A 56233-nucleotide genomic window follows, 5' to 3' on the forward strand; every position below is an offset into this window, starting at 1 on the left:
CTGAACGACGACGATCGCGCGCAGGCGCAGTTTACTGCGGTACAAACGGCCTACGATATCCTCGGCGATCCGGTCGAACGGCAGGCCTACGACCGACTCGGCCACGAAGACTACGTCGCGAAGCGAACCAGCGGCCTCCCCTCCCCCGACGTCTGGAAGAGCGACGACGACTCGAGCGGCACGGACCTGAGCGATTCGCAATCGGACACGGCCTCCGCATCGGCAACGGCCGGATCGGCCGCGTCCGGAGCGAGGTCCAGCGGTCGATCGTCGGCGACGAACGGCTCGAGCGGTGCCGGGAGCGCGGCCGGTTCCGGAACCGGAGCCAGATCCGGGGGTGCCGGCGCGGGGGCGAGTCGTCGAGCCCACGAGCCGAACGCTGGGACGGCCGGCGACACCGGGCGGTCCAGCCGGTCCGCGACTGGCTCGGGAGCGGAGACCGACGCCGGCGTCGGGAACCCGCTCGCGCGCTGGTGGCGGCGACAGAACTTCTCGCTGCCGCTCCTCTGGCTTTCCGTCCTCGTTTACGCGGCCGGCCTCGGCCACTTCGCTCTCAAGAACGCGGCTGCTCTCGGCTCGCTCTGGACCGAACTGCTCGCGACCGGCCCCGATCCGACCGGGATCGGCACTGTGCTGACGGAGAGTCGTCACGGACTCGAGACGACGGTCGCATTCGTTCGAGGCGTCGAGTTCGTGACGCCGCCGCTCGAGCAACCGCTGTGGGACGGCGCGCTGGCGGGTCTGGTCGCGCTCACGCTCCTTGCGCTGCTCGCCGTCCGGGCCGGCCGTCGGGAGACTACCTGGGGGCCGCTGACGATCGACGAGACGATCGTCGTCGCCCTCGCCGTCACGGTGACAGCGACGCTCGTCGGCGGCCCGCTGCTGGCCGGTGCGGTACTCATGCCGCTGCTGTTCGGCGTCGTCGTCCGCCATACCAGACGCGGACGGGGCTGGACGCCGTCGTATCTCTACGTGCTCCCCGTCTTCGCGCCGCTCGCCGGCTTCGGTGCCGTCACGGCCGGCTATACGTCGCTGCCGGTCGATCTGGTCGCGTTCGTGGGCCTCCCGCTGATCGGCGGCCTGTGGCTCCCGCTGCGGGTGACGATCATGAAACGGTTCGGTTGGTGACCCCGAACCGCTTCGTTCGAGGGTGCTCGGGTCCGTGTTCCGAGTCGACGCCCCGCGGACACACGCGGTACCGAACAGTTGAAATGCAACAGATGCCAAACGCTCGCATGGCCAAATACTCGACCGGTTCGTCCGGTAGCGGCGGCGGGACGAACTGCGAACTCTGCGGTGCCGAGAGCGAGTCGCTGACGCTCGCATCGGTCGCGGGAGCCGAGCTCGAGGTCTGTCCGGACTGTGCGCCACACGACGATTCCGAGGCACGCGGCGAGGACCGCTCTCGGGATCGCAGCGACCACGCTTCGCGTGCCGACGACGAACCGAGCCGCAAGCAGAAGGCGGCCCAGAACGTCGCGAAAGCGAACCCGGTCTGGGACGGCGACTCCGAACACTGGGAAAGCGAGGGGACCAACTACGACGACGACCCGCTGCCGTATCTCGTCTCGGACTACGGCGAGGCGCTCGTCGAGGCACGCCGGGACGCGGGCCTCCAGCGCGAGGAACTCGCCGACGAACTCGGCGCACCGGCGAAAGACGTCCTCGCGATCGAACAGGGACGCGCGACGCAGGCCGGAGTCGGCGGCGGCCTGATCGAAGCCCTCGAGGACCGACTGGACGTGACCCTCGCGGAGTAAACGATCGCGCTCCGTCGGTGCCGGACTCGGCGAGCAGACTGTTATTCACTACCAACAGAGGCAACCCAATGACCGGCCAACGGGCGGCGGAGCCGTACGCGACGCGATTCGAGACCGAAGTGACGGCGGTCGACGGGCGACGGGTCCGACTCGAGCGCAGTCACTTCTACGGTGCGAGCGGTGGCCAGCCGGCGGATCGGGGGTATCACGGTCGCGGACGTCCGACTCGTCACGATCGAGGGCGAGAACGACCGGCGAAGCGGGTCCCGTCTCGCCGGTGCGAGCGGCGCGACGACCCGTGTGGGACGTGGCGGCCTGTGGTGGCACTCACGTCCGAAATACCCGCGAGATCGGCCCCGTTACGGTACTCGGCAGTTCAACCCCCGCCGAGGACGTGACCCGGATCGAACTCGCCGTCGGCCCGCAGGCGATTGCGCGACGAACGGTGGAGAAACGGGCCGCGTTCGCCGCGGCGGCGGCGCTGGATGTCGCTCTCGAGGACGTTGCTGCCGAACTCGAGCGGCCGTAACGGCGACCGCAGTCGGTGGAACTCGCTTGGGAGAGCGACGAGCGCGTCGCAAGCAGTGAATTCATTACTCTCGATCTCCGTGTGGCAGGCAACCGGGACCGGTCCGGTGAAGGTATAAACTATTACTATCTTCGGAGTGAAATTCTACCCATGGGAGTCGATTACTCACAGTTGCACGACCCGAACGCCGAGTATACGATGCGGGACCTCTCGGCGGAGACGATGGGCGTTACCCGAGAGCGCGGCGGCAACCGGGACGTCGAGATCACCGATATCCAGACGACGATGGTCGACGGCAACTTCCCGTGGACGCTCGTGCGGATCTACACCGACGCGGGACCCGTCGGCACCGGCGAAGCCTACTGGGGTGCCGGCGTCCCGGAACTGATCGAGCGAATGACGCCGTTCCTCGTCGGCGAGAACCCGCTGGACATCGACCGACTGACCGAGCACCTCGTCCAGAAAATGTCCGGCGAGGGCTCGATCGGCGGCGTCACCGTCACCGCAATTTCGGGTATCGAGGTCGCCTTACACGACCTGGCCGGCAAGATCCTTGAAGTACCGGCCTATCAGCTCCTGGGCGGCAAGTACCGCGACGAGATGCGGGTGTACTGTGACTGCCACACCGAGGAGGAAGCCGATCCCGAGGCCTGCGCCGACGAGGCGGAACGCGTGGTCGAAGACCTGGGCTACGACGCCCTGAAGTTCGACCTCGACGTGCCGAGCGGTCACGAGAAGGACCGCGCGAACCGACACCTCCGCGAGCCCGAGATCGAACACAAGGCCGAGATCGTCGAGCAAGTCACCGAGCGCGTCGGTGACCGTGCGGACGTCGCCTTCGACTGCCACTGGACGTTCTCCGGCGGCAGCGCGACGCGTCTCGCGAAGCGACTCGAGGAGTACGACGTCTGGTGGCTCGAGGACCCCGTGCCGCCGGAGAACCACGACGTGCAGCGCGAAGTCACGCAGTCGACATCGACGCCGATCACCGTCGGCGAGAACGTCTACCGGAAACACGGCCAGCGCCGCCTGCTCGAGGAGCAGGCGGTCGACATGATCGCGCCGGACATGCCCAAGGTCGGCGGGATGCGCGAGACACGTAAGATCGCCGATCTGGCGGACATGTACTACATCCCGGTCGCGATGCACAACGTCGCCTCGCCGGTCGCGACGGTCGCCAGCGCCCACGTCGGCGCGGCGATTTCGAATTCGCTGGCCGTGGAATACCACTCCTACGAACTCGACTGGTGGGCGGACCTCGTCGAGGAGGACGTCATCGAGGGCGGCTACATCGAGATCCCCGAAGAGCCCGGATTAGGCGTCACGCTCGATATGGATGCCGTCGAGGAGCACATGGTCGACGGCGAGACGTTGTTCGACGAAGCGTGAGCCGCGTCGGGCCCACTCCCGGCCCAGGAGCGAACGCCATCGGCGGGCGTTTACTTCGGCTATGAGTAAATCTCTTGTCGACGGGACGCGCATGTCTTGGCACGATGGAACGTCTCACTGGAATGCGGCCGGCGATCGAGCGCCGGACGGCGGTCACCATGCGAGGGGTAGACGAATGACCGAGCGCGAAGCAGTCAGGGACCGAATCGTCGATGGCGGCGTCATCGCGGTCCTCCGCGGTATCGACGAGGAACGAATCGTTCCGGTCGCCCGCGCGATCCACGACGCCGGGGTCGATGTGCTCGAGATCACGGCCGACGGGACGCGTGCCGCCGAGCGGATCGCGGCCGTCGACCGGGAACTCGCGGATACCGACGCGGTCGTCGGCGCGGGGACCGTCCTCGACGCGGCGACCGCACAGTCCGTGATCGACGCGGGCGCGTCGTTCGTCGTCTCGCCACACATCGAACCGGCGGTGGTGCGGACGTGTAACCGACACGGCGTCCTCGTCGCGCCTGGTGTCATGACGCCGACGGAGGCCGTGACTGCGATGGAGGCCGGCGCGGACCTCCTCAAGCTGTTCCCCGCATCGACGGTCGGGCCGGGTCACATCGGCGCACTCTCGGGGCCGCTGGGTGACGTCGACATCGTTCCGACGGGCGGCGTCTCGCGGGACAACGTCGCTGACTTCTTCGACGCCGGCGCAGCGGCCGTCGGTGCTGGCGGGGCCATCATCGACGACGCAGCCGTCGATGACGGCGACATGGATCGCGTTCGAGAGACCGCGGCGTCGTTCGTCGACGCGGTCGAGGCGGCACGAAGCGAGTAATCGAACGCCGACGCGGAGGACCCGTTCATCTCCCGCGAGTCCGCGAGACGATCGACTGCTGGTGCTGGCGGCCGTTTTATACTCCTCGTTGGGGTGGAGACGGGCGTGATGCCAGAGCCAGCTCAGTGTACTCGCAGACGGATACTCGGCGCGGTCGGAGCGACCGGAGCCGTGGCGGCGGTCGGTCTCGGCGGCACCGGGGCCGGCACCGCTCAGAACGAAACCGCCGACTCGAACGTCACGGTGAGCGACGGGAACGATGTCGACAGCCCATACAGGGACACGTATCGCAACACCATCGACTCCGTCGTCCTCGTCACCGTCTCCGGGATGAGCAGCGCTCCAGGCGGCGGTGGCGGCGGACTCGGTTCCGGATTCGTCATCGACGACCAGCATCTCGTGACGAACAACCACGTCGTCGCGAGTGCCAGCGACGACGGGATCGAAGTCCAGTTCAGCAACGAGGAGTGGCGCGCCGCGTCGATCGTCGGCACCGATGTCTACAGCGATCTCGCCGTCCTCCGCGTCGAGGAGATGCCCGACATCGCTACCGGGCTCTCGTTTCTGGCGTCCAAACCCGTCATCGGACAGGAAGTGCTCGCAATCGGCAATCCGCTCGGACTCGACGCATCGGTTACACAGGGGATCGTCAGCGGCATCGACAGATCGCTCCCCAGCCCCACCGGCTTCTCGATTCCGGCCGCGATCCAGACCGACGCACCGATCAATCCCGGCAACAGCGGCGGTCCGCTGGTGAGCCTCGAGGGCGAAGTACTTGGCGTCGTCTTCGCCGGGGCCGGCCAGACGATCGGCTTCGCGATCGCCGCGGTGCTGGCGAACCGGGTCGTTCCTGCGCTCATCGAGGACGGCACGTACGAGCACCCGTACATGGGGATCGGAGTCCAACCGGTCGGCCCGGCGATCGCCGATGAGATCGGACTCGAGGACGCCACCGGCGTCCTAGTCATGGAGGTCGTGCCGAACTCGCCCGCGGACGGCGTCCTCGAGTCGGGCAGTACCGGTCGGCCGGGCAGCGGCGACGTGATCGTCGCCATCGACGGCACGGAGATACCGACGCAGGAGCAGCTCTCGTCGTATCTCGCCCTCGAGACCGCGCCGGGTGACACGATCGAACTCGAGGTCGTCCGCGACGGCGACCGACAATCGGTCGAGTTGACGCTCGCCGAGCGGCCGGCGGCGGAACTGCCACGGACGCCGATTCCGGGCCGCCCGGGCGGACGGCCGCCGCTGGAGCCGTGACGGGGCACGGCGAGGCACCGCCGCGACCGAGTCCCGGTCTATCGGTACTGGACCTGAACACGGAGTCGTCCCGTGTACCGGCGGCGTCCACACGCTGCCGTAATCGGTCGCGTAACGGCCGTGGTCACTGCACGGACACGAAAGACAGATAAAAGACGCCGCGCTGTGAATAGACATATATGGACGTTCCGTACGACCTCAACTCGTACGTTCGAGTGCTGAAAATGGCGACGACACCCTCCACTGAGGAGTTCCTCCAGGTATCGAAAATCGCCGGGGCCGGTATCCTGCTAGTCGGTCTTATGGGATTCCTCATCGGCGCGATCATGCTGCTCCTGCCCGGTGGTGGCGTCTAATGGGTATCTTCGCTGTCAAAACGACGGCGAGCCAGGAGCGGACCGTCGCGGACATGATCATCAACCGCGAGGAGTCGGAGATCCACGCCGCGCTCGCGCCCGACTCGCTGACCTCCTACGTCATGGTCGAGGCCGAAGGCGATGCAGTCCTCAACCGCGTCCTCGAGGACATTCCGCACGCACGGAGTATCGTTCCCGGCGAGTCGGACATCTCTGAGGTCGAACACTTCCTCTCGCCGAAGCCGGATGTCGAAGGGATCGCCGAGGGCGACATCGTCGAACTCATCGCCGGTCCGTTCAAGGGTGAGAAAGCGCAGGTCCAACGGATCGACGAGGGCAAAGACCAGGTGACGGTCGAACTGTACGAGGCGACGGTTCCGATTCCCGTGACGGTGCGGGGCGACCAGATTCGCGTGCTCGATTCCGACGAACGGTAGTTCGTCAGCCACCGACCCGATCCGTTCCATCGCGGATCGGCCCCGACGACTCAGCGGGTGTCTCTTCTCGACTCGGTCGTCGCACCCATCGCGCCGTCGTCAGCGCGTTTCGCAGCACTCTCGAGTCCCCACTGACCGAGCGTCCACTGTAGCCGTTTGCATATGGACGCCAATATAGCAGAACACAGACAAAAATTATTTTCTCCGATAGCGAAACATAGTTCGTTCGCAGCAGCTATGCGAACGGGATCCAATGCCAGCAAACGAACACACGGATTCGACCGCAGCGAACAGTGATTCGACGGCTCGCGTCTCGAGACGGCGGCTTCTCGGGTCGGCGGCGACGATCGTCGCGAGCGCCGGCCTGAGCGTCGCGTCGGGATCGGTCGCCGCCGATACCGACGGGATCGCGGAACTCGACTTTCGGGACGGCGTCCCCGACGTCACCGACGCGCCCCAGGACGTAGCCGAGGTCGTGTTCAAGATCCACGGGTATACGAGTTCGTCGGCCAGCGTCGAGCGGGCCGCGACGTTTCGGGAGACGGCGAGAGCAGTCGGCTACGACGAACCCGTCACAGCGGTCACCTGGGACGACAGCGGGCTGCCGACGTCGGCGATGCAAAGCGCCAGGGACACTGGAGAGCTGTTCGCGACGTGGCTTGGGGACTACACCGACGCGAACCCGTCGACGACGATCCGTATTCTCGGGCACTCGATGGGTGGCATCCTCCAGTTGGAAACGCTTGCGGCCATCGACGGGGCGTTCACGGTCGCGACGGCGGACAGCATCGGATCGTTCGAGGCGTCCGACGCGCCCTGCGAAGACGGCCCCCTCGCCGATGCCGTCCGGGCGTCGGCCGGCGCGGTTCACAATTACTACTCGACGAACGACGGCATCGCCAGGCTGGGGAGCGGCCCGGCGGACTGCGAGGGCGGCGCTACGCCGGCCAATTACCACGATATCGACGTGAGCGATTCGGTCTCCGAGCACTCAGCCTACCGCAAAGAGACCGGCTGCGTGTCAGCGATCGTCGACAACTACTGAGGCGGCGGTCACTCGGTCGTCCGTTCCCGGCGGCGACGTGCCGACTCGCGCTCGTCGTTTCGAAAGCGGACCTCATGACCGAACGACCCGCTACCGCTTCAGTTCCGTCGCGATCGCTTGCATGTCCGCTTCCGACTCGATCTCCTCGAGCAGTTCTTCGCGCTCCCTGACAGCCTCGGAACTGGCACCGTAGGCCCGAACGTACTCGGCGCGGCTGTGTTCGGTGAAGGCGTGTCGAATCGCGAGGTAGCCATCGGGGACGACGGTCCCACAGACCTTACACTCACGACGCTGGTGTTTCGTCGCCTGATGGACGACGGCCGACTCGACGTCCTCGAAGACTGCACCACAGCCGTCGATCCCGCATTCCCAGGCCATTCGTTATGGACACTCGAACGGCCCTCCTAATCATCCTTTCGCAGCGATGCCCCCGACCAGAAACAACCCCGACAAACCGCTCGGACGGCGCGTGCACGCGGGAGTGTTGCAGCGCGGACGCGTTCGGAACACGGCGTTCTCGGCGCGAGCGCGAACCGGCTGGTCGGTCCGCTTGATCACGGTCCCGTCGGCCGGATCGGGGACGCCCTCTGGTGGTCCTCGAATCAGAATTCATAACCCGGCTGTCCCGGAAGTAGTGATCGTGACCGATGGAGTGACGTTCCGAATCGACTGTCACGTGAAGGTGCTGGACGAGACGGTCGTCGAACGGGCCAAACGGGCCGGTCTCGACGCCATCGTCTATGCACCCCACTTCACCCGCCTCACGGAGATTCGCGACCGAGCGGCCGCCTACTCCGACGACGACCTGCTGGTCCTCCCCGGCCGCGAGGTGTTTACCGGCCCGTGGTGGGACCGCAAGCACGTCCTCGCGATCGGGCTCGAGGCTCCCGTTCCGGATTTCATTCCGCTCGAGACGGCGATGGCCGAGTTCGACCGGCAGGACGCGACGGTGCTCGTTCCGCATCCCGAGTTCGCCAACGTGAGCCTCAGCGAAGCGGATCTGCGGGCGTACGCGGATACGATCGATGCTGTCGAGATTTTCAACCCGCGGCACTTCCCGCCGGACAACCGACGTGCACGCAAACTCGCCGACGCGCTCTCGGTACCGCCGTTTACCTCCTCCTATGCGCACCTTCCGCGCTCCGTCGGCGTCGCCCACACCGCCTTCGACGCGGCCATCGAGAGCGAGGCCGAGTTCCTCGCCGCACTCGAGGACGGGATCGCCCGCCGCGTCGTCTACGACAACGGCCTCGATCGGTGGGCGACGACGGCCTCGGAACTCGGCCACCTCGTCTACGAGAACACCTGGAAAAAGATCGATCGCCTCTTTCTCTCGGGGACGGAACCGACCCATCCCCGCCATATCGCCTACGACGGGCGGTTCGACGACGTCGCCGTTTACTAACTGCGGACCGCATCCGTGCCGCCAGTAGCACGTGGCCACCGGTCGGCATGTGAGTCCCTCTCGAGGAACCGCCGAGCCAGCGTTCGAAGCGGCACTCGAGGAACGGCTGTCCCGACACCAATGGAGTCGACGACGCGCCTACTGCTCGTCCGACCGTTCCTCGGGGGCTCCGCTCTCCGCTCGGACCCTCGAGAGCGTCTCCGCGACCCGGTCCCAGTGGCTCCCGCGCCAGAAGTGCTGGCCGCAGTCGCGACAGCGCCACACATCGACTGCCGACGGCTCGGGGGCGTACTCCGGCGTCGACACAGCCTGCTCGACGGGTTCGAGCGGGCCGTTACACTGCCCACAGGTGTCGGGCTCGTCCGCGAGCGTGAGATCGAGTCCCGCGGCGTCGAGTTCGGCGAGTTGTTCGTCGACGGCTCGGGAGTCGAGCAGGAGCGACTCGTCGGCGCGGTTCGCGAGGGCGACGTCTCGAGTGACGAGCGTCCGGTCCTCGTCTCGAGCGACGGCGAGGAGATCGTCGTCGGCCTCGAGCCCGCGATCACCAGCGTACGCAGTATCGTAGTTGCACATCCGCAGATACGAGACGAGACCGCCACACATGACATCGAGGAGGATGCGCGCCGGACCGGAACGGGATGCGGGCATGCCGGCTGGATTAGTGGAGGAACGCGCGGAGATCGGCGAGTTCCCAGGTGTTGATTACGTCGTCCGGTTCGGCCCAGCCGCGGCGTGCCGTGTGGACGCCCCAGCGCATGTACTCGAGCGTCGCGGGCCGATGGGAGTCGGTGTTGATCGCGATCGGCGCGCCCTCCTCGAGAGCGGCCTGGACGGCACTGCCCCAGAGGTCGAGTCGGCGGGGATCGCTGTTGACCTCGAGTGCGGTATCGTGTTCGGCGGCGGCCGTCCCGAGCGCGGCCGCGTCGAACTCGAGACCGGAGCGCTCGTTGAGCAGGCGGCCGCTGGGATGGCCCAGTACGTCGATCGCCGGGGTCTCGACCGCGCTGATGAGCCGTTCCGTCGCGGTCTCGGCGTCCTGTCCGAGCGCGCTGTGGGTCGACGCGACGACCACGTCCAGCGCCTCGATCACCGCCTCGGAGAGGTCGATCTCACCCGCGGCGTCGACGTTGGCTTCGATCCCGGCGAACACCTCGATCTCGGCCTCGGCACCCACGGCGCGGATCGCGTTGACCTGCTCCAGGATTTCGCTGTCGGAAAGTCCCATCCCCCCGACGATGCCGGGGCCCTCCGCGTGGTCGGCGATTCCGAAATAGTCGTACCCCTGCTCCGCGGCGGCCTCGACCATCGCCTCGATCGTCGTGTTCCCGTCGGACCACTCGGTGTGGCTGTGGAGGTCTCCACGGATGTCACCGCGCGTGAGCAGGTCGGGCAGATCGCCGGCCTCGGCGGCGGCGATTTCGCCGCGGTCCGTCCGAAGCTCCGGCGGAATCCACGGCAGTCCGAGCGCCTCGTACATCCCCTCTTCGGTCTCGCCTGCGACGCGGTCGCCGATCCGCTGGTCCGCCTCGTGGTCCGCGATATCGCTCACGTCGAAGGCACCGTACTCGTTTAGCTTCATGTCGCGATCGATCGCGTAGTTACGCAGGCTGACGTTATGGTCCTTGCTCCCGGTGAAGTACTGTAGCGCCGAGCCGAACTCCGCGGGGACGACCACCCGCAAGTCGACGCGGCTCTCGCCGACGCGAACGCTGGCCTTCTCGGGCCCCGACTCGATCTCGTCGTCGACCGACTCCCACGCGACGAACCGCTCGACGACCGCCTCGCCGTCTGCGGTCGCCGCGAGGACATCCACGTCCCCGACCGTCTCACGCCACCGGCGGATCGAGCCGGCCACCTCACACCGGTCGACTGCCGGGACCGACTCGAGGAACGCGAGCACGTCGTCCGCGAGCGGTCGCGCCTCGCCGAGCAACTGTCGCTGGCCAACCGTCCGGGCGAACTCGAGGTTCTCGAGGATGTTCTGCTCCGTTTTCGGCCCGAACCCCTTGATCTCCTGTACCTCGCCGGCTTCGGCCACCGTTTCGAGATCGTCCAACGTCTCGATCCCGAGTTCCCGATACAGCTTCCCCGCGGTCTTAGGGCCGACACCCTCGATCCGGGTGATAGCGGCGATATCGATCGGCAGTTCGGCGCGGAGTGCCTCGAGTTCGTCGATCTCGCCGGTTTCGACGTACTCGACGATCTTCGACGAGATGGCGTCGCCGACGCCGTCGATGTTCTCGAGAACCGCCTCGTCGCCCTCCGCGACCCGATCGGCGATCGGGGATGGATGCGCACGGATGTTCTCCGCCGCGCGCCGGTACGCGCGGGGCTTGTACTCGACGCCGTCGGCCTCAAGCAGGTCCGCGAACTCCTCGAATCGAGCGGCGAGTTCCGCGTTGGTTGCCATCAGCGCCCCCTCCGTGCGCTGGCGTCGTCCTCCTGTCCCAGCGCCTTCTTGAGGAAGGACATCCAGCGCTTGCGGTCCTGTGCCTGCTGGACCTGCTGTTCGCGCTCCAAGTCCGTCGGCCCCAGGCTCTCGAGGGCGTTCAGCGCTCGGTCGATCCCGATGATGCTCCCGGCGAGTTCCTCGCCGTGCTCACGGCTGATCGCGCCCTCCTCGATCCGCTCGAGTCGCTCGAGTCGCTCGCGCCGCAGGTTCCGCTTTGCCTGCTCGACGCGTTCGCGTTCGCCGGACGGCACCGTCTCGCGACGCTTGATCTCGAAGACGAACGTCCGGAGGTCGATCTCCTCCCCCTGGACGGTGATCGTCTCCGGGATGTCCGCGCCGACGGTCGCGCCCTCGCGCTCGACGCGCTCGAGCAGTTGCTTGCGCTCGTACTCTTGCACACGCCGATATGGGCGGCGGGGATGCAAAAATGTACAGTCCCGGCTCGGAGCGAGCGGCGACGGTGACCCGCTCCCCACCCGCGACACGTTACGGAACCACACGGCTTTCCGTGGCCGGTTTTCGTCCCCCTCCTGAGGGGCCGAAACCGATCGAAAAAATCCCGGCAGAAACCCCAAATCCCTTAGCGGCTCCCCACATACCCCCGGTCAATGGCCAAGTGCGACGTGTGTGGGAAAGACGAAAACATGCCGTACAACTGTCGGCACTGCGGCGGCACCTACTGCGCCGACCATCGGCTCCCCGAGAACCACGACTGCTCGGGGCTGCAAAACTGGAACGACCCCCAGGGCGTCTTCGATAGCGGCTTCGACGACAACGTCAATTCGGGCGGGAGCACGTCCCGGGCCTCAAGTCTCATGGACAAACTCCCGATCGATACCGGCCCGGGCGGGCCGCTGGCGTATTTCCGCGGGAACGCGACCTACACGTTCCTCGCGCTGATGTGGCTCACGTTTATCGCCCAGTTTCTCGTCAGTATGGTCTTCGGTAGCGAAATAGCACGGACCCTCTTTGTTCTTCGGCCCTACTACCCGCAGTACGTCTGGACGTGGGTGACGTCGATCTTCGCCCACGGCGGACTCTATCATATCGCCGGCAACAGCATCGTGCTGTTCTTCTTCGGCCCGCTCGTTGAGCGCTACGTCGGCTCGCGGAAGTTCGCGATCCTCTTCCTGGTGAGCGGTGTCCTCGCGGGGCTCGGTCAGATCGCCATCCAGATACTTCAGACGTCCGTGGTAACGCCGCTCACGCCGGGCGTCGTCGGCGCGAGCGGTGCCGCACTCGCGATTCTGGGTGTCCTAACGGTTCTGAACCCCGGACTCAAGGTCTACCTGTATTTCATTCTCCCGGTCCCGATCTGGCTGCTGACTGCCGGCTACGCCGTCATCAGCATCACGTTCCTCTCAGGCGCTGTCGGCGGGAGCGGCGGCATCGCACACATGGCCCACCTCGTTGGCCTCGTCATCGGCCTCGCTTACGGCCAGTACGTCAAACAAAACCGGAACGTCAGCGCGCCGAACCAGCTTCAGTTCGGCGGTGGCGGTCCCGGTGGCCCGGGTGGTCCTGGCGGCCCCGGCGGTCCCGGACGCGGCCGCTTCTGAGCCGCCCGAGGTCGTTCCCACGACCCCGCAACTGATTGTCTCGCGGTGTCTATCACCGCCATACAGATGCCCGACCGACGCCCCGACCTCGCTCCCGACGCCGACCTCTCGCGCGAGGCGATGGAGGCCCTCCAGCGTGAGATCGCTGCCGTCGCTACCTTCGAGGACGACTTCGCGTTCGACCCCGACGCCCTCTCGAACCCGCTCGCATCGACTGCGGACGGCGGACAGCCGCCGGTCGTCGTCGGCGTCGACCAATCCTTTCTCACGAACGACGCGGGAGACCAGGATCGCGCCCTGAGCGCCGTCGTCGCCATTCGAGGCGGCGAAGTGATCGAGCGCGTCCACGCGGTGACGCCCCTCGAGAGTCCCTACATTCCCGGCCTCCTGTCGTTTCGCGAGGGCGCGCCGATCCTCGCGGCGCTCGAGAAACTGTCCGTCGACCCCGAGCTGTGCCTGTTCGACGGCAGCGGCCGCATCCACTTCCGACAGGCCGGCATCGCGACCCACATGGGCGTCGTTCGTGACGTGCCCAGCATCGGCGTCGCCAAGAGCCTGCTCTGTGGCACGCCCCGGGCGGACACCGACGACCGCCAGACAGGGACGAAGATCCCCATCGAATCGAACGCGCGGGTCGACGCGCCCAACGGGACGGTGCTCGGCTACGCTGTCCAGACTCGGCAGTACGACTCGCCGAACCGGTCGATCAACCCGCTCTACGTCAGCCCGGGTCACCGGGTCGGCCCCGAAACGGCGGCTGACATCGCGCTCGCACTCGCCTCGTCGTACAAACTCCCCGAACCGGTCCGACTCGCCGACAAGTACGCCGCCGACGCCAAGACATCGTTCAAGAAGTAACCGTCTCCGCGACTCACCCCAGCGGTCCGCCCACACCCGCGTGCGGTGGATAGGATGTACCGATGCTGGCCGAGTCGGGGGCGTCCGGCGTCGGTGCCGACACCGATCAGTCCTGCGAGCCGCCAGCTATCGGCCACTGTGACGGTCCGTCGAGCGCGACAAACCGTCGATACTTAGGTATCGTCTCACGAACCGGTCACACATGACCACCGCAGCGGACGTCGAAGGGACAGCCGACGACGGGCAGGACGGTACCGTCGACGAGGACGACCGCGATCGCGAGACCACCGAGACGAGCGCCGACGAGCGCTATACGCGAAAGCAATCGGTTCTCATCACTGGGTGTTCGTCCGGCATCGGTCGCGCGACCGCCCGCGCTTTCCTCGACGACGACTGGCAGGTCTTCGCCACGGCGCGCAACGTCGACGACGTCGCCGAGCTCGCGGACGAGGGCTGTGAGACCCTCGAGCTCGACATCACCGATCCCGAGCAGGTCGCGTCGGTCGTCGAGAAGACCGTCGATATCGCCGGGTCGATCGATTGCGTCGTCAACAACGCCGGGTACGCCCAGATGGGACCGCTCGAGGACGTCGCGACGGTTGATCTCCACCGGCAGTTCGACGTCAACGTCTACGGCCCCCACCGGCTGACCCGCGCCGCCGTGCCGCACATGCGCGCGCAAGGCGAGGGCCGGATCATCAACGTCTCGAGCGTCGCGGGGCGGATCTCGTTCCCGGGTTCGGGCGCGTACTCGGGATCGAAACACGCTCTCGAGGCGATGAGCGATTCGCTGCGCGCCGAGGTTGACGAGTTCGACATCGATGTCGTCGTGATCGAACCCGGCCCGGTCGAGACGGACTTCACGAACCGGGTCGACGAGGAACTACCCGACGACGAGCGAACGCCGGCGTACGAGTCGCTGTACGAACTCTACGACGAGGCACAACTGATCGGCGGCGGCAGCGGCGGCCCGTTCGCCTCCGACGCCGAGGACGTCGCCGAGGCGATCCTCGAGTCGGCGACCAGTCCGGACCCACCGGCGCGGTATCCGGTCGGCCCGCTCGCCCAGTACGGGCTGTACGCCCGCTTCCTGCCCGATCGACTGCGCGATACCGTGTACGGACTCCTGCGAAAACTGGTCTGACCGCCGGTTGCCCCCTCGGACCCTCATCGCTCGCCGTCGGATCGCTCCGCGGCCGACTCGAACCCCAGTTCCGACTGCTCGCGGCCGCGCCGCTCCTCGAGCGCCGCGATCGCGTCGGGATCGGGCGCGGCGTCGTCAGTGAGCCGTGCCCACGAGGTGTGGACTTTGGCGTGACACCACCGACAGAGGGAGATCGTGATTTCGTGGGAGCATGGCTCCCCGTCGCGTTCGGTTGCACCACGCGCCGCGTTCCGATCGCTCGATGGACGCTGTCCATCGGCGTAGGAGAGGTGGTGCTCCTCGAGTAGCGGGCGCTCGTCGTCGTGGGCCATCCGTTTGGCCGCGAGTCCGCACCGAACGCACTCGCGGTCGCGGTTGCGCGAGCGGAAGTGCGGACAATCGGCCCACGACCAGTCCGACTCGGGGTCGACCACCGGACACCCGTAGTCGTCCGCGGCGCGCTCGGCGGCGAACTGCGGATCCTGCTGGGAGTGTTCGAGCGCGTATCGGCACTGTCCCTCGCCGGTGAGATAGTCACAGCGACCCGCGAACTCGTAGGGATCGTCGACGCCGACGGCGGTCCCCCGTGGCGTTTTCTCCATATCCAGGATTCGGCTTCGAGTCGAATAGGTGTACCTGCTCCGACCGAACCGCGGTCGTCGCGGGGACGACCCGCCCCACGGCGAACAGTGGCGGCTCCGACCCGACCGAGGACAACTGCAGACGAACCGGCGTCGCCGGACCCATCGACGATCGATTTCGGGACACGACGCGACGGAACTCGACCCGTATCGACCCGATCCTACCTATATTCCCGCAAGAAAAATAAATACGTGTCCGGTTTGAATCCGTCTCATGGCCCGATCGAACCCGATCGAAATCGCTGCGGTCGTCGTCGCCGGCTGGATCGTTCTCGAGGTCGCGCTTCGCCGCGGACTCGTCTCGGCCGCCGTTGCCGTCGGCGTCGAGCCGCTACTGGTGGACTATCTGGTCCTCGCGATCGGATTCCCGCTCATCGCGACACTCCTCAGCTGGTACGCACTCGAGCGGGGACAGCGCCGGGAGGCGTGGGACTGGAACTGGAACCTGCGGTCCTTCGGCGTGGGTGTCCTCGCTGCGGTCGTCGGGTTCGGGCTGTCCGCTGGTGCCGGACAGATCGATGCGGCACTGTTCGGACTTGAGGGGATGAATGGCGCTATCGGTGAGCGGCTGACGAACGCGTTCGAATCCGCACCCGCCCTCGCGATCCTCTTTCTCGTGGGGAACGGGATCATCGCCCCGATCGCGGAAGAGCAAGTCTGGCGGGGAATCGTGCAGACGGAACTCGTCGAGGGATGGGGTGTCGTGGCCGGCATCGGTGTGACGGCGGTCCTGTTCGCCTGCAAGCACGTGATCGTCGATCTGTCGATACTACGTCTCACGACGCTGCTGACGCTTGGACTCGTCTTCGGTGTCGTCCGTCACCGTTGGGGTACTGTGAGCAGTACGGTTACGCACGTCCTGATCAACACCGTCTCCTCGGCCAGTATCGTTGCGGTGGCGCTTCTCTGAGTGTGACCTGGCTCGAGCGGGACTGGGTCTCTCGCCCATCGAGTTGGGCCGGCTCCGGGCGGGAACGCTTTTGTCCGTCCCGCACCGACTCGAGGGCGTGCGACTCGTCCACGACCCAGTTACGGATGGCCGGCCCGTCGACGAGACCGACCGCGAGACGCTGGCGACGACGGTCGAGTTCGCGGATTCGATCGTGAGTCAGACGCTGGGGCTCATGTTTCGGCGCTCCGTGCCCGACGGCTACGCGTTAGCCTTCCAGTTCGATTCGACCACAACCCGCGGCCTGCATATGGTGTTCGTGTTCTTCCCCATCGACGCAGTCTGGCTCGTCGACGGCGTCGTCCAGCGCGTCGAGACCCTCCGCCCGTGGCGTGGATTCGCCCGCGAGACGGCCGACCTGATCGTCGAACTCCCCGCTGGCACCGCAGCGGACATCGACCCCGGCGACCGGCTCCGTCTCGAGGACGAGTGAGCCACGGATTCTAGCCGTCGACGGCGGAGCAGCGAAATCGGCCGCGACGATTCCGAACCGGCGGTTTTAAGACACCGTGAGATAATGTGACGAGATACAATGGCACGTTATCCGCCATCTGACGAGGATAGAGGAAGTCGGGGCGACCCGGCTGGGCGTGAAATTCTCCGCCGAACGTAATCGCAGTTCCCGTACTGGACCACTCTTGCCTGTACCTCACTCCCCCGAACAGACGATCGCATCGGATCGAACAGTGCGCCTTCTCGACACGACGCTTCGCGACGGCGAACAAGCGCCGGGCGTCTCGCTCTCGCCCGACGAGAAGGTCGAGATCGCCCGATCACTCGAGCGCGCCGGCGTCGCCGGTATCGAGGCCGGCAGCGCCTGTACGGGCGCGGGTGAGCGACAGGCGATTGCGCGGGTGACCGACCTCGATCTCGACGCCCGCGTCACGAGTTTCTGTCGCGGGATGCAAGGCGACATCGACCTCGCGCTCGACTGTGACGTCGACGGGGTCCATATCGTCGTCCCCGCCAGCGACCGCCACGTCGAGGGCAAAGTCGGCACGTCCCGCGCCGACAACCTCGAGAACACCGCCGAACTGGTCGCCTACGCCAAAGATCACGACCTCTGGGTCGAGGTCATCGGCGAGGACGGCTCGCGCGCGGCCCTCGACTACCTCGGGCGGCTGGCCGAGACCTCGTTCGAAGCCGGCGCGGACCGGTTCTGTTTCGCCGACACCGTCGGTCACACCGGTCCCGAACATACCTACGAGGCCGTCTGCCGCCTCGCCGATCTCGGCCCAACAAGCGCACACACTCACGACGACCTCGGGCTGGGCGTCACGAACGCGCTCGCGGCCGTCTCTGCGGGTGCCGATCTGGTTCACTGTACGGTCAACGGGCTCGGGGAGCGCGCCGGCAACGTCGCCCTGGAGGAGGTCGCCATCGCTCTCTCACACGTCTACGACCTCGAGACGCTCGCCCTCGAGGAACTGTACGACCTCGCACAGACCGTCTCGCGGGCGACGGGGGTTCAACTCGCGCCGAACAAGGCCGTCATCGGCGAGAACGCCTTCACCCACGAGAGCGGCATCCACACCGACGGCACGCTGAAAGACGACAAGATGTACGAGCCCTACGCGCCCGAGACCGTCGGACGCGAGCGTCGACTCGCGCTGGGGAAACACACCGGCCGCGCGGGCGTCGCGGCGACGCTCGAGGAACACGGCGTCGACGCCGCCGACGACGAGATCGCCGACATCGCGACTCGCGTAACCGAACTCGGCGACCGGGGCCGTCGGGTGACCGACGCCGATCTGCTCGCCATCGCCGAGGACGTCACCGGCGAGGACCGCGAGCGTGTCGTCGACCTGCTCGATCTCACCGCCACCAGCGGCGGTGCCGTCCCGACCGCCAGCGTCCGACTCGATGTCGACGGCGAGGAACGCGTCGCCAGCGGCACCGGCTCCGGCCCCGTCGACGCCGCCGTCTCCGCCGTCCGCGAGGCGCTCGGCTCGATGGCAGACGCCGAACTCGAGTCCTACCACGTCGACGCGGTGACCGGCGGGACCGACGCCGTCGTCACCGTCGAAGTGACGATGGGTCGGGATGACCGCTCGGTGACGGTCGCCCGCAGCGAGGCCGACATCACGCGCGCGAGCGTGACGGCGATGGTCGACGCGCTCGATCGGCTGCTCGCAGCCGATCAGCAGCCGCTCACGCCGGCCGACGACTGATCGGTTCCGACCGCCGCTCGCTCGGGGCTAGCCGTCGACTGGCGTCGGGATCCTGTGGTACCCGGGCGACCCTCACGAGAAATCGAGGTCGACGGTCTGCTCGTCGAGGGCCTCCTGTCGCGTGTCGAGCATCCCGACGTCCTCGTACGAGACCGGCCCGGGGACTTGATGGGCTTCGGGTCCTGGTTGGTGTCCGAGGTAGGTGACGTTCGGATTCGTTCCGATGTCCGCCAGTAGCTCGAACTGCGATTCCGGTGCGTCGACGTAGTCCTCGAAGAGCGTCTGGGCGACATCTTCCCGGCTGCTCACCTCGATGTCCTGACTCGGCCCCTCGAACCCCTCGACCGTCAGCCCGAGCTGTGTGAGCGCATCGTCACTCTCGAGGTCGAGTCCGATCGCTTCGATCGCGCTCACGACGTCCAGCACCGTCTGCTCCTTCTCGGGGAGGGTATCGCCCGGTGGCGCTTCCTCCTCGTACTCCACGTGGGTCAGCTCGATCCCCTTCGCAAGGGCGATCGTCGTCCTGGTAAGGCCGTCGACGGCCTCGACAACGGCGTCGAGCGTCGGGTCAACATCCGCAAGCGACGATTCGATCGAATTCGGCGACGGCAACTCCGTGAACAGATTGATGATCGTTCGCGCCCGGGCCGGATTCGCCTCGTATCGCTGCGGGTCACTCGCGGGATTGTTCTTATCTCCGAACTGGATGACGTTCGGCGGACAGGCCTGCTCGCAGGCGCTCGTGCCGATCAGTTCCTCGCCGGCATTGCCGTCCTGACGGGCCGGATCGAAGATGCATTTCGACATGACACCACGGGGAGCGCGACGACTGACCGGCCGGCCGCGCTTATCGTAGATGCCCTCCGAGTCGAGTTCCGACCGGTCGACGTTGGGGTCGTCCCACTGGAAGTAGTTGACACCGTAAGGACAGGCGACCTGACAGTAGCGACAGCCGATACAGACCTCGTAGTCAGTCAACACCAGACCGCCGTCGTCTCGCGTGTGGCGAGCCGTCGTCGGACACACCTTTTCACACGGGGCGTCGGTACAGTGCTGACAGGGTCGGACGAGGTAATTGAACTCTTGGACGGCCGGATTGTCCGAACACTCCCCGGGCTCGACATCGACGGTACCGGGGTCCGGAGACTCGACCTCGCCGTCTTCGTAGGCGAGCACGTACATCCAGTTCGCGCCCTCGTCCCAGTCGTGTTCCTGATTGCAGGCAGTCACGCAGGCCAGACACCCGTCGCAGTGCTCGAGGTCGATCGTCATGCCCCATTGCGTCCCCTCGTCTGCGTCCTCGACTTCCCCCGCCGTTTCCTCGACGGACTGGGCCGGCTCTTGTTGCTCGACCGCACCCCAGCCGAGACTCGCAAACCCCATCCCGGCTCCCGCCTTTTTGAGCATCTCCCGACGGGACTCGTCACCACCGGCGAGGTCCACGAGCGTCGCCCCGATCCCGCCGTCCTCGTCGTCCGGACTGGCGATCGGTCGTTCGTCCTCGCCGAACTCCGCCATCACGTCGTCGTGATACCGTTCGTAGAACTCTTCCTCCGAGAGGTCCCCGCTCGTGACCCGCATGGCGTCCCGTCCCATCTCCATCCCGAGTTCCGCATCGTACTCCGTCTCCGCAAGGAGGTCCTCGAGATCGTCCTGCCACGACTCGCCGAGCGGATGAAACGCCTCCTCGTCGGGCGGGTCGTCGTCGGCGCTCATCGTCCCCACCGCGTTCGAGTTGCTGTCTCCGGAGTGGCGATCATTGTGACTCCTGTCACCACACAAGTCGAAGTATTTGCATAGAGGCCCTGCTTGCGAGTGATGGGGACCCGGCTCGATGACACGCTGCCCACCGACTCGAGGACGAACGGCCGAGAGTGAGATGGGCCGTGCTACTCGAGTGACCGTCCATACCATCGAGGCTCGGCCGCCGCCGGGACGGCACCGTCGTTGCCGGCCCGGTGCGACATGCACCCCTCGAGAGGGGACCCGTGTCGGGGTGGATCACCGGCACTCGATGCGTACCGCCACGCACCGCTCACCGGTTTGGTGGTGGAAAAGCGCCGAGAGGGAGATTTGAACTCCCGAGTCCGTGAGGACAGTAGATTTCGAATCTACCGCCTTGGCCGGGCTAGGCTATCTCGGCTCACTCTCATTTACCCGGGTGACCTTTTTACCGGTTTCGATTTTCGCTCCCCCTGATATCGATTCGCTCACGATCGAACCGAGGTCCGAGCCGCTCGAGTCGCGACGCCACCCCGCCGCGGCGAGTCAATTAGCCCGTGTTCTTCATGCCGGCCGCGATTCCCTTGACCGTCAGCCGCAGGGTCCGCTCTTCGATGTCCGTCCGATGGGTGCGGTTGAGCAAGTAGACCTGCAGCATGTTCAGCGGGTCGACGTAGGGGTTCCGCCGCTCCAGGTTTTCGCCGAGCCAATCGCGGGTATGGAGGGTCTCGCGCTGGCCGATCTCGGTGATCAGATCGGTCGTTCGCTCGTACTCGCCGGCAACGCGGGGGAAGAACCGATCGCGAAGGTCGTCGGCCGCCATCTCGGCGTACCGCTCGGCGATCTCGAGTTCGGTTCGCGACAGCGAGAGCGCGGCGTTGTCCAGCGTCGTCTGGAAGAACGGCCACTCGTCGTACATCTCCTGTAGGGTTTCCATCGAGCCACCGTCCTCGAGGTAGGCTTCGACGCCGGTCGCGATCGCGTACCAGCCGGGCAGGATACACCGCGATTGGGTCCAGGAGAACACCCACGGGATCGCCCGCAGGTCCTCGACGGTGCGCTCGCCCGACCTGGAGGCCGGCCGCGACCCCAGGTCGAGGTCTTCGATGACCGTAATTGGGGTCGCCTGTTCGAAGTACTGGACGAACCCGTCGCTCTCGAGGAGGTCGCGATACTCCCGGCGGGCGGCGTCGGCCATGGTCTCCATGGCGTCGATCCACTCCTCGTGGACTTCTTCCTCGGGCTGGTCGATCGCCTGTTTGCGTGCCCGGAGCTGCGCGTTGAGCATCTGTTCGATGTTACGCTCGGCGATACGGGGGTTGGCGTACTTCTCGGCGATCGCTTCGCCCTGTTCGGTGAACTTGACCTGCCCCGTGACCGTCGAGTTCGGCAAGGCGAGCAGCGCCTCGTTCATCGGGCCGCCACCTCGCGAGATCGAGCCGCCCCGGCCGTGGAACAGCCGCATCGTCACGTCGTGGTCGTCGCAGATCTCGCCCAATCGGCGCTGGTTTTTGTATAACGACCAGTTGGCTGCGAGGAAGCCATTTTCCTTGTTCGAGTCCGAGTAGCCGAGCATGATCTCCTGGGTCCGGCCGCGGGCCTCGAGCACCTGCGCGTAGGCCTCGTTCTCGAACAGCGATCCCATGATCCGACGCGCCCCCGAGAGGGCGTACTCGGTTTCCAAGAGCGGGACGATGTCGATTCCGGCGTGCTCGGGAAGGGAGACGACGCCGGCCTGATCGGCCAGGAACAGTACTTCGAGGACGTGGCTCGGTTCCTCGGTCATCGAGATGCAGTAGGTGTCGATGGCGTTGACGCCGTACTCGGTCTGCCAGTCCGCGAGGCTGTCGAACAGCCGGAGGACCCGCGCCGAGTCGGCCGAGAGTTCGTCAGTGTCACCCAGATCGATCACCGACTCGTCCTGTAACACGGCGTCGGTCAGGAACTCGACGCGCTCGGCCTCCGAAAGGCCGTGGTAGTCGATCCCTTCGGCCTCGAGGGCGTCCGCGATGGCGTCGGTGTGTTTCGCCTGATGCTCGCGCAGATCGAGACTGGCAAGCGAGAAGCCGAACGTGGCGACCTGCCGGCGGATGGGATCGACGTGGGCGTCGACGACGCTCTCGGCCCCGTTGTTGCGCAGGCTCGTCGCGATGACCTCGAGATCCGCGAGGAGGGCGTCGACATCGTCGTAACCGCCCGGGCGCACGTCGCCCACGCGGCGGAGTCGCTCCCGCATGAGTTTGAGCTTCTGTCGGTAGGGCTCGCCGGGGTAGCGCTCTTCGGCCGTGCGAGCGCTCCCGGGGAGCCGGTCCCGATCGCGCTCGAGGGAGGCCTGGAACTCGGAGCCGGCGTCGATCCGACTCCCGTCCTGACTCAGCACCCCGGAGAGGCGCTTGAGTTGGGTTCGGTACTGCTCTAAGATGACCGAGCGCTGGCGCTCGAGGGTGGTGGCGGTCACGTCGGGGGTCACGTAGGGGTTGCCGTCGCGGTCGCTGCCCGCCCACGAGCGGAACTCGAAGAGCTTCGGAATGTCGATGTCGCCGGGGATCTCCGCGTCGATCGCGTCGTCGAGTTCGTCGTAGACCTCGCCGACGACCTCGAACAGCGTGTTCTCGAGGTACCACTGGACGTTGCGCGCCTCGTCTTCGGGTTCGGGCTGACGATTGCGGACCTGCGGGGTCTGCCAGAGGCTCGTGACCTCCGCGTCGATGTCCCGCCAGAGTTGGCGCTCCTCCTTGTCGGTCAGCAGCCGCTCGTCTAAGGTCTCGAGGGACGTCGAAATATCCCTGAGTTTGGATTTGACGGTCTTGCGACGGGCCTCGGTCGGGTGGGCGGTAAACGTCGGTTCGATCAGGACGTCGTCCAGCACTTGCTGGACGGTTTCGATGTCGGCATCGCTGAGTTCCGCGGCCGCGGTCTCGAGGCTGTCGTCGAGGGTTCCTTCGTGGGACTCAGTGCGGATCGTGCGAACCCGTTCGCGCTCCTCGGCGAGGTTGATCAGTTCGAAATAGGTCGTGAACGCGCGAGCGACGATCCGCTGTTGATGCGGCGAGAGCCCCTCCAGTTCCGTGACGAGGGAGTCTCGCGACTCGCGGTCCCCCGATCGGTACTCGATCGCGGCCTGTCGACTGGATTCGACGGTCTCGAACGACCTGCGGGACGTCTGCTCCTCGAGGACGGTCCCGAGCAACGCACCGAGTTCGCGAACGTCTTGTCGGACGTCCCTGTTGTGGAGTCGCATATCGTGTGGATGTGCGTGACGTGGTAAAAACCCCTAGCAGGAGCAGGACTCCGCTCATACATCGTTTTCCGTGATAGTTACTGGTGACGATACCCGGTTTGCGGGTGGCCGTCGCGATCCGTCCGGTCGTCGACTCGGTCGCTATCGGTCTCGGAACGAGATTGCGGATATTTACTACGAATATAAATTATTTCTGCAACCGATGGCGTTCGGATGGCCCACACGAACGGTACCGGTATTCAATTTCGAACGGCGGCTGGTCAGCGCCGCCGGATTATCTCACCGGCCAGACGCTCGGACGGAACTCGGTCGCGTCGGATCGCCGACGGCGGACCCGAACGGTCTCGGTCGACCCTCTGTGCAACCGGACAGCGCGGTGACGCGTCACCCGTCCGTATACTGCGCACAGACCCGCCGGATTCCCTCCTCGAAGTCGATCCGGGGTTCCCAGCCCGCTGCTTCGCGGATCTTCGCGGCATCGGCACAGGTGTCGTGGACGTAGACCGACTCGGGAATCGGGTTTTCGACGTACTCGGGTTGGACATCGGTTCCGAGTTCGTCGTTTATCATGTCGACGACCGTGTTGAAGTCGTACGCCTCCCCCGTCCCGAGGTTATAGATGCCGTCGAGTTCGTTCGCCGCGGCCCGCTCGAGTCCCCGGACGATGTCGGAGACGTGCGTGAAGTCCCGCGTCTGGGTGCCGTCGCCGTAGAGAACGGGCGACTCGCCGGCGGCGATGTCGTCGGCGAACTGCGCGATCACGTTGGCGTACTCGCCCTTGTGTTCCTCGGCACCGCCGTACCCCTGATAGACCGAGAAAAAGCGCAGGCCGGCCATCGACATGTCGTAGTGATTCGAGAAGTACTCGCCGTAGCGTTCGCGGGCCAGTTTCGAGGCCTCGTAGCCCGTGTTCACGTGGACGTCCATGTCTTCCGGCGACGGCTCGGTTCGGCTGCCGTAGATCGACGAGGTCGAGGCGTAGACGACCGTCTCACAGCCGTCCTGTCGCGCCTGCTCGACCACGTTGACGAATCCCTCGACGTTCACCCTGGCACCGGTCCTTGGGTCCTCCTCGTGCATCGCATAGGAGGACAGCGCCGCCAGGTGGAACACCACGTCGACGGCCGTCGGCAGGTCGTCGTCCAGCACGCTCGCATCGACGAAATCGATGTCGTCGGACAGGTTCTCGGGCGTCCCCAAATAACAGTCGTCGACGACGGTCACGTCGTTGTCCTCGGCGAGGTGGTTCGCCAGATTCGATCCGATAAATCCCGCGCCCCCGGTGACGAGGACGGATTGTGCCTCGAGAGCCATACCGGAGAAGTCATTCGACGGGCAATAGGTGTTGGGAAACGCCGAGGGTCCGTCGGCCGATCGTGGCCACAACCGGAACCCGGTCCCGACCGGACACCGACGGGTTCTCGCGGGTGCTCGGAGACCCATGGACGATCGGTTCCCGCCGTTCGGGCTGCCTCGTCCCACAGACTCTTGCTACCACATACCACATCCCACGGGTATGCGCTACTACGAGGATATCGACATCGGGGATATTCACGAATTCGGCGAGTACCACGTCACGAAAGCGGAAATCATCGAGTTCGCGGAGCAGTACGACCCGCAGCCGTTCCACACCGACGAGGACGCCGCCGAGGATTCCGCGTTCGGCGAACTGGTCGCGTCGGGCTGGCATACTGCCGCCATGTGCATGCGTCTGCTCGTCGACGGGCCGCTCCAAAACCGGGCCAGCATGGGTGCCCGCGGCGTCGACGAACTCCGGTGGAAACGGCCAGTCAGACCGGGCGATACGCTCTCGATCCGCAGCGAAGTGGTCGACAAGCGCGTCTCCGAAACCGATCCCGAGCGCGGCTACGTCGACAGTTTCCTCGAGGGGATCACCCAGGACGGCGACGTCGTCATCTCGTGGATCGGGCTCGGCATGATCGCGCGTCGGACTCCATCCGAAGAGTGAGAACTGTCACGATACGTGTCGCGGCTCGAAGTCGAAACCCGGTCGGACGAGGGGCGCGGCCGTTCACGAGCATCGACGCAGGTACACTCACGGCACCCAGGAGATGGACACCCCACTCGAGTACGCGTTCGAGTGGGACGGAAGCCCTCACAGTCACTGTACACCTGCTCGCGCGGCGACCGTGCGAGCGGTGTCCGGTGTCGACCCGGGTCAGTCGAGACGAGAGCCCGCCAGGGACCCACGCTGGCGTCGTCACCCGGTCACGGCTCGGTCGCCCGATCGCCGAGAAAAGTCCCGGTCGGCGTCTCCATGCCATCGATTGCGGCGGTAAACGCCCCTGTCGAGCTATTGAAGACGAGTAGCGTGCCCGCGTCCCAGCAACTCACGTAAACGTGGTCCCCGTCTCGAGTGAACTCCGGGTGAAGCGACCGCCCGTCAGCCCACTCGGTCGTGTCGATGACCGTCGAGACGACGAGTTCGTCGGGATCGATCTGATAGATGAATCCGTCGTTGTCCCTGTCGGTATCGTCGAAGACGACATCCCCCCAGACGTACTCGCTGTCGGGATGTGCTGTACAGAACATGCCGTGGCCCGGAATCCGAACGTCGGCGATCGGCTCCCAGGTCTCGAGGTCCCACGCCGTTACGGCGTCGGTCATCACCGTGCCCATAATCCCGAGCCCGCGTCGCTCGTCGAGCGCGCCGGGGCTGGGATGTGGTGGTCCGGCGGTCGGGACTCGGCCGACGACCGTCCGCTGCCGAACGTCGAGAACGTAGAGGCAGTCCTCGGCCTGCGAGGCGAGATAGAAGTAACGGTCGTCCGGCGAGAACACGCCGTCATGGAGCACCCGACCGACATCGATCTCGTCGACGATCGGGAACTCGGGTTCGCCGTAGTCGACGAACCAGACCGTCCCTGCGTCCTTCAACACGAGCAGGAAACAGCGTTCCCCCGGCACGTCACGGACGGTACAGATCCGCGAGGCGATCGACTGCCCGTCGGCATCGACCGCGTGGGCCGGGATTCGATGCAGCGGCTCGAGCGTATCCGCATCGAGGATGACGGCGTGGTTGGGGTTGTAGTAGCCCGCGATGAGGAACGCCGAGCCCGCAGAGATTGCGATCGCCCGCCCCGACGTACCGGCACGGATCCGCGCGACGAGTTCGCCGCCGAAGAGATCGAGCTTGCTCACCCACCCCTGCCGCGACTGGACGTACGCGTACGCGCCCTCGCGATCGTTCGCGGGCAACTGCCGGTGGAAAACGATCGAGTGGGGTGCTCGGCCCACGCCGTCGATGCGGCCGACGCACTCGTGGCGAGTGGTATCGACCAGCGAAACCGATCCGGGCCGTCGCTCCGCGACGACCAGGAGGTCCCGCAGATCCGTGACGCCGTGTCGGGGCGCATCCGGCAGCACACGCTCCTCGGACCGCGTTTCGCGGGAGTCGGCGATTGCCTCGAGTGCCATCTCGCGAAACGACGGCGGCCTGACCGTACTGGCGGCGAGTTGCTCGCTCATTGGTCCTACGTCCCGTTTTCGCTTCGTTCGAAAATACACGGCCGCGAATACGTTCGGGCAGTCACTACCGGGCCACGGGATCGGCCGGCGAGACCGAACCGGTCACCGATCTATTCCCCGCCGATTTCGAGGTACGTCGTGTACTCCGTCCGAAACAGCCCGCTCCGGTCCGTTTCGATCGCGAGCAGCTCGTGATCGGTCTGGGCCGCCAACTGCGCGTACTCGCGTTTCGCCCGCCGATCCGTGCTCCGGATGCGCAGTATCGCGCCGCCCTCTCCGTCCTCGAGCGCGCGCTGGACGCGGGCGATCCCGCTCGCACAGCCCGTGCCACGGTTGTCGACCGTCATATCGGGGTCGACGGCGGGTGCCGTTTCGGGGATCGCTCCCTCAGTCATCGGCGGTCCCCTCCGTTGGCGCGGCCGGCGACTCGTCCGCTCCGACCTCCTCGAGATCACAGACGCCGTCGATGGGCGAGCAGGCCCGCCACAGCGGACAGAGGTTGAAGATGACGGCCAGCAGTCCGATGATGCCGACCTTGGCGAGGACGGCGATCCCGATCGGCGTGGCGACGTAGGTCTCGAGCCGAACGCCGAAGGCCGTGACGGCCTGAACGAGCCCCGTCAGGAACAACAGCGGGATGATAAACCGCACCGCCCAGCGGAACCGCTCGAGTTGCTCGCCGGCGGCTCGCGCGACGGCGGCCGTCGGCCGCTGCTGGCCCGTCGGGACGGCGACGAAGATGTTCCAGACGGCCCCGCCGATCCACGCAACGAACGCGAGGAGGTGGATCGTTCGGACGGCCGCCGCGATCGGGCCGAACCCGCGGAGGCTCACCTCCGCGAGTCCCGTCCCCGCGACGACCGCAAGCGCCAGTGCCAGCGCGAGGAGACCGACCGGCCACCGGAACTGTTCGTCGACCGGTCCGGCCCCTCGCGCCGTCACGACGAGGGTGCCGAACCACGCCGCGAGCAGAACGCCGAGGCCGACGACGAGCGGGCCGCTTCCGAGTCTCGAGGCGTACGCCGCGAGAACGACCGGGCCGGTCACCGCGAGGACGGCGACGGCCCCAGTCGCGATCCCGTCGAAGCGCGCGTACATCTCCGCACAGTAGTCGCCGGCACCCGTCTCGAGGTCCCGTGGCCGAACGAAGCAGTGTTTCCAGACGAGTCCGCCGGTGAGGACCCCCAGTGCGACGAAGTAAAGCCACTTGGCGAGCGTGACGGCCGCCGACTGGCCCCCGAGCCGTCCGCTCACCCACGTCCCGGCCAGCGAGCCCGCCAGGATCACGACGAGCGCGACCTTCGGCAGCACGTACCTATCGAAGAGATCTGTCGCGGCGGTCGTCTGCATCGTCGCCGGTGGATCGGACATCGTGCAGTCACCTACCCGTCCCTCGTGGCTCACCGACGCTAAGTTCGGTCACGGACATATTCGCATCCCGGTTCACGGCGGCCGCTGGAGAGGGATCGATGCGGATCCCCGAACATCTCCGGAGACAGCGTTTGGGACGTGTCCGCCGAAGGATCACCCCACGTCCGATGAGCGAGACACCGACGGCGGCTGACCGACCGACGACAGTCCGGTGGGAGCGGTCACCGCACGACGAGTTCTCCGCGCCGATCATCGCCCGACTCCCCTACGCCGAACTCAAACTCGAGCACCCCGCCCTCGAGCCGACCGGCTACGGCGAGTCGTTCTTCCCGGACGCCGTGCCGTACGCGTCCGGCGACGCGCACCGGGTCTTCTACTGGCGTTCGGCGCTGCGGGGCGGAGCCGGTGACATCGGGTCGCCGGCGACCTGGGAGGGAATCTGTGCGACGCCGGCGACGCTCGCGGTCCTCCCGACGAGCGAGTCGACCGCGTTCGACCTCGTTTCCTCGCGGGGGACCGCGACGGCAGTCACGGTCGACGCGACGGTCGCCGGCGAGTCGACGACCGCACTCCTCGAGTCGTACGCCGCTCCGACCGTTCGCGTTCTCGAGCGAAGCGAATCAGGCCTTCGACTGGTCGCCGAGGGGACCGAATACGCCGTTCGAACGGGAACGCGACGCCGGATTTCGCTCGCCGAGCGGACGGTCGAACGGGCCGACGGTGGCGACGGACCGACGACGACCACGCCCGAACTCGTCGTGCGAGTCCCCGGCGAGCGGGAACTACACCACCCGGCCCTCGGTGCCGACTATCGGCTGTTCCCGTCGTTCGGGGTGGCCCTCGAGACCGTGCCGAGCCCCCTTCCCGTGCCGACGACGAACGGCGAACTCGACCACGCGGCGCTCGCGGAGTCGCTTTCGCTCGACCTGTCGGCACGTCCCTATCCCGAACGCGTCCTCTGGCAGGCGATCGCCACCACCGCGTTCGACCCCCACGCCCGCTCCGAGGCCGTGCCCCGTCTCTGCCAATTCCCAACGGGACACATCGGGCTCTCGGTCGATCGGGACATCGGCGGGTAATCGGTCGGCGAACGGCCACCGTGCCGAGCGGGCGATGGCCGACGATCAGGGGTCAGCGAAGAGCAACCGGTCTCTGACCGTCTCGGCGACGCCGTTCAAGTGAGCCTGTCCGAACATCGCTACGAGAAACGCGCCGAGCGTATTGAACATGAGATCGCGGACCGTGTCATCGAGACCGTGCTGGGCCAGCGGCATCGTGAGCCCGGTTTCCGCGGCGACGAGATCGAGCGCGTACTCGAACAGTTCCCAGCCGACGCCGAAGGCCATCACGACCACGAAGATGTAGACGAACGCGATCCGACGCGGGATGTGGATGTCCGCGACGTGCAGATCGATCGCTCGAGCGGTCGTATAGCCGATGCCGGCGATCAGCGAGGCCGACAGCGCGTGGGTGAGATGGTCCCACCAGCCGATACGGCCGTACAGGCCCGCCGACCCGAGCGTATGGAGGAACACGGCGGACGTAACCCACAGGGCAAGCCACGGATCGAGCGGCAAGTCGTAGTTCCGTTCCAGCAAGGCCGGCAGAAACGTGATCAGCAGTCCGATGCCGCCGTTGAAGACCGCTTTCGGCTGGCCCGCGACGACGCCGTACGCGACGAGTCCGACGAGAAAGAGTTGCAGCACTCGGGTGAGTCGTCGCTGGGTTCGCATCGAGGGGCGCGGGAGACCACTCATCGACGCACCACCCGCCTGAGCGCGCGACGGAGTTGTCGATCCCGCCGTCTGAAGTACGCATCGAACAGCACGCCGGCGGCCAGTCCGGCGACGGTCACCGAAAGCCACTCGGTCATTACCGCCTCGTTCGTCGAGAGATAGGACGTCCCGAACACGCGATCCAGGTTCCACCGCAGCATGGTCCACGCCGCGACCGACGCCAGCGTCGTCAACACGACGAACGTGATCGCGAACCAGTGGGTCACCCGCAGCGACGTGAACATGTGGAGTTCGACCGTGATGAGCAACGCCAACCCCGCGACCGCCAGATAGGCCGCGAACGTGCCGACGCTGCCGCCGAACAGTCCCCGAACGAGGATGGGCAACGTCGCGAGGACGAGGAGTTCCCAGGGCAACATGACGCGCCATTCCCCGGCGGCGACGGGCGGCATCAGGACGACCGTGCCGACGCCGGCGACGAAAACGAGCCACTGGCGGTCGAACTCGAGCGCGCTTTCGACGAACACCATCGCGAGGACCCCGACCACCAACCACGCGAGGAAGGCGTTCGCCCGACCGCTTCGAAACAGTCGTTCGAACGCGTCCTTCGCCGCATCCACAGACGGGTCCGGACGAGCATCGCTGCCGTTCCTCGGCATGTGCGGGACCGACACACTATCGGCGTATAAACCCGCCGGAGGGCTTATCTCGCTGACTCCCCTTCGAACTGATACATGATGCTCCCGACACACGCACTGCTGGGACTGGCTCTCGCAGCGCCGCTCGTCGTCTTCGCCCCGGAGCTCGCACCGGCGGCGCTCGTCGGCGGGTTCCTCGGCGGCGTGTTGCCGGACCTGGACCTCTATGCGGGACATCGGCGGACACTCCACTATCCGACGCTGTACGTCGTCGCCGCCGTCCCGGTCGTGATCGCGGCAGTACTCATCGCGACCCCGTGGCTCGTCGCCGCTGCCTTCCTGTTTGCCGGTGCCGCTCTCCACTCTCGAATGGACCGGTACGGTGGCGGCCTCGAGCTCCGGCCGTGGGAAGGGACCTCCGATCGGGCGGTGTACGACCACGTCAGGGACCGCTGGCGGGCACCGAAACGCTGGATTCGCTACGACGGCGCACCGGAAGACGTAGTCCTGTCGCTGGCCGTCGGTGCCCCGCTCTGGCTCGTCCTCGAGGAGCCATTCCGGTGGCTCGTCAGTCTCGGCGTACTGGTCGGCGGGGTGTACGGCCTCCTTCGGCGACAGCTGGCGACTATCGCCCCGGTCGTGTTCGGGTCGGTCCCCGAACCGGTCGCGGAGTACGTACCGAGTCGATACAAACACGACTGACGCCGCGACCGGACTCGAGGACGGCGGCGTCGATCGCGGGCCGAATGGCGATGTCGGTCTCGAATAGCTGTCTCAAGCGCCACTCGTCGCCAGTGTCGCCACTGAGCGTCACTGGACACCTGACTTCACGACGGCTGTGCGATGGCTGTGGAAATCGTTTCAGCGGTTACGATACCGCCAGCACCGAGAACCGGAACGGATCCACGTCCGTGTCCGAAAAATCCCCTTCGAACTGCCAGCGGAGACGAAGGGATCCGGACGGTCGTCACTCGCAGGGAAACGAACTGACGACACTGTATCGGTTCGTAATCGACGAAAGAACGGAGATGCTCCGACTGGGATTCGAACCCAGGTCATTGCCGTGAGAGGGCAATATGATTGGCCGGACTACACCATCGGAGCGGGCTTTGTCTTCACTCCATCGTAGCGGAGTACGATGTTTAAGCATTCCGTTTCGATCCGGGAGTGTCGAACGGTGCCACGCGACCACGTGCCGGCGATCTCCTGCCGACGGTCGCCGTTATTCTTCGAAGGGCGATTTCGTCGCCTCGGGCTCGAAACCCTCGAGGCTGATGATGTTTTCACGGCCGACGCGGAGTTTACTGATCGTTCCCTCGTCTTCCATGTCCGAGAGGAGCATGCTGACCTTGGATTTCGACCAGCCGGTCTCTTCGACGATGTTGACCTGCTTCATTCGGCCGCCGTTCTCCCGAATGAGCGCGACGACGCGATCCTCGTCGGTCATGAGTTCTTCCTCGGAGAGGGCGGCCCCGGCGTCGGCCGAGTCGGCCGCCCCGTTGCCCGTGCTCGAGCCGCCGGCGACATCGGGTTCGGGCGGCCGCCCGGCCGAGCGATCCATCGCAGTGTCGGCCGGAGCATCGCCGGTTCCGGGCCCGTACCGGCGGTACCAGACGGCGGCCGCGATGCCGACACCGACGACGAGGAGGGCGGCGAGATACCAGCCGCGGTCACCGCTCATCGCACCGGCCGGTCCCTGTTCGTCGCTCCCGACGGCACCGCTGGTCGAACTGGTCAGTTCCGCACGCGGGCGGCCGTCGTCGAACTGCTGTTCGCCGCTCCACCCGATTGAGGTCGCGTTCTCGAGCGAGCCGCCGTCGTATTGGCTGTCTGGGTTGGGGCTGACGGAACGGAACCGGAGATCACCGCCCGCCTCGAGTTCGAGCGACTGATCGGGGGCCAGATAGAGGCCCCGAAAGACGTCCCCGACGACGATCGTCTCGCCGTCGACGGCGGCGAAGTTCGTCCATGTGAACGACATTTCGACGACGCCGCGCGGGTTGATCCGGCCTTCGTCGACCCGGATGGATCGATCGAAGTTCGTCGCGTCCATCTCCCGGCCGGTCTTCTGTGAGCCGGCCGCGGCCAGCTCACGCGATTGATTGATAAACGCCTCGTACCGTCCGGTCTCGTTGGCTTCGAACGACTCGGCGAACGCCCTGAAGTTCCGTTCGGCCTCGGTCGCGTTCTCCTCGTTGGCGAACAGCCGTTCGTGGCGGAACGTCCACGTCGCGCTGCCGTTCTCGTAGACCGTGATCTCGAAGGTCGTGTCGTCCCACTCTCGTTCCTGTGAGACGAACGGGGCCGGGTCCGCGGGAGCGGGCGACGACGGTGACTGGGGAGCGATCCCGGCGGCCGTCAGTACGACCGACCCGCTGGCGCCGGCAACGGCCGCGAGGATGACGAGAGCAACGAGTCCGACGGAAACCGGCCGATTCATTCGTCTCCCACTACGTGCCGCAGCTAAAAATCCTTGTGAATACACGGATCAGATAGTTTGACTTCCAAACCGCGTCATAACCGTCGCATGAGCCGCTCGGAGGGCCGTTTCGACGTAGCCGGCCTTCGTCCGACGATCGACGCGCCGTGTCGATAGCCACAAACCCGACGACCGCGTACCGGGTCACGTGATCTCGAATATCGCGCAGGGCGTGCAAGCGTTTACCAGCAACGTCTTTCTGGTGAGCGGGGACCGACCCGTACTCGTCGACGCGGGCGCGAACTTCGACGTCGTCGACGCCGTCCGCGCCTGCGTCGACGACCTCGAGGCAGTCCTCCTCACGCATACGCATCGCGACCACGTCGGCAACCTCGCCGCGGTGAAAGACGCCTTCGATGTCGACGCGTGGGGGTACGATACCTCGATCGAGGGCGTCGATCACCCCATCGCGGACGAGGACACGGTCCAGTTGGGCGACGACGAGTACGTCGCGCTCCACACCCCCGGACACAAGAACGACCACCTGTGTTTCTACTCGGAGCCGGCGAACGTGCTGTTCGCGGGCGATCTCGTCTTCCAGAACGGGAGCTTCGGCCGCACCGATCTCGAGGAAGGCGATCGCGAGACCCTGATCGAGAGTATCGACCGCGTCCTCGAGCGGATCGACCCCGATCTCGCGGCACTCCACACCGGTCATGGCCCGAGCGTGACGGCGGATCCCTACGAGCACGTCGAACTGTCGGCCCGGATGGCACGGCAGGCCTGAGTCCGGGTCCAGAGCCACGCGCCGATTCCGCGGTCGACGGCGGCCGGCCCCTCACTCCCGTCCGGCGGCCTCGAGCAACGCCTCGTAGGCGTCGGCGTACGCACGTGCGACCCGTTCGGGATCGGCCCGGCGATCGCTGCCGAGTGCCGGGAGCGACACGCGCTCGAGCGGGTCGAGATAGTCGAGTACGTCCGGGACGCGCTTTTCGATGGCCCCATCCCTGGGACTCGAACTGGCGATCTCGCAGGCGCGACAGTAGCGATCGCCCGGGTAGATCCGCGCGCGACCGGGTTCGACGGCCGCGACGGCGGCGATCGAGGAAGGGGCAAGCGCCTCGAGCGGCCGCGCGATGTCGCCGTAGGATTCGACGACGGCGATGTCGGTCGCCTCGATATCGGCAGCCAGTCGCTCGAACGCGGGGACGTACCGCGCTTCGGCGAGGTCGTTGAACTCGTCGACGCTCTCGACGGGGATCGCGTTCTCGAGCGGGAGCGCGTCGGCGACCTGCGCCGGCAGGTCGGCGGTCGCGTTGCGGACGAACAGCGGGTCGTCGCCGTCGCGACCGATCCGGTCGACGAGGAACTCCCTGTCGGCGCGGCCGAGCAGACCGGTCCCGCCGTCGGGGGCGGGCCGCCACAGCCGGTGGACAGGGTTGAGCCGCTCCGGCGGTCGATCGCGGCCGTCCGCCGCCGAGAGGCGTGTGGCGTCCTTGCCGTAGAGTCGCCCCTCGGCGAGCGCTCGCCGGCAGTCGTCGTGGTCGAACCAGAAGTCGTTGCCGGCGCGGGGCTTGTACCCCACCGCACCGGTTCGCTCGAGCAGGCCGGCCGAGAACGTGGTCTTGCCGGCGTCGACGCGATCGGCACCGACCACGAGAAGGATCATTCTTTCAGGCCGTAGTAGCCGGGCTCGTCTTCGTCTCGGGGTTCGGCGACCACGAGGTCGTCAGCGTTGGTCATAACCCACGGAATCGCCCAGTCGAGCAGGACGTCCTCGGTTTCGGGGTCGAGTTCGGCGTCGGGGTCGGCTCCCTGCAGCATGCGGGCGATCTCGTAGACGGTGTACATCTGGTCGTCCTCGAGCAACTCCGCGGGCGTGTAGAAGTCACACGGCGGAAGCTGTTCGAATTCTGCTTTCGGAACCGGCATGGTCAGTCGTACGCGGGCGGGCCACAAGACCGCACCGATCCCGTGTCCCGGTTGCGGTCCGCGAGTCGGGTTTCGGGACGCCGGGTCGGGCCGGTAGGAGCATGTCAGGCCGACGGCCGTCTCGCGAGCTGTGAGCGGAAGATCGGCTCGAACCCCTCGAGATAGGCCCGGACGTCGAGCGAGTCGATCTCGCCGCAGTAGTCGGTGGCCGACTCGTACTCGCGACACCACCGGTCGATGAACTCGGCTTCGATCCCGGACTCGCGGATTCGATCGACGACCGGATCGACGGTCGCATCGGTCGGTGCTGTCCGGATCGCTTGAAGGTCCGCGCGTGAAACGACTCCTGACTCGAGCGCGCGAACCACGACGCACGAACTGTAATCGCCGTCGGCGAGTTCCCGCTCCCAGGTGGCGATCCAGTTGCCGATCCGTGCCATGCGCTGTCCGTGAGCGACGACGTTCCGAACGGCCGATAGCTCCCGGGAGTCGAAGGCGAGGGCGTTGGCGAGGTCGATATCGGCGAACGGGAAGAGCATCATGTTGTAGACGTCGTACGTACGGAGTTCGCGTTCGCCGACGAGGCCCGGGTGCTGAGCCAACAGCGCCGAGTAATCGACCGACTGCAGCGCCTGTCGGACATCGAACCGGAACAGGTCCGTGAACTCACCCGCGTGCGGGCCCGCCGCGTACTGCTCTAAGAGCGCGTCCCAGAGGTCCTGCTGAAACCGGACGTACTCGCCGTCAACGCCCGCCCGAGACGGATCGGCGGGCCGGGAATCGAACGGGACCAGCAGCAACTCCTCGAGGGTTGTCCGGTCGCCGTGACACTCGGCGACATCGTCGATAACGGTGATGAACATCGTTGCCAGTACCTTCGCGTCGCGAACGCGCTGGCCGTACTCGTCACTGACACACGAGAGCCTGAATTCGGGTTCAATCGCATCGAACCAGCGCCACGCAGACCGGTCCCGGTCGGCGATCAGTTCGTCGTACGCGTCGGCGAACGGCCGCACCGTTTCCGAGAGCGTCCGCTGCTGTGCGTCCGAGAACGGGTCCGTCTCGACCTCGAGTGGCGGACGTTTTGCCTCTATTTTCATTACCTATCGCTATGGCCGTCGACTATAAATTATTTGTTGATAACTAGTACGGTATTACTTCAATGCGCCGAGAGCAGAGCGTCGAGGACGAGGCAGGCGAACGGAGCCGAATGATGCTTTCGTGGCGAGCGCGAACGACTCGAGTATGTCGGCAACTGATGCCGAACGCGACACGGGCGTTCACGTACTGCCGATCACGGTCGAGTACGGCGGGCAGGAGCTCACGATTACGCCGACACTCGTCGAAACCGACCGCGGTCCGATCCTGATCGACGCCGATCCGCAGGGTGCCCGCGACGGCGTTCGGACCCACCTGCGATCGCTGGGGTACGACCTCGCCGACGTTTGGCTCGTCCTCGTGACCCACCACGACGGCGACCACGCGGGCGGGCTTGCGGCCCTCCTTGAGCGAGTCGATGCGGTCGTCGCGACTCACCGCGCGGAAGCGCCGTACATCTCCGGCGAGTCGGAACCGATCACGGGCGACGGCGATCGCTATCCGCCCGTCGATGTCGATATCGAACTAGCCGATGGAGTCCGGTTTTCGACGCTTGCGGGGCCGATGGAGGTCGTCGCGACGCCCGGTCACGCACCGGGACACGTCTCGCTGTACCTCCCGGAGGCGAACCTGCTCGTCGCCGGCGATGCGCTCGTCGCCGACGGGGACGCCCCCCTCTCCGGTCCGAAGCCCCGCTTTACCCCGGCGATGGAGCAGGCGATCGAGTCCGTCGGGACGCTGGCGGACCTCGAGATCGATCACACCGTCTGCTATCACGGGGGATACGTGGACCAGGGGACCGAACGGATTCGAGAGATCGCCCGCCAGTTAGACGAGTGACTCCGTGGCCGGATTGCCGTCCGGCGGCGGGTCTCGCTCCGAGACGGTGAGTTCCCACGCGAGTGGACGGACGAGCGGAAACGGACGGAAGCGGAATTCTCATCGGTGTCCGGCACGAACCGACGCACAATGCGACTCGAACTTCGCGTCTGTCAGCACTGTCTCGACGGCGATCACGGCAACGAGAAACGGACCGCCCTCCTCAACGACATGGTCGACTGCGCCGAACAGATACAGGAGTACAAGGAAGTCATCGACCTCGACGCAGTCCACATCCGCAAGGTCAAGGACGACGAACCGGGAAAGCCGGCGGCGCTGCCAGTCGTCTCGGCGACGATCCAGAACGATCAGGTCGTCCTGAACGATACCCAACTCGTCGCCGAGGGTCAGGACGGCAACATGCTGGTCTACACCACCCCCGACGACGTACTGACGGTGCTCGCGGGGAACTTAGACGAGATCAGCAAGGCCGTCACCGAAGACGTGACCGTCGACCTCTCCGCGGTCGGCGCGGAAATCGTCTCACAGGCCGACCTTGGCGCGAACCGGGAGCAAGAGCAGTAACAGCCACCGCGCGGTGGCCGATGGTGCGTCCGCGTCCGGGGCCGACCAGTCTGATGTCGTCTCCCGAGCCGGAGGCTCCGACTGGCTGTACGGGACCGCCGGTTTCGTGACCGCTGGCGGAGGGGCCGTCCGACCGGCCGAGCCGACACCACCGCGACACGCGTTGGGCACGGTCAGGCGGCCACGGTTCGCGACGGACGCCGCCCGCAACGCCACGAATGGCCGTCCCTATCGACGTTCTGGAACGACTAAAATCCGCGAAAACGGCTTAGATGCGGCCGACGTTTTCGACGCCGACGCTTTCGACGCCCTCGACGTCCGCGAAGCTCTCCTCGACGGTCTCCGTCCCGCCTGCGCCGTCAGGAACGATCACGGTCGGGTAGAGCGCGACGAGACCGAACGCGACTTCGTCGCGTTCGACGCCGTTGATTTTCGCGCCCTCGGGGAGGGCACTCTCGAGGCGCTCCTGAAGCGCGTCGAGGTCGATATCGGGGCTGTCCGGCATGACCTTGATTTTGGCAGCGACTTTTCCCATGGTAGTTACGGTCCGGTGAACCCACAGTCGGGGCACTCGTAGAGGTTGCTCTGCTTGCGACACTTGGCACAGCGGTAGATCTGCTGGCCGCAGTCGGGACACTTGAACGCTGCGGCGTTCGTGCCCGCGATGTTGAGCCCGCAGGAGACGCAGGAACGCGTCTCTCGGTCGTCGGTCGTACTCATATCCCCCCTTTCCCGCCCGCCGTTTTTAACTCTTTTCAAGGCACGTCTCCCCTCGACAACGAGTACCATGAGACACGCAGGACGCCGTCCCGGGCGGAATTTCTGAGCCTGAAAACGCCCTTGCAGGTACTTTACGGATCGACAAGAACACCCGAATGAGGTTCGGGGGTCTATGACCGACCGAACCTCTGCCTCTGACATCTTCCACGGTCGCTGGCAGTCACGAACCTGCACAGCGACCGGCTTCCGGAACTCAACATTCAACACCGTGCCGTCCCTAGATCTGATGAATGCGCCTCGACGACTACATCGAGGACTTAGAGCCCGACGAGGAGGCCGAGCGTCGCCGCCTCGCCAAGGAGAAGTCCTACGCGATCACGGACCACCTAGAGGAGTTCGAACGGAAGTTCGACGACGCGCTGAGCGGTGATACCCTCGTTGGGTCGACCTCGCCGTCGATCTTCGTCGGTCGATCGAACTACCCCGACATTCCCGTCGGATTACTCTCCCCTGTCGGTGACGAAGACGCCGCCGCGGAGTACGTCACCGACGGCGACTGGTACCGCCAGGGGTACGCGATCGACGACGTGCTCCAGCGACGGACCGGCCTCCTGAACTCGAGCAAGCGGGCGAACGTGGAGTCCCCGTCGATCGCGAGCCGGCTAACCCCCTCCGTCCACGACACGTGGGACGGCTTCGTCGGCGTCCAGCGGGAGGTCGCCATCGCTGACCGTCCGGTCGACCTCGAGATCGGGTTAGACGACAAACCCGATCTCGGCCTCGACGCCGGAACGGACGTGGCGACGCCGCGTGGCCCGCAGGCGAACGCCCGCAACGCGGCCCTCACCGAGAACCCCCACGTCCCGCGGCCGGTCAAGAAGACTCTCGAAGACGACGACTGGCAGGCCGAGGGCGCGATGACCTACCTCTATCGCCGGGGGTTCGACGTCTACGAGATCAACTCGATCCTCTCAGCGGGCGCGCTCGGGCAGACGAAACAGCGCCGACTCGTTCCGACGCGGTGGTCGATCACGGCCGTCGACGACACCGTGGGGCAGTACCTCCGCGGGCGTATCCGGAACGCGCCCAGTATCGATGAGGTCCAAGTCTGGGCTAACGAGTACGTCGGCAACCGGTACTGGATCGTCCTCGCGCCGGGCACTTGGGAGTTCGAACTGGTCGAAATGAAAGCCCCCGGCAGCATCTGGAACCCGAACCCCGAGGACGACCTTTGGATGGCCAGCGCCTCGGAAGGGTACGAGGGCCGCTCGAGCTACGTCGAGGAGACCGCGGGGGCCTACTACGCCGCTCGACTGGGCGTCCTCGAACACCTCGAGTCGATCGGCAGGCAGGCGAAGTGTCTCGTCCTCCGTGAAGTATCGGACGACTACTGGGCCCCGGTCGGCGTCTGGCAGGTCCGCGAAAGCGTTCGCAACGCCTTCGAGGGCGAGTACGGCGAGGCCGAAACGTTCCACGAGGCGGTGTCGGAGGTCGCGACCCGATTGCCGGTTTCCGGCGCGCGATTGCGGCGCAAATCCGAACTTGCGGCCGGATTGCAGTCGAATTTGAGCGCATTCTCGAACGCGAAGTAAGCCGGGGACCGGACCCCGACTGACAGGCGACCGACCACGGACAGCGATGCTTCGAACCAGCCATCGTCGGGAGCCGTCGCGACTCGCTTCGCGAGTTCTCCAACTGGATCGGCCATCTCGAGCCTGAGACGGATCAAAATGTGGCCTGAGTTGACTGTACATTCAGCAATAATGTGTCTACTGCTACCAGTCCGCATACATTGGGGTAATAAATCGCTCAATTTTTATGCCCGAAATGCATACCGCCGGTGATGACATTCGACTTTACGCCGACTACGGTCGACGACCTCGACCCCGAACGACGGCCGTCGTTCGTTCTCGCACTCGTTCCGGTGCTCGCAGTCGTCACGTTCCTCGGGATCGGGTCGGCCCTGCTCGGGTTGGCCCCCCATGTCCCGCTGCTCTGGAGTATCGTCTTCGTCGGCGCGTTCGGTCGCTATCTCGGCTATCAGTGGACCGACCTCTCCGATGGGATCACAAACGGCCTCCTGATGGGGAGTCAGGCGCTGTTGATCCTCTTTATCATCTACGCGCTGATCGCCACCTGGGTCGACGCCGGGACGATTCCGGCGATGATGTACTACGGCCTCGAGTTGCTCACGCCGACGGTGTTCCTGCCGATCACAGTGATCCTGGCAGCGGTCGTGGCGTTTTCGATCGGGTCCTCGTGGACGACGGTCGGGACGCTCGGGGTCGCGTTCGTCGGCATCGGGGCGGGGCTGGGCGTTCCCGCGCCGATGACCGTCGGCGCGGTCATTTCGGGTGCCTACGCGGGCGACAAGCAGTCGCCCCTCTCGGACACGACGAACCTCGCGGCCGGCGTGACGAACACGTCGCTGTACGACCACATCCACCGCATGCGAACTGGGACGGCCATCGCGTTCGGGCTCTCGATACTCGGCTTCGCCGTCCTCGGACTCCGGGCCGGCGGCGAGATCCCGGTCAGTCGCGTCGCCGAGATCCAGACCGCACTCGCAGGGACGTACAACCTCTCCGTGCTCGTCTTCCTGCCGCTGGTCGTCACCTTCGGGCTCGCACTCTACGGCTACCCCGCGCTTCCGACGCTCGTGGTCGGCGTCGTCGCTGGGATCTGCACCTCGATCCTCGTCCAGGGTGCCGGTTTCGTCGCCGCCTGGGAGATCTTCATGAACGGGACCGCGCCCGAAACCGGGACCGATCTCGTAAACGAACTCCTCGCGACCGGCGGCCTCACCGGCTCTGCCTGGACGATCACCGTCGTCGTCGCCGCACTCTCGCTGGGTGGCCTCCTCGAGCACACCGGCGTGTTGGCGGTGCTCGCCGACCGGCTCTCGCAGGCCGTCTGGAGTTCCGGCAGCCTGATCGCCGGCACCGGTCTCTCCGCGATCCTTATCAACGCACTCACCGCCCAGCAGTACATGAGCATCGTCCTTCCCGGGCTGACGCTCAGAAACCTCTACGAGGAGTTCGGTCTGGATAGCGACGAACTCTCGCGGGCCGTCGAAGCGGCCGGGACACCCACCGGCGCGCTCATTCCGTGGCACGCCGGCGGCGTCTTCATGGCCTCCGCGACCGGCGTTCCCACCCTCGAGTACGCGCCGTTCTACCTGTTCGGGCTGCTGTCGCCGCTCGTGTTGTTCGCGATGACGCTGACCGGTCGCGGCGTGCCGACGACCGACCGCGTCGAACGGGCCCAGACGGCCGACTGAACCGACCCGCTCGCGGCCACACCGTCGTCACTCCGTTTCGACGACGGCCCGCTCCCGGTCGAGATCGGACTCCGGAGCGTCCGGGTCGGTCCCCTCGAGTCGATCGGCGACCGTCAGGCAGGCCTTGAACGTCGCGAGGACGACGGGCCCGACGAACAGGCCGACCACGCCGAAGAGGTAGACGCCGCCGACGACGCCCAGCAGGGCCGTCGCCGGATGTAACCCCGAGCGCCGGTCGACGAGGTACGCGCGCAGATAGTTGTCCGCCACGGTGAGCACGGCGAGCCCGTATCCTAGCAGGACGACGGCCCGGACGGGATCGCTCGAGGCCGCGTGGGCGACCGTGACCGGGCCCCAGACGAGCCAGACGCCGACCGTCGGGAGAACCGCCGCGAACACGAGGACGATCGCCAGCGTGGTCGCGTACGGAACTCCGAGGAGTGCGAGCCCCACGCCACCGAGTAGCCCCTGAATGATGGCGACGAACACGTGCGCCCGAAGGACTGCCCGGGTAACGGCGTGGACTTCTGCGAACAGTTCGTCGAGCACGTCCGCCTCGAGCGGCGCGGTCTCGCGGAGCCAGGCCACGAACGCGGGCCCATCGACCAACAAATAGTACAGCAGAAAGACGACGACGAGCACCCCGACCGCGACGTCCATACCCGTCGTCACGAGATCGACGCTGCGGACCAGCGTCAGTTCCGCGACATCGGGGATCGATCCTTCGAGCTCCGACCGGAGTGCGGATTCGAGCGCGGTGGCCGTCTCGTTGCCCATCCCCAACTCGTTCCGAGCCGTATTACGAGCGGCTGTAACGATGTGGTCGCTCTCGATCGACTCGAGGGTCGAGACGCCGGTCCGGAGCACCACCAGCGAGACGAGGACCAGCGGAACGATGCCGGCGGCGACGGCGATGCCGGTACACGCGAGTCCGGCGAGTCGCGGGCCGACTCGTGGCTCGAGTCGGTCGTATGCCGGCCGGAGGACTACCGCGAGCAGACAGGCCGCCAGCACGTACTCGACGAGCGGCAGGACCAACAGGGCGGCGAGCCCGCAAAGGACGGCGACGAGGAGGGTGAGAAACGTCGTTCGGGCGTCCATATTTCAACGTCTTGAATAGAACCTATAAGTATTGGTGTTTCTGACTGTGTGCCGGGGTTACAGGACACGGCGCGACCGTCGCCGAGTCGAGCGCAGCCGCGGCCGGCCGCCACGGTCGGCCACACCGCGTCCGAAAGAACATTCGTCGGGTCGAGCAGGAGTGCCATCGTCGGCGGCTAGTCGCCTCCGGCCCGTAACGAGCCCCCGGCCGGAACCGCCGGGCGGCTCACCGCTACACCGGGACCGGCAGCCACTCGAGGAATCGGAGCACCAGCGTCGGCTCGAACACCGGCTCGTGGAGCACGAGCCAGTCGAGCAAGACGAGTCCACCGCCGTGGGCGACGACGGAGGGGAGGATGGAGTCGGACTTGTAGTCGACGGCACCGAACAGGACGTCCGTCGGCCCCGACAGCACGAACTCGATCGGCGGTTTCGAGGCGTGGTGAAGCATGTAGATCACGGGGCTGATGAACACTGCGCCGATGCCGAGTTGCTTGACCCCGACGCAGAGCAAACCTCGATAGTAGGTCTCGGCGGCCAACGCGAGGACGAGGAGTTTGATCGCGTGGGGGACAAACGCCGCCGGCGTGGCCGAGGTCTCCCAGATGGGATAGAACGCACGGATGGTCGGTAGCGTCGAGCCGACGATGTAGAACGGCAGTACGAACGCGGCCAGCAGGACCGTATTTCGGAGCGCGAGCCGATCGATCCGCCAGCCGATTCGCTTGCCTTGCGAGAGCGCGAGCGCGAGCGGTCCCCCGATCAGAAGCACGCCGTCGACGACGGTTCGGTGAGTCAATTCACTGGGAACGACGCGCATCCACAGGACGGTGAGAACGGCACCGAACAGCAACGACTGCTGGACCCAGGTAAGTCTCAGGCGATCGGGAAGCCAGTGGTCGTCGCGCCGCCCCGACTCGGAGGCCACGGTGTCACTCGTCGGCGGTCGGGACGGGACCGGTCCCGACCACGTCCCGGACGTGGCCCTCGAACTCCTGCCGGCGCTGGAAGTACGTCTCGTCGACCGACTCGAGGACGGTCGACAGCTCCCGTGGGCCCTCGGGCGTTCGAATAACGGCGTCGCCCTCGAGACGACGGACTTCGCTCTTCTCTTTGGGCCAGGTCAGCCGCGAACTCACACGGGCAAGCGGCGCGCCCTCGACTGGCGTGTGCTCTCCGAGCGAGACTGCCGGCTCCGCGTCCTCGTCCTCGTCGCTCATAGCGGGTCGTTTGCGAGGGCGGCGATTCAAGCTTTCGTTTCAGCGGGTGCCACCGAAGCAGGTGTCGACCACGGCCGAACCTTTCCGACAGCCGAGGTGTGTCTGACGTATCGTTTTGTGATGGGACGCCGAACGGGCGGGTATGACAAGCCTGACGGAGGCCTACGATGGGACCGCACCGGGGGTGACGAGTCGCCGCCTGTATTCGGGGATGGCGCTCGTGGTCCTCGGTGCCCTCATGGCCGTCGTGGCCGTGCTCGTGGCGACGACCGACCTCCTCGGCGGGTACGCGATCGCACTCTCGGGGGATCTGTCCGCCCAGTTCGCGACCGTCCGCGCCGCGAGCATGCTGGCCGGCCTCAGCGTCCCGACCGTCCTCGTCGGCGTGTTCGTCGTGTTGCCGGCCGGCCGTCGCGTCCAGGCCACGGCCGCGATCAGCGCCAGTCTCTGCCTGCTCGGAGTCGTCCTCTTCTGGCACGCCTACCCCGAACACTGGCGCTACGGCAGCGAACAACTCACGCTCGAGGTCTCCGCGATCTACCTGCTCGGACTCCTGCCCGCGATCTGGTGTCTGTTCAGCGCCGTCGCCACGTTCAAACAGCGCAACGACCCGGGGGGGAACCTCGAGATGAACGTCACCCGCCACAACAAGACCGTCCTCGAAGTCGACGACTCGAGCGATGCGGACGGGCTGGGCGGCATCGGTTTCCTCGGCGGGACGCCGAACGGCGACGTCGAGACGCAGACTAACGGAACCGACGAGGGTGGCACGAACGATCCCGACGGCACGTCGCTTTCCTACGACGAGCGAGAGAGCGAGCGCCGGTCTACCCGACGGTCGGCCGCGTCCTCGGGGCGAACCCGCACCACTGACCCCGGCCGCCCCGCCGGCGCTGCGACCAGCGACGGCGGGTCCGCTGCGAGTGATATTACCTCGCCGCTCGAATCCGGCGACGGCCACGATGCGGAGATCGTCGAACCGTCGCCCGAGACGCCCGACGAGCCGACGGACCGCTACTGTGGAAACTGCACACACTTCGAGTACGTCCGCTCAGCCGAGGGGATGGTGCCCTACTGCGCGCGCCACGACAGGGCCATGGACGACATGGACGCCTGCGACGAGTGGTCGCCGAACCGGCGATAGACGCGCCGCCGTTTCGTCCCGTGTTCCGCCGACCGACCCGCGAGAGCAATGGGTGGCGATGACTGGTCGCCCGCGTCGGGGGCTAGATCCCGAGTCCACGTCGTCCCATCTCGAGGCCCCACTGGGGAATCTCGAAGACGATCAGCGCGACGATGAGGAGTTCGGCGACAGTCACGGCGACCATCATCAGATCGGCGCGCTCGCTGCTGACCGCGACGCCGATCGGGAGGCCGAACTCCTTCTTCCAGACGGGATAGAACAGCGCGATGCCGCGCTTGCTCCCCGCGACATCGAGGACGTAATGGGTCAACACGCCGATCCAGACGTACTGGAGGTTTTCGAACACCTCCGGAAAGGCGACAAAAGCGGCCAGAACCGGCAGGTTGTGGAGCGTCTTGCGGTGCTTGCCGAAGGCGGTGTCGACGTCCGGAAACAGTGCGCCGAGCGAAACCGGGACGCCGATCATGATGATCGTTCTGAACGTTTCCAGGTCGCCCGTCGGCTCGAGGAGATACCCGAGCCCGATACTCAAGAGGACGGCATTCAGTACGTGCCCTTTCTTGTTCATCTAGCCGCATCTGGGGAGTCGACGACGGAATAGTTTTCTCTCGAGAGAATCAGTCGCTCGGACTCGTTTCGACCGGCCTCACCGCGAGTCGATTTCGGCGAGCAAGTCCGTGAGCGCCTGATCGACCGTCTGTGCCCGCACAGCCGCCCGATCACCGTCGAAGACGTAGCGGGAGACGGTCGCATAGGACTCCGCGCTGCCCCACGGGCCACCGTAGGAGACCCCGATGTAGACGGTGCCGACCGGATTCGCCGCCGTGCCGCCGGTGGGGCCGGCGATTCCGGTCGTCGAGACGCCCCAGGTGACGTCCGTGACGTCCCTGATCCCCTGTGCCATCTGGCGGGCGACGGGCTCGGAGACCGCCCCGTGCTCGTCGAGTGCCTCGCGACTGACGCCGAGATGGCGGCGCTTGGCATCGTAGGCGTAGGTCGTCAGGCCCGAATCGAAGTAGTCGCTCGCACCCGGGACGGCGGTGATCGCCGCGCCGATCAGACCACCGGTGCAGGATTCGGCGACGGCCAGGGTCTCCTCGGCGTCGCACAGCGCGTCGGCAACCTCCCGCGGCAGGTCGCGGTCGATGGCGTCGTTCATGCCCGATCCCATGGGCGGCGGCGTTGTGAAAGCGGGGGTTGCCGTCCGAACGCAACCCCGCTCCGAGCGAGTCGGCCACCTTCGAGAGACACCGACCCATTCCGCCCGCCCAGGAAACGGAAAGAAAGACGGGACGTGACCGCCCACTGTCCGACATGAACTACGAGACGCCGCTGTTCTTCCACGTGATGAAGTACGCGGACGCGGCGACCCACGATGTCATCGACATGGTCAGCGGAAACCCCGACTGGGAGCCCCCCGAGGCACTCCGCGAGGGCCTCCACGAGTACGCCGACTTCGAACCCGACCGGTTCCAGTACCCGCCAAGCGAGGGCCTGCTCGAGTTGCGCGAGGAAATCGCCGCACGGCGCGGCGTCGATGCCGACCAGATCGTCGTCACGAACGGGACCGGCGAGGCGAACTACCTCGCGATGGCGCGGGCGCTCGAGCGCGAGCGCGGCGACGAGATCCTGCTGACCGATCCCGTCTATCCCTACTACCCGGGCAAGACGACGATGCTCGGGGGCACCCAGCGGTACGTCGCGACCGACGACGAGGGCCGACTCGATCCCGCGGACGTCCGTGCGGCCGCGAGCGAAGCAACGGCCGCGATCGTCGTGAACACGCCGAACAATCCGACCGGGGCGGTCTACCCCGCCGAGACGATGCGGGCCCTCGTCGGCGTCGCCGAGGAGTACGACGCGATCCTCATCAGCGACGAGGTGTACGACCACTACGACCTTTCGGGGCGGTTCGCGAGCGCGCTCGAGACCGACTCCGCCAACCGGATCGTCACCAACGGCTTCTCGAAGTCGATGGCGGTCACCGGCGCTCGCGTGGGCTACGCGATTTTCCCGCCGGCGCTCGTCGCCGACGCCAAGAGCCGCCACATGCTGGTCAACGTCGCCACCACGCGCCCCGGTCAGTACGCGGTCCTGAACGCCCTTCGGGAGACGGGACCCGACTATTACGAGCGCAATCGAGACCTGCTCCGCGAGCGCGTCGACACCTTCACCGACGCGCTCGATGCGGCGGGCGCGGAGTACACCAGACCGAGCGGGTCGTTCTACGTGATGGCCCGCTTCGACGGCTATCCGGGCACGCTCGCAAACGTCGAGCGACTGATCGACGAGGCCGGCGTCGCGGGGATGCCCGGCGAAGCCTTCGGCGACTCCCGAACCGAGTGGCTGCGGTTCGCGCTCGTGACGCCGCGCGTCGCGGAGGCGGCCGAGCGGTTGGCCGCGTATTTCGACTGACGCCCTCCGTCCGTTCGGCGGCGACGACAGTCCGGCCGAAATACCGACACGTCGAGCGGCCGACCACCCGCGTAATGCTTCTCGAGGCCGTCGTCGCGGTACGCTATCCGTGGTGCCGCGCCGACGTGACACCGAAGAATTACCGTCGCGGGCGGGACGCCCGGCCGCCGGAGACCGACGAATACTCGTGTCGGGACCGGGAACAGCGGCGTATGAGCGGCATCGACGTCGAACCGGTCGACGAGGAGGAGGCGACGAGCGAGCGCGACGACGGCGACCACACCATCGAGGTGACGCCGACCGACGCCGTCGACGACGGGGACCCGGCCGAGCGCGAGACCATCGACGTCGAGCCGTCCGACGAGCCGATGGACGGTCCCGACTACGTCCTCTACGGCGGGAAAGGCGGCGTCGGGAAGACGACGATGGCGGCCGCGACGGCGCTGGACAGCGCCCGCCGGGGGACAGCGACGCTGGTCGTCTCGACCGACCCGGCCCACTCGCTGTCCGACACCTTCGAGACCGACATCCCAGCGGAGCCCGACCGAATCCGGGACGACGTGCCGCTCTACGCGGCCGAGATCGATCCCGAAACCGCACTCGAGGAGGGGGACACGCCCTTCAGCGGGGCGGGTGGGGGAGCGGACGAGTCGGACCCCTTCGCGGGCAGTGAGGCGGGCGGCTCCCCGTTCCCCGGCGAGGGGGGCGAGGGCGGACCACTCGGCGGCCTCGGTGACATACTCGGCGGCGACTCGCCGATGGACGCCCTCTTGGGGGGCGCGATGCCCGGTGCCGACGAGGCCGCCGCCATGCAACTCCTGCTCGAGTACATGGACGACGCACGCTTCGAGCGGGTCGTCATCGACACGGCCCCGACCGGGCACACGCTCCGCCTGCTCCAACTCCCCGAGATCATGGACACGATGATGGGCCGTCTGATGAAACTCCGCCAGCGACTCGGCGGAATGCTCGAGGGCGTCAAAGGGATGTTCGGCGGCGACGCGCCCGACGACGGCGACGATCTCGAGGATCTGGAGGTGCTTCGCGAGCGCATCGAACGTCTGCGGGCGGCCCTGCGCGACCCCGCGCGGACGGACTTCCGGATCGTCATGGTCCCTGAGGAGATGAGCGTCTTCGAATCCAAGCGCCTGCGGGCGCAACTCGAGGAGTTCGGGATTCCCGTCGGCACCGTCGTCGTCAATCGGGTGATGGAGCCGCTGTCGAACGTGACCGACGATATCGACGGCGAGTTCCTGCAACCGAACCTCGACGACTGTGCGTTCTGCCAGCGCCGCTGGGACGTCCAGCAGGGCGCGTTAGCCGAGGCACAGGACCTCTTCCGTGGCACTGACGTTCGCCGCGTTCCCCTGTTCGCCGAGGAGGTCCGCGGCGAGGGCATGCTCGAGGTCGTGGCGGCCTGTCTGCGGTAGTCGTCAGCCCCCGCCGAATCGGTACCCGGCTGGCCGCCTGCTCACCGACGACGGATGTGAGCGAGTGAAACGAGTGAACGGAGGGAGGTGTACTTTTGATCGAAATTTCGTTAGTCGTCCGCAGGGAGCTGCTGGCCGCCGACCTCGGGTCGGCTCACGTCACGGTCGGTCTCCTCGCCGTCGATGTCGTAGGGATACTCGCCGGTGACACAGCCCAGACAGAGATCGATGCGTTCCTTGCCGAGCACGTCGGCGACGGCGTCGGTCGAGAGGTAGGCGAGACTGTCGGCGGCGATCTCGTCGCGGATCTCGGCGGTCGATTTGTCCGCGGCGATCAACTCGTCGCGGGTGGCCATGTCGATGCCCATGTAGCAGGGCGCGACGATCGCAGGAGCACCGATGCGGACGTGGACCTCCTCGGCTCCGCAGTCCTTCAGGAGTTGGACGAGCTGGGTCGACGTGGTGCCGCGGACGATCGAATCGTCGATGACGGTGACGGTCTTGCCTTCGATCGTCGATTTGATCGGGTTGAGTTTGAGCCGGACCGCGCGTTCGCGCTCGTCTTGCGTCGGCATGATAAACGTCCGGCCGACGTAGCGGTTCTTCATCAGCCCCTCGGCGAACTCGACGCCGTCGTCGTCCGCATCCCGCGGCTCGCCGTCGGCGGTCGTCTCGCTTGCGGCGTCGGCGTATCCCGAGGCGAAGGCACGCCCCGAGTCGGGGACCGGCATCACGACGTCGGTCTCGACGCCGCTTTCGTCCCAGAGTTCGCGTCCCAGGTTGCGCCGCGCCTCGTAAACGAGCGTCTCATCGATGACGCTGTCGGGTCGCGCGAAGTAGACGTGTTCGAAGAAACAGTGGGCGGTGTGCTCGTTGTCGACGAGCTGGTAGGAGTCGAAGCCCTCGCCGTCTTCCTGCAGGACGACCAGTTCGCCCGGTCGAACGTCGCGGACCAGGTCCCCGTCCAGGGTGTCGATCGCCGCCGACTCCGAGGCGAGCATGTATCCGTCCTCGAGTTCGCCGATACACAGCGGCCGGTTCCCCTGTGGATCGCGCACGCCGAGAACGGTGTCGTCGTGGGTGATCGTCAGCGAGTACGAGCCGTGAATGCGCCCCATCGTGTGCTTGACGGCTCGCACGAGGTCCTCCTCCAGGAGGTTCCGGGCGAGGTCGTGGGCGATGACCTCCGTGTCGCCGTCGCTGGTAAAGGCGTGGCCCGCGGCGGCGAGTTCGTCGCGGATCTCATCGGCGTTGACGAGGTTCCCGTTGTGCGAGAGCCCGAGCGACCCGCTCTTAAACGAGACGGAGAACGGCTGTGCACAGGAGGAGTCGACCGAGCCGGCCGTCGGATACCGCACGTGGCCGATCCCCGCTGCGCCGGAGAGCGCGTCGAGGTCGTCCTCCCCGAAGGCATCCCCCACGAGCCCCATTTCGACGTGGCTGTGCTGTTGAAACCCGTCGTGCGTGACGATCCCGGCCGACTCCTGGCCGCGATGCTGGAGTGCATAGAGCGCGTAGTACAACGGACGTGCCGCGTCTCGACCGTCGAGTGAGACGCCGACGACGCCGCACTTTTCGGTCATTCCTGTTCGCCGGGGAGTTTCGCCCCGCCCATCAGTCATGGGAGTCAGTAGGGCACCGAGCCGATAAAAACCCCCGTGTTTGTGCTTGTTCGGCTCTCCGAAGACCAGTCTAGTATCCACACCCGTGTATATGTGGTGTGTGGACACGCGATGACAGTGGAAAACCGGCCGCTGCGTCTCGCTTCCGCTGTCGGAGAACACCGGTCCGGCGGGCGGTGTGCGGAGACCACGGCGGCCAATGACACAGTGTTCAAGACACTCGCCACGAGTCCACCACGTATGCGACTCGAGGAGTACTGGGGCGTCGGCCCGAAGACGCGGGAGACACTGGTCGACGAGTTGGGCAACGAGGCGGCGATCCGAGCGATCGAGAGCGGCGACGTGCGGGCGCTGTCCGACGCCGGACTCGCCCGCGGCCGAGCGACGCGGATCCTCCGTCGCGCGACCGGCGGTTCGGGGATGGACGTGCTGGCGACCAGTGACTCCCGGGCGGCGTACAAGGACCTGCTGGAGCTGGCGGTCGACCACGCCGTCACCCAGCGTGCAGCCGACCGAATCCGAGTGCTAACGCCGCTGCACAGCCGCGAGGCGATGGAGGAGCGTCTCGACGACGTGCTCGCGGCGCGAGACGCCTGGGCCGCGCTCCCCGAGGCCGATCGGGCCGCCGTGCTCGAGGCCTACGAGCGCTACGATGAGCGCGACGGCAGCGAACACGCCGCCGTCGAAGCCGCCCTCGAGCTGCTCGCGGCCGGCGTCGATTCCGGCCCGTTCGCCGCGATCGCGGATCTCGAGCGCGAGCGGCTCGCGACGGCTGCGGAGGCGCTGGGGGCACTCGAGGGCGGCCGCGTCCGGAACGGTGCCGATCAGGACCTCGATCGCCTCCGGGACGCGCTCGGGGCCGTCGAAGATCTGGACGCGAACGCGCTCGCGTTGATCGAGGACCTGCGCGCCGATGGCGTCCACGACGCCGAGGGGTTCCGCCAGTCCTTCGAGGACCGCCTGTTGACCGAGACGGACGTGACGATCGACCGGGTGCGGGACGCGATGCCCACCGACGCGACGGACGCGACCGACTTCGTCGGCGACACGCTGCGGACGCTTCGGCGTGACCTCACCGCAGCGGTCGACGAGCGCGAGCGGACCGTCGCGAGCGATCTCGAGGACGCACTGGCCGATGCACGCGACGCGGTCGACCGGGCCGTCGAGGCGGTCGACGACATCGCCTTACAGCTCTCGTTGGCGCGGTTCGCGCTCGAGTACGGCTGCACTCGCCCCGTGTTCGTCGAGGGGGACGACGCCGCGGTCTCCGTCGTCAACGCGCGCAACCTGACCCTCGCAGCCCGCGACGACGAGTCGGTCCAGCCGGTCACTTATGCCCTCGGACAGCACGATATCCCGAGCGTCCCGGACGGCGTCAACGCGGTTCCCGGCGAGGAACGCGTCGCCGTCCTGACGGGGGCCAACAGTGGCGGGAAGACGACCGTCCTCGAGACGCTGTGTCAGGTCGTCTTGCTCGCGATGATGGGGCTTCCGGTTCCCGCCGACCGGGCCGAGGTGACGCCCGTCGACTCGCTGGTCTTTCACCGCCGGCACGCGAGTTTCAACGCCGGCGTCCTCGAATCGACGCTGCGCTCGATCGTCCCGCCGCTCTCGACAGGGGGGCGCACCCTGATGCTGGTCGACGAGTTCGAGGCGATCACGGAACCCGGCAGCGCGGCGGACCTGCTCCACGGACTCGTTACGCTCTCGGTCGACCGCGAGGCGTTGGGTGTGTTCGTCACCCACCTCGCGGACGACTTAGAGCCCCTGCCGCCCGAAGCCCGGGTCGACGGTATCTTCGCCGAGGGGCTCGATCCCGACCTCGAGTTGCGCGTCGATTATCAGCCCCGGTTCGACACCGTGGGCCGGTCGACGCCGGAGTTCATCGTCTCGCGGTTGGTTGCCAACGCCGGCAGCCGGACCGAGCGGGCCGGGTTCGAGACGCTGGCCGAAGCGGTCGGCAACGAGGCCGTCCAGCGGACGCTCGCGGACGCCCGCTGGACGACCGGTGAGTGAGGCGGGAATGGTCCCCGCTCGAGATTACTCCTCGAAGTCGAGTTCCTCGTCCGTCGATTCATCGCGTTCCCGACGCGCGTCCGCGAACCAGTGGTCCGGTGTGGGCGTATACGTCGTCTCGCCGCCGGGCGACTCACCGTACGTATATGGGATTCCGTCCCGCTTCTCGCAGACGCGGGCCTCGAGGTACGCCTGTGCCGTCCGTCGCGAGAGCGCTCCCATCTCGATGACGTCGCCGAGAGCCGTCTTGGTCGCGCGAAACCAGACCCTGATCGTCCCCTCGTCAGCGGGCCGCGTCGGGACGAGCGCTCCGCGGCCGCCGTCACGACCGTCACCCCACTCGAGCCAACAGACGCGATACGCCTCGACGCCGTAGTCGTCGGCCGGGGCGACGAGAAAGAACGCCTCGTGTACGCAGGGCTCGAGGTGGTCCCGGAGGATTCGCTCGAGCGTGATCGAGTCCGCCAGCAGGGGTCCCTTGACCGCGCCGTCCGCGAGGGGAGTCGTCGCCGTGATCTCGTCCGCGAGCGACAGCGTCTCACCGCCCCAGTGACTGTATCGCAGGTCGTAGAGGCGATCCGGCCGCCGGTAGGCGACGAGGGCTCTATGTCCCATCGGTCACCCGGTCGAAGCGGTGCGAATCGGGCCACTCGAGGTGCGAGCGGGAATGCGGTTCGGTGCTCACGATGGGTCTGGCCGCGTGCCCCTACTTGAACCTGCGGACGGGTACGGTGACCGACGACGACCGCGCTGCTCGGCGTGCAACCGGGAAAGCGGCCGTCCGCGGTCGGACTCCGTCGATCCGTCGAAGACCGTCAACACTGACTGACGATCAGTTCGTGGGGCGTCGGCTCGCCGACCGGGCCGTCCGCATCGACCGACTGATCGACGCGATAGATCGTCACCGACTCGACGCCGTCGGGAGCCCGCTCACAGAAGTATGATCCCGCGGCCTCACGCGCGGGTTCGCCCGCACCCTGTCCCTTCCGCCCGTACCGCTCCCAGAGCGTCGACGAATACCGCTCCGCGACGTCGGGCGGGCCGTCGAACGTCGCCGGTCCGTCGCGAAGGAGATCGGTCGATTCCCCGGCCCCGTCGGTCGCTTCGACGACGTACCAGCTGTACGTATCGGGCGGGTGCGGCGCGAAAAAGGCCCAACTCGAGCGCTCGAGCACGCTGTCGCCGCCCGCACTCGAGCTGTCGACCAGGCCCGCCGCCGTGACCTGCCAGCTCGCCGCGGCGAGGAACAGACAGACGAGAAGCGCCGTCGCGGCGAGTCGCGTGCCGCGTCGGACGCGCGGCGAGAGCACGGCCGGGGAACTCGATCCCGCTTCGGTTCGCTCGCCGCGTGGCCGACATGCAGCGAGTCGGCGTGCGAGTCCGCTCGCCGACCCGAGGTGCTCGAGCCGGTCCCAGACCGGCGGCGGGAGAAAGACCAGCAGGACGGAGACCATGATCAGCGGAAACAGTCCCAGACGCATCGTCGCTGCCATGCTGAGATGCGCACCGACGTAGGCGGCGACGGTCGCGGTTCGGAGCCGGCCGGTCGCGAGCACGAGCAGGACCGATGCCGAGAGAACGGCGATCCAGAGCCAGTTGATCGCGGTCAAGAGGGCGGGATAGTCCGCGATCGTCGGACCCAGATAGCCGGTAAAGCTCTCGAGTCGGAAGATCCGCTGGACCGCGATCCCGGAGAGCCATTCGTCGCTCCGGAACTTGAGAACCGCGTTGATCGCGTAGATGACGACGACGTGCAAGAGCAAGAGCGCGGTCGCCGTCGAAACCACGCGCGACTCGTCTCGAGAGTCGCATACGGCCCGCTCCTCGCGACGGCGAGGACGGATCGCCCATCGAGCGTCGAGGGGGAGCAGCGCCGCGAAAAGCAGCAACGAGATGAGTATCGTATCGCCGCCGTTGACCAGGTACGGATTACGGGCGTGCAGCGACGCGAGGAGAAGCGCCGACCCGACGGCTGCGAGTCGATGTCGGTAGCCGAGCAGCACACACACCGCGAGAGCGCCGGTGACCGCGAGCAAAAGGGCTTGGACCCACACCGAGCCCGACAGGGCGTACAGCGACCAGCGTGCGAGCGTCGGTGACAGTTCTTCGAGGGCGGACCGCGGGAGGATTCCTGCGTCCGTATAGAACGTAACCAGTCCCGGAGCGCGGAGGACGAGCAGATCGAGCACGACGACCAGCCCCAGGCTGATCCGGAACGCGGCCAGCGCCCGCGGATCGATCCCGAGACGCGATCGGACGAACGCCCGAACAGCAGCGCGCGTCGTCGCCGCGTCGCCGGTCGCAGTCGCGGGCGCGGATTCGGGCGGGGTTCCTGTCATGCGGACTACCGAGTCGACCCCGATTTGGGAACCGGTATATAAGTACTTTCCCCAGACAGTCGCCGACAGCGGACAGTGGCTCACCCCGACCGCTCGGACACCCACGGAGGAGCGGCCGATGACGGATACGACGCCGGAACCCCTGCACGTCGGACCGAGGGGTGTGGGATCGCATGCAGGGTCCGATAGGCCTCCATTGACACGGGCGGCGTCTCGAGCGAACCGGCGGCCGAGCTCGGGTCGGTCGCGCGACGGCTCGAAGGAGTCCGCTCGCCGACGGCCGAGCGCGGGCGCAGTCACGGGGTCGCGCTCGCACGTCGCTCGGCACGGGTCGCGATCGCCTCGTTCATCGCGACGAACGCTCGTTCGACGCGGGCCGTGTCGAAGACCAGCGGGACGAACGCGCCGCGAACGGTTTCGCGTTGGAGCAGTCGCGTACGCCGGCCATCGGCGATCGGCTCGAGGTGAAACTCGTGGTAGCGGTCGAACGCGAACGGGACCACGAGTCGGTCGAGCCAGGCGAGTCGGCGGGTTGGTTCGACGGTGACGGCCATCGGACCGTCGAGGAACCGGCCGAGGTCGGCCGACGCGTCCCCGGGCCGTTGCATCGAGGGATCGACTGCGACTCCCTCGATCGTCCGGCTGATCGGGTCCCACTCGGGATACGTGTCGAAGGCGAGAAGCGCCTCCCAGACGACCGCGGGCGGGGCGTCGATCTCGACGAAGACCTCGACCTGGTTCATGCACCCAGCTACCACGCTCAGCGGGATGGCTGTACCGGTCGAAGCGCCACCGGCGACGACGGACACGGGACGGCACTGCTCGACGATCGGCTTGCACCCCGTCAGCCGGTTCCGGGCTGCGGGTCGTAGACGAGACGCGACCGTCTCCTCCTCGAAGGGACCTCTCGGCCTAGGCGCTGTCGTTGAACCGCCGGTTCGTCGAGAGCGGCGCGTCGCCCGGCTCACCCCGGACGAAGTGGCCGGCCGGATTGATCTCGCCGTCGCGCTCCATCGAGAGGAGTTCGACGAACCACGCCTCGTGTTCGATCTCCTCTTGCAGGATGCGCTGGGCCATGTCGTAGGTGCGCGGATCGACGCCGTGGGTCATGT

At 66.6% G+C, this 56233-nt stretch carries 57 protein-coding genes and 2 tRNA genes (2 of these 59 running past the window's edge); 28 read left to right on the plus strand and 31 right to left on the minus strand.

The genetic code is table 11. From position 1 onward, the window contains the following. The 9 genes from C486_RS03300 to C486_RS03340 all read left to right on the plus strand — a co-directional run. Window positions 1-1128, plus strand: the 3' portion of a protein-coding gene (locus C486_RS03300) for a J domain-containing protein (RefSeq protein ID WP_008453032.1). The gene continues 102 nt to the left of window position 1, outside the view; only the last 1128 of its 1230 coding nucleotides appear in the window; the start codon falls outside the window, past its left edge; the stop codon is at window positions 1126-1128. Between the two features lie 107 nt (window positions 1129-1235). Beyond that, a complete protein-coding gene (locus C486_RS03305) occupies window positions 1236-1760 on the plus strand; it encodes a helix-turn-helix domain-containing protein (protein WP_008453034.1) in 525 nt (174 codons plus the stop codon). Window positions 1761-2058: 298 nt separating this feature from the next. Next, on the plus strand, window positions 2059-2289 hold the full coding sequence (locus C486_RS22160; RefSeq protein ID WP_008453036.1) for a hypothetical protein: 231 nt from the start codon (window positions 2059-2061) through the stop codon (window positions 2287-2289). A 150-nt stretch (window positions 2290-2439) separates the two neighbouring features. Further along, window positions 2440-3678, plus strand: a complete 1239-nt coding sequence (locus C486_RS03315) for a mandelate racemase/muconate lactonizing enzyme family protein (RefSeq protein WP_008453038.1) — start codon at window positions 2440-2442, stop codon at window positions 3676-3678. 175 nt (window positions 3679-3853) lie between these two features. Then, the gene (locus tag C486_RS03320; RefSeq protein WP_008453040.1) at window positions 3854-4507 is read left to right on the plus strand and encodes a bifunctional 4-hydroxy-2-oxoglutarate aldolase/2-dehydro-3-deoxy-phosphogluconate aldolase; all 654 of its coding nucleotides are present in this window, start codon (window positions 3854-3856) and stop codon (window positions 4505-4507) included. A gap of 171 nt (window positions 4508-4678) precedes the next feature. Then, window positions 4679-5767, plus strand: coding sequence for a S1C family serine protease (locus tag C486_RS03325; protein ID WP_008453042.1), 1089 nt, complete (start codon window positions 4679-4681; stop codon window positions 5765-5767). A gap of 179 nt (window positions 5768-5946) precedes the next feature. Next, window positions 5947-6123: a protein translocase SEC61 complex subunit gamma gene (locus tag C486_RS03330; protein ID WP_008453044.1), complete on the plus strand. Its 177-nt coding sequence runs from the start codon at window positions 5947-5949 to the stop codon at window positions 6121-6123. Beyond that, window positions 6123-6560 (plus strand): transcription elongation factor Spt5, encoded by a 438-nt coding sequence (locus C486_RS03335; RefSeq protein WP_006184564.1) that lies wholly within the window; start codon window positions 6123-6125, stop codon window positions 6558-6560. Before C486_RS03330 ends, C486_RS03335 begins: the two co-directional genes overlap by 1 nt. 253 nt (window positions 6561-6813) lie before the next feature. Next, window positions 6814-7605 (plus strand): alpha/beta hydrolase, encoded by a 792-nt coding sequence (locus tag C486_RS03340; RefSeq protein ID WP_008453046.1) that lies wholly within the window; start codon window positions 6814-6816, stop codon window positions 7603-7605. 90 nt (window positions 7606-7695) lie between these two features. Here the strand turns inward: C486_RS03340 and C486_RS03345 are convergent, their stop codons facing one another. Beyond that, on the minus strand, window positions 7696-7983 hold the full coding sequence (locus C486_RS03345; RefSeq protein ID WP_006184562.1) for a DUF7565 family protein: 288 nt from the start codon (window positions 7981-7983) through the stop codon (window positions 7696-7698). A 274-nt stretch (window positions 7984-8257) separates the two neighbouring features. Between C486_RS03345 and C486_RS03350 the strand changes: the two genes are divergently transcribed. After that, the gene (locus C486_RS03350) at window positions 8258-9010 is read left to right on the plus strand and encodes a PHP domain-containing protein (protein ID WP_008453048.1); all 753 of its coding nucleotides are present in this window, start codon (window positions 8258-8260) and stop codon (window positions 9008-9010) included. A 138-nt stretch (window positions 9011-9148) separates the two neighbouring features. On the opposite strand, the gene C486_RS03355 is transcribed toward C486_RS03350, so the two are convergent. Genes C486_RS03355 through C486_RS03365 form a run of 3 tightly spaced genes read right to left on the minus strand, consistent with a single transcriptional unit; the run spans window position 9149 to window position 11860 of the window. Further along, entirely contained in the window at window positions 9149-9658 is a 510-nt protein-coding gene (locus tag C486_RS03355; protein ID WP_083865990.1) for a Mut7-C RNAse domain-containing protein, read from the minus strand. Between the two features lie 10 nt (window positions 9659-9668). Next, on the minus strand, window positions 9669-11420 hold the full coding sequence (gene polX / locus C486_RS03360) for a DNA polymerase/3'-5' exonuclease PolX (protein ID WP_008453053.1): 1752 nt from the start codon (window positions 11418-11420) through the stop codon (window positions 9669-9671). Beyond that, window positions 11420-11860: a DUF5788 family protein gene (locus C486_RS03365; protein ID WP_008453055.1), complete on the minus strand. Its 441-nt coding sequence runs from the start codon at window positions 11858-11860 to the stop codon at window positions 11420-11422. Before C486_RS03365 ends, polX begins: the two co-directional genes overlap by 1 nt. A gap of 210 nt (window positions 11861-12070) precedes the next feature. On the opposite strand from C486_RS03365, the gene C486_RS03370 reads away from it, so the two are divergent. The 3 genes from C486_RS03370 (at window position 12071) to C486_RS03380 (ending at window position 15023) form a co-directional block, all read left to right on the plus strand. Further along, complete coding sequence (locus tag C486_RS03370; RefSeq protein WP_049910080.1) at window positions 12071-13021, plus strand: rhomboid family intramembrane serine protease; 951 nt, start codon at window positions 12071-12073, stop codon at window positions 13019-13021. Between the two features lie 66 nt (window positions 13022-13087). Beyond that, the gene (locus C486_RS03375; protein ID WP_008453058.1) at window positions 13088-13879 is read left to right on the plus strand and encodes an endonuclease V; all 792 of its coding nucleotides are present in this window, start codon (window positions 13088-13090) and stop codon (window positions 13877-13879) included. Between the two features lie 202 nt (window positions 13880-14081). Further along, complete coding sequence (locus C486_RS03380) at window positions 14082-15023, plus strand: SDR family oxidoreductase (RefSeq protein WP_008453059.1); 942 nt, start codon at window positions 14082-14084, stop codon at window positions 15021-15023. A gap of 23 nt (window positions 15024-15046) precedes the next feature. On the opposite strand, the gene C486_RS03385 is transcribed toward C486_RS03380, so the two are convergent. Then, complete coding sequence (locus C486_RS03385) at window positions 15047-15625, minus strand: DUF7097 family protein (RefSeq protein ID WP_008453061.1); 579 nt, start codon at window positions 15623-15625, stop codon at window positions 15047-15049. Between the two features lie 253 nt (window positions 15626-15878). On the opposite strand from C486_RS03385, the gene C486_RS03390 reads away from it, so the two are divergent. The 3 genes from C486_RS03390 to C486_RS03400 all read left to right on the plus strand — a co-directional run bounded on the left by C486_RS03390 (window position 15879) and on the right by C486_RS03400 (window position 18784). Beyond that, window positions 15879-16574, plus strand: a complete 696-nt coding sequence (locus C486_RS03390) for a CPBP family intramembrane glutamic endopeptidase (RefSeq protein ID WP_008453062.1) — start codon at window positions 15879-15881, stop codon at window positions 16572-16574. Between the two features lie 97 nt (window positions 16575-16671). Continuing rightward, window positions 16672-17046 carry a DUF192 domain-containing protein gene (locus tag C486_RS03395; RefSeq protein ID WP_008453064.1) on the plus strand — a complete coding sequence of 125 codons (375 nt, stop codon included), beginning with the start codon at window positions 16672-16674 and terminating at the stop codon, window positions 17044-17046. A 205-nt stretch (window positions 17047-17251) separates the two neighbouring features. After that, the gene (locus C486_RS03400; RefSeq protein WP_083865991.1) at window positions 17252-18784 is read left to right on the plus strand and encodes a (R)-citramalate synthase; all 1533 of its coding nucleotides are present in this window, start codon (window positions 17252-17254) and stop codon (window positions 18782-18784) included. Between the two features lie 72 nt (window positions 18785-18856). On the opposite strand, the gene C486_RS03405 is transcribed toward C486_RS03400, so the two are convergent. The 4 genes from C486_RS03405 to C486_RS03420 all read right to left on the minus strand — a co-directional run bounded on the left by C486_RS03405 (window position 18857) and on the right by C486_RS03420 (window position 25061). Next, entirely contained in the window at window positions 18857-20500 is a 1644-nt protein-coding gene (locus tag C486_RS03405; RefSeq protein WP_008453068.1) for a 4Fe-4S ferredoxin N-terminal domain-containing protein, read from the minus strand. Window positions 20501-20842: 342 nt separating this feature from the next. After that, window positions 20843-20927: transfer RNA gene (locus C486_RS03410), tRNA-Ser, on the minus strand. Window positions 20928-21056: 129 nt separating this feature from the next. Further along, window positions 21057-23747, minus strand: a complete 2691-nt coding sequence (ppc, locus tag C486_RS03415; protein ID WP_008453069.1) for a phosphoenolpyruvate carboxylase — start codon at window positions 23745-23747, stop codon at window positions 21057-21059. 384 nt (window positions 23748-24131) lie between these two features. Continuing rightward, window positions 24132-25061, minus strand: coding sequence for an NAD-dependent epimerase/dehydratase family protein (locus tag C486_RS03420; protein ID WP_008453072.1), 930 nt, complete (start codon window positions 25059-25061; stop codon window positions 24132-24134). A gap of 202 nt (window positions 25062-25263) precedes the next feature. Here C486_RS03420 and C486_RS03425 point away from each other — a divergent pair, with 202 nt between their 5' ends. Continuing rightward, window positions 25264-25716 carry a MaoC family dehydratase gene (locus C486_RS03425; RefSeq protein WP_008453073.1) on the plus strand — a complete coding sequence of 151 codons (453 nt, stop codon included), beginning with the start codon at window positions 25264-25266 and terminating at the stop codon, window positions 25714-25716. A 260-nt stretch (window positions 25717-25976) separates the two neighbouring features. On the opposite strand, the gene C486_RS03430 is transcribed toward C486_RS03425, so the two are convergent. The 3 genes from C486_RS03430 to C486_RS03440 form a co-directional block, all read right to left on the minus strand. Next, window positions 25977-27236, minus strand: coding sequence for a cytochrome D1 domain-containing protein (locus C486_RS03430; RefSeq protein WP_008453075.1), 1260 nt, complete (start codon window positions 27234-27236; stop codon window positions 25977-25979). 110 nt (window positions 27237-27346) lie between these two features. Next, entirely contained in the window at window positions 27347-27631 is a 285-nt protein-coding gene (locus C486_RS03435; protein WP_008453077.1) for a sulfurtransferase TusA family protein, read from the minus strand. Further along, window positions 27624-28607: a hypothetical protein gene (locus C486_RS03440; protein WP_008453079.1), complete on the minus strand. Its 984-nt coding sequence runs from the start codon at window positions 28605-28607 to the stop codon at window positions 27624-27626. The genes C486_RS03435 and C486_RS03440 overlap by 8 nt, the downstream gene beginning before the upstream one ends. A 167-nt stretch (window positions 28608-28774) precedes the next feature. On the opposite strand from C486_RS03440, the gene C486_RS03445 reads away from it, so the two are divergent. Then, window positions 28775-29686, plus strand: a complete 912-nt coding sequence (locus tag C486_RS03445) for a hypothetical protein (RefSeq protein WP_008453081.1) — start codon at window positions 28775-28777, stop codon at window positions 29684-29686. 45 nt (window positions 29687-29731) lie between these two features. Here the strand turns inward: C486_RS03445 and C486_RS03450 are convergent, their stop codons facing one another. Both C486_RS03450 and C486_RS03455 read right to left on the minus strand, forming a co-directional pair. Continuing rightward, complete coding sequence (locus C486_RS03450) at window positions 29732-30340, minus strand: hypothetical protein (protein ID WP_008453083.1); 609 nt, start codon at window positions 30338-30340, stop codon at window positions 29732-29734. A gap of 20 nt (window positions 30341-30360) precedes the next feature. Continuing rightward, window positions 30361-31002 carry a hypothetical protein gene (locus C486_RS03455; RefSeq protein WP_049888150.1) on the minus strand — a complete coding sequence of 214 codons (642 nt, stop codon included), beginning with the start codon at window positions 31000-31002 and terminating at the stop codon, window positions 30361-30363. A gap of 75 nt (window positions 31003-31077) precedes the next feature. On the opposite strand from C486_RS03455, the gene C486_RS03460 reads away from it, so the two are divergent. Continuing rightward, window positions 31078-31683 carry a metal-dependent hydrolase gene (locus C486_RS03460; RefSeq protein ID WP_008453087.1) on the plus strand — a complete coding sequence of 202 codons (606 nt, stop codon included), beginning with the start codon at window positions 31078-31080 and terminating at the stop codon, window positions 31681-31683. A 327-nt stretch (window positions 31684-32010) separates the two neighbouring features. Here the strand turns inward: C486_RS03460 and C486_RS03465 are convergent. Together C486_RS03465 and C486_RS03470 are read right to left on the minus strand one after the other, a co-directional pair. After that, window positions 32011-32085, minus strand: a tRNA-Glu gene (locus C486_RS03465). Window positions 32086-32203: 118 nt separating this feature from the next. After that, on the minus strand, window positions 32204-33421 hold the full coding sequence (locus C486_RS03470) for a helix-turn-helix transcriptional regulator (protein ID WP_008453089.1): 1218 nt from the start codon (window positions 33419-33421) through the stop codon (window positions 32204-32206). Window positions 33422-33608: 187 nt separating this feature from the next. Here C486_RS03470 and C486_RS03475 point away from each other — a divergent pair, with 187 nt between their 5' ends. Continuing rightward, window positions 33609-34187 (plus strand): MBL fold metallo-hydrolase, encoded by a 579-nt coding sequence (locus C486_RS03475; protein WP_008453091.1) that lies wholly within the window; start codon window positions 33609-33611, stop codon window positions 34185-34187. A 51-nt stretch (window positions 34188-34238) separates the two neighbouring features. Here the strand turns inward: C486_RS03475 and C486_RS03480 are convergent, their stop codons facing one another. From C486_RS03480 to C486_RS03490, 3 genes are all read right to left on the minus strand, one after another. Further along, window positions 34239-35069, minus strand: coding sequence for an ATPase (locus C486_RS03480; RefSeq protein ID WP_008453093.1), 831 nt, complete (start codon window positions 35067-35069; stop codon window positions 34239-34241). Continuing rightward, entirely contained in the window at window positions 35066-35332 is a 267-nt protein-coding gene (locus C486_RS03485) for a DUF5827 family protein (protein ID WP_008453096.1), read from the minus strand. The genes C486_RS03480 and C486_RS03485 overlap by 4 nt, the downstream gene beginning before the upstream one ends. 104 nt (window positions 35333-35436) lie before the next feature. After that, complete coding sequence (locus C486_RS03490; RefSeq protein ID WP_008453098.1) at window positions 35437-36432, minus strand: terpene synthase family protein; 996 nt, start codon at window positions 36430-36432, stop codon at window positions 35437-35439. A gap of 145 nt (window positions 36433-36577) precedes the next feature. Between C486_RS03490 and C486_RS03495 the strand changes: the two genes are divergently transcribed. Together C486_RS03495 and C486_RS03500 are read left to right on the plus strand one after the other, a co-directional pair. Further along, the gene (locus C486_RS03495) at window positions 36578-37270 is read left to right on the plus strand and encodes an MBL fold metallo-hydrolase (protein ID WP_049910105.1); all 693 of its coding nucleotides are present in this window, start codon (window positions 36578-36580) and stop codon (window positions 37268-37270) included. 129 nt (window positions 37271-37399) lie between these two features. Next, window positions 37400-37834 carry a hypothetical protein gene (locus C486_RS03500; RefSeq protein WP_008453104.1) on the plus strand — a complete coding sequence of 145 codons (435 nt, stop codon included), beginning with the start codon at window positions 37400-37402 and terminating at the stop codon, window positions 37832-37834. A gap of 268 nt (window positions 37835-38102) precedes the next feature. On the opposite strand, the gene C486_RS03505 is transcribed toward C486_RS03500, so the two are convergent. Continuing rightward, the gene (locus tag C486_RS03505; protein WP_008453106.1) at window positions 38103-38369 is read right to left on the minus strand and encodes an elongation factor 1-beta; all 267 of its coding nucleotides are present in this window, start codon (window positions 38367-38369) and stop codon (window positions 38103-38105) included. Between the two features lie 5 nt (window positions 38370-38374). Further along, window positions 38375-38554 (minus strand): HVO_2753 family zinc finger protein, encoded by a 180-nt coding sequence (locus C486_RS03510; RefSeq protein ID WP_006184530.1) that lies wholly within the window; start codon window positions 38552-38554, stop codon window positions 38375-38377. A 290-nt stretch (window positions 38555-38844) separates the two neighbouring features. Here C486_RS03510 and nreA point away from each other — a divergent pair, with 290 nt between their 5' ends. Continuing rightward, entirely contained in the window at window positions 38845-40146 is a 1302-nt protein-coding gene (nreA, locus tag C486_RS03515; protein ID WP_008453109.1) for a DNA repair protein NreA, read from the plus strand. Window positions 40147-40397: 251 nt separating this feature from the next. Continuing rightward, window positions 40398-41834 (plus strand): arginine/ornithine antiporter ArcD, encoded by a 1437-nt coding sequence (gene arcD / locus C486_RS03520; protein WP_008453111.1) that lies wholly within the window; start codon window positions 40398-40400, stop codon window positions 41832-41834. Window positions 41835-41861: 27 nt separating this feature from the next. Here arcD and C486_RS03525 read toward each other — a convergent pair whose 3' ends face one another. The 3 genes from C486_RS03525 to C486_RS03535 all read right to left on the minus strand — a co-directional run bounded on the left by C486_RS03525 (window position 41862) and on the right by C486_RS03535 (window position 44155). After that, entirely contained in the window at window positions 41862-42935 is a 1074-nt protein-coding gene (locus C486_RS03525) for an AI-2E family transporter (protein WP_008453114.1), read from the minus strand. 232 nt (window positions 42936-43167) lie between these two features. Further along, on the minus strand, window positions 43168-43863 hold the full coding sequence (locus C486_RS03530; RefSeq protein ID WP_008453115.1) for a CPBP family glutamic-type intramembrane protease: 696 nt from the start codon (window positions 43861-43863) through the stop codon (window positions 43168-43170). A gap of 4 nt (window positions 43864-43867) precedes the next feature. Further along, complete coding sequence (locus tag C486_RS03535; RefSeq protein ID WP_008453117.1) at window positions 43868-44155, minus strand: DUF5789 family protein; 288 nt, start codon at window positions 44153-44155, stop codon at window positions 43868-43870. 142 nt (window positions 44156-44297) lie between these two features. Between C486_RS03535 and C486_RS03540 the strand changes: the two genes are divergently transcribed. Continuing rightward, complete coding sequence (locus tag C486_RS03540) at window positions 44298-45299, plus strand: DUF7139 domain-containing protein (protein WP_008453119.1); 1002 nt, start codon at window positions 44298-44300, stop codon at window positions 45297-45299. An 82-nt stretch (window positions 45300-45381) separates the two neighbouring features. Here C486_RS03540 and C486_RS03545 read toward each other — a convergent pair whose 3' ends face one another. Together C486_RS03545 and C486_RS03550 are read right to left on the minus strand one after the other, a co-directional pair. Continuing rightward, the gene (locus C486_RS03545; RefSeq protein WP_008453121.1) at window positions 45382-45867 is read right to left on the minus strand and encodes a metal-dependent hydrolase; all 486 of its coding nucleotides are present in this window, start codon (window positions 45865-45867) and stop codon (window positions 45382-45384) included. Between the two features lie 78 nt (window positions 45868-45945). Then, window positions 45946-46458, minus strand: a complete 513-nt coding sequence (locus C486_RS03550) for a CinA family protein (protein WP_008453123.1) — start codon at window positions 46456-46458, stop codon at window positions 45946-45948. 155 nt (window positions 46459-46613) lie between these two features. On the opposite strand from C486_RS03550, the gene C486_RS03555 reads away from it, so the two are divergent. Both C486_RS03555 and C486_RS03560 read left to right on the plus strand, forming a co-directional pair. Then, window positions 46614-47714, plus strand: a complete 1101-nt coding sequence (locus tag C486_RS03555) for a pyridoxal phosphate-dependent aminotransferase (RefSeq protein ID WP_008453125.1) — start codon at window positions 46614-46616, stop codon at window positions 47712-47714. Window positions 47715-47926: 212 nt separating this feature from the next. Then, on the plus strand, window positions 47927-49144 hold the full coding sequence (locus C486_RS03560) for an ArsA family ATPase (RefSeq protein ID WP_049910108.1): 1218 nt from the start codon (window positions 47927-47929) through the stop codon (window positions 49142-49144). 110 nt (window positions 49145-49254) lie between these two features. Here C486_RS03560 and purF read toward each other — a convergent pair whose 3' ends face one another. Beyond that, complete coding sequence (gene purF, locus C486_RS03565; protein WP_008453128.1) at window positions 49255-50727, minus strand: amidophosphoribosyltransferase; 1473 nt, start codon at window positions 50725-50727, stop codon at window positions 49255-49257. Between the two features lie 279 nt (window positions 50728-51006). Here purF and C486_RS03570 point away from each other — a divergent pair, with 279 nt between their 5' ends. Beyond that, entirely contained in the window at window positions 51007-52782 is a 1776-nt protein-coding gene (locus C486_RS03570; protein WP_008453130.1) for a MutS-related protein, read from the plus strand. Between the two features lie 24 nt (window positions 52783-52806). Here C486_RS03570 and C486_RS03575 read toward each other — a convergent pair whose 3' ends face one another. The 4 genes from C486_RS03575 to dps all read right to left on the minus strand — a co-directional run. Continuing rightward, window positions 52807-53397: a DUF6735 family protein gene (locus C486_RS03575; protein ID WP_008453132.1), complete on the minus strand. Its 591-nt coding sequence runs from the start codon at window positions 53395-53397 to the stop codon at window positions 52807-52809. A gap of 200 nt (window positions 53398-53597) precedes the next feature. Continuing rightward, window positions 53598-55121, minus strand: a complete 1524-nt coding sequence (locus C486_RS03580) for an HTTM domain-containing protein (RefSeq protein WP_008453134.1) — start codon at window positions 55119-55121, stop codon at window positions 53598-53600. 296 nt (window positions 55122-55417) lie between these two features. Beyond that, window positions 55418-55864, minus strand: a complete 447-nt coding sequence (locus C486_RS03585) for an SRPBCC domain-containing protein (RefSeq protein WP_008453136.1) — start codon at window positions 55862-55864, stop codon at window positions 55418-55420. A gap of 169 nt (window positions 55865-56033) precedes the next feature. After that, window positions 56034-56233, minus strand: partial view of a DNA protection during starvation protein gene (gene dps / locus C486_RS03590; protein ID WP_008453139.1) — the end only. The gene runs 460 nt beyond the window's last position; only the last 200 of its 660 coding nucleotides appear in the window; the start codon falls outside the window, past its right edge; its stop codon occupies window positions 56034-56036.

This window comes from Natrinema gari JCM 14663 (genome assembly GCF_000337175.1).
Taxonomy (GTDB): domain Archaea; phylum Halobacteriota; class Halobacteria; order Halobacteriales; family Natrialbaceae; genus Natrinema; species Natrinema gari.

Bases quoted from the DNA above. Each gene is read 5' to 3' on its own strand.
- C486_RS03305 (WP_008453034.1), top strand. From the start codon at position 1,236: ATGGCCAAATACTCGACCGGTTCGTCCGGTAGCGGCGGCGGGACGAAC.
- C486_RS03315 (WP_008453038.1), top strand. From the start codon at position 2,440: ATGGGAGTCGATTACTCACAGTTGCACGACCCGAACGCCGAGTATACG.
- C486_RS03320 (WP_008453040.1), top strand. From the start codon at position 3,854: ATGACCGAGCGCGAAGCAGTCAGGGACCGAATCGTCGATGGCGGCGTC.
- C486_RS03330 (WP_008453044.1), top strand. From the start codon at position 5,947: ATGGACGTTCCGTACGACCTCAACTCGTACGTTCGAGTGCTGAAAATG.
- C486_RS03335 (WP_006184564.1), top strand. From the start codon at position 6,123: ATGGGTATCTTCGCTGTCAAAACGACGGCGAGCCAGGAGCGGACCGTC.
- C486_RS03340 (WP_008453046.1), top strand. From the start codon at position 6,814: ATGCCAGCAAACGAACACACGGATTCGACCGCAGCGAACAGTGATTCG.
- C486_RS03345 (WP_006184562.1), bottom strand. From the start codon at position 7,983: ATGGCCTGGGAATGCGGGATCGACGGCTGTGGTGCAGTCTTCGAGGAC.
- C486_RS03355 (WP_083865990.1), bottom strand. From the start codon at position 9,658: ATGCCCGCATCCCGTTCCGGTCCGGCGCGCATCCTCCTCGATGTCATG.
- polX (WP_008453053.1), bottom strand. From the start codon at position 11,420: ATGGCAACCAACGCGGAACTCGCCGCTCGATTCGAGGAGTTCGCGGAC.
- C486_RS03370 (WP_049910080.1), top strand. From the start codon at position 12,071: ATGGCCAAGTGCGACGTGTGTGGGAAAGACGAAAACATGCCGTACAAC.
- C486_RS03375 (WP_008453058.1), top strand. From the start codon at position 13,088: ATGCCCGACCGACGCCCCGACCTCGCTCCCGACGCCGACCTCTCGCGC.
- C486_RS03380 (WP_008453059.1), top strand. From the start codon at position 14,082: ATGACCACCGCAGCGGACGTCGAAGGGACAGCCGACGACGGGCAGGAC.
- C486_RS03385 (WP_008453061.1), bottom strand. From the start codon at position 15,625: ATGGAGAAAACGCCACGGGGGACCGCCGTCGGCGTCGACGATCCCTAC.
- C486_RS03390 (WP_008453062.1), top strand. From the start codon at position 15,879: ATGGCCCGATCGAACCCGATCGAAATCGCTGCGGTCGTCGTCGCCGGC.
- C486_RS03405 (WP_008453068.1), bottom strand. From the start codon at position 20,500: ATGAGCGCCGACGACGACCCGCCCGACGAGGAGGCGTTTCATCCGCTC.
- ppc (WP_008453069.1), bottom strand. From the start codon at position 23,747: ATGCGACTCCACAACAGGGACGTCCGACAAGACGTTCGCGAACTCGGT.
- C486_RS03420 (WP_008453072.1), bottom strand. From the start codon at position 25,061: ATGGCTCTCGAGGCACAATCCGTCCTCGTCACCGGGGGCGCGGGATTT.
- C486_RS03425 (WP_008453073.1), top strand. From the start codon at position 25,264: ATGCGCTACTACGAGGATATCGACATCGGGGATATTCACGAATTCGGC.
- C486_RS03430 (WP_008453075.1), bottom strand. From the start codon at position 27,236: ATGAGCGAGCAACTCGCCGCCAGTACGGTCAGGCCGCCGTCGTTTCGC.
- C486_RS03435 (WP_008453077.1), bottom strand. From the start codon at position 27,631: ATGACTGAGGGAGCGATCCCCGAAACGGCACCCGCCGTCGACCCCGAT.
- C486_RS03440 (WP_008453079.1), bottom strand. From the start codon at position 28,607: ATGTCCGATCCACCGGCGACGATGCAGACGACCGCCGCGACAGATCTC.
- C486_RS03445 (WP_008453081.1), top strand. From the start codon at position 28,775: ATGAGCGAGACACCGACGGCGGCTGACCGACCGACGACAGTCCGGTGG.
- C486_RS03450 (WP_008453083.1), bottom strand. From the start codon at position 30,340: ATGCGAACCCAGCGACGACTCACCCGAGTGCTGCAACTCTTTCTCGTC.
- C486_RS03455 (WP_049888150.1), bottom strand. From the start codon at position 31,002: ATGCCGAGGAACGGCAGCGATGCTCGTCCGGACCCGTCTGTGGATGCG.
- C486_RS03460 (WP_008453087.1), top strand. From the start codon at position 31,078: ATGATGCTCCCGACACACGCACTGCTGGGACTGGCTCTCGCAGCGCCG.
- C486_RS03470 (WP_008453089.1), bottom strand. From the start codon at position 33,421: ATGAATCGGCCGGTTTCCGTCGGACTCGTTGCTCTCGTCATCCTCGCG.
- C486_RS03480 (WP_008453093.1), bottom strand. From the start codon at position 35,069: ATGATCCTTCTCGTGGTCGGTGCCGATCGCGTCGACGCCGGCAAGACC.
- C486_RS03485 (WP_008453096.1), bottom strand. From the start codon at position 35,332: ATGCCGGTTCCGAAAGCAGAATTCGAACAGCTTCCGCCGTGTGACTTC.
- C486_RS03490 (WP_008453098.1), bottom strand. From the start codon at position 36,432: ATGAAAATAGAGGCAAAACGTCCGCCACTCGAGGTCGAGACGGACCCG.
- C486_RS03495 (WP_049910105.1), top strand. From the start codon at position 36,578: ATGTCGGCAACTGATGCCGAACGCGACACGGGCGTTCACGTACTGCCG.
- C486_RS03500 (WP_008453104.1), top strand. From the start codon at position 37,400: ATGCGACTCGAACTTCGCGTCTGTCAGCACTGTCTCGACGGCGATCAC.
- C486_RS03505 (WP_008453106.1), bottom strand. From the start codon at position 38,369: ATGGGAAAAGTCGCTGCCAAAATCAAGGTCATGCCGGACAGCCCCGAT.
- C486_RS03510 (WP_006184530.1), bottom strand. From the start codon at position 38,554: ATGAGTACGACCGACGACCGAGAGACGCGTTCCTGCGTCTCCTGCGGG.
- nreA (WP_008453109.1), top strand. From the start codon at position 38,845: ATGCGCCTCGACGACTACATCGAGGACTTAGAGCCCGACGAGGAGGCC.
- arcD (WP_008453111.1), top strand. From the start codon at position 40,398: ATGACATTCGACTTTACGCCGACTACGGTCGACGACCTCGACCCCGAA.
- C486_RS03525 (WP_008453114.1), bottom strand. From the start codon at position 42,935: ATGGACGCCCGAACGACGTTTCTCACCCTCCTCGTCGCCGTCCTTTGC.
- C486_RS03535 (WP_008453117.1), bottom strand. From the start codon at position 44,155: ATGAGCGACGAGGACGAGGACGCGGAGCCGGCAGTCTCGCTCGGAGAG.
- C486_RS03540 (WP_008453119.1), top strand. From the start codon at position 44,298: ATGACAAGCCTGACGGAGGCCTACGATGGGACCGCACCGGGGGTGACG.
- C486_RS03545 (WP_008453121.1), bottom strand. From the start codon at position 45,867: ATGAACAAGAAAGGGCACGTACTGAATGCCGTCCTCTTGAGTATCGGG.
- C486_RS03550 (WP_008453123.1), bottom strand. From the start codon at position 46,458: ATGAACGACGCCATCGACCGCGACCTGCCGCGGGAGGTTGCCGACGCG.
- C486_RS03555 (WP_008453125.1), top strand. From the start codon at position 46,614: ATGAACTACGAGACGCCGCTGTTCTTCCACGTGATGAAGTACGCGGAC.
- C486_RS03560 (WP_049910108.1), top strand. From the start codon at position 47,927: ATGAGCGGCATCGACGTCGAACCGGTCGACGAGGAGGAGGCGACGAGC.
- purF (WP_008453128.1), bottom strand. From the start codon at position 50,727: ATGACCGAAAAGTGCGGCGTCGTCGGCGTCTCACTCGACGGTCGAGAC.
- C486_RS03570 (WP_008453130.1), top strand. From the start codon at position 51,007: ATGCGACTCGAGGAGTACTGGGGCGTCGGCCCGAAGACGCGGGAGACA.
- C486_RS03575 (WP_008453132.1), bottom strand. From the start codon at position 53,397: ATGGGACATAGAGCCCTCGTCGCCTACCGGCGGCCGGATCGCCTCTAC.
- C486_RS03580 (WP_008453134.1), bottom strand. From the start codon at position 55,121: ATGACAGGAACCCCGCCCGAATCCGCGCCCGCGACTGCGACCGGCGAC.
- C486_RS03585 (WP_008453136.1), bottom strand. From the start codon at position 55,864: ATGAACCAGGTCGAGGTCTTCGTCGAGATCGACGCCCCGCCCGCGGTC.